General features: G+C 34.3%; 51 protein-coding genes and 5 tRNA genes (1 of these 56 cut by a window edge). 42 read left to right on the forward strand and 14 right to left on the reverse strand.

Features of this window, described 5'->3' with window-relative positions; genetic code table 11:
- Window positions 1–313 precede the first annotated feature (313 nt).
- The 13 genes from MKD52_RS00715 (at window position 314) to gltX (ending at window position 18,395) form a co-directional block, all read left to right on the forward strand.
- Window positions 314–703: an adenylyltransferase/cytidyltransferase family protein gene (locus MKD52_RS00715; RefSeq protein WP_242098912.1), complete on the forward strand. Its 390-nt coding sequence runs from the start codon at window positions 314–316 to the stop codon at window positions 701–703.
- 89 nt (window positions 704–792) lie between these two features.
- Window positions 793–1,935: a hypothetical protein gene (locus MKD52_RS00720; protein ID WP_242098913.1), complete on the forward strand. Its 1,143-nt coding sequence runs from the start codon at window positions 793–795 to the stop codon at window positions 1,933–1,935.
- A gap of 12 nt (window positions 1,936–1,947) precedes the next feature.
- The gene (locus tag MKD52_RS00725) at window positions 1,948–5,313 is read left to right on the forward strand and encodes a CDP-glycerol glycerophosphotransferase family protein (RefSeq protein WP_242098914.1); all 3,366 of its coding nucleotides are present in this window, start codon (window positions 1,948–1,950) and stop codon (window positions 5,311–5,313) included.
- A gap of 1 nt (window position 5,314) precedes the next feature.
- Window positions 5,315–7,744: a discoidin domain-containing protein gene (locus tag MKD52_RS00730; RefSeq protein WP_242098915.1), complete on the forward strand. Its 2,430-nt coding sequence runs from the start codon at window positions 5,315–5,317 to the stop codon at window positions 7,742–7,744.
- A gap of 10 nt (window positions 7,745–7,754) precedes the next feature.
- Window positions 7,755–9,128, forward strand: coding sequence for a mannose-1-phosphate guanylyltransferase/mannose-6-phosphate isomerase (locus MKD52_RS00735; protein ID WP_242098916.1), 1,374 nt, complete (start codon window positions 7,755–7,757; stop codon window positions 9,126–9,128).
- Window positions 9,129–10,268, forward strand: coding sequence for a GDP-mannose 4,6-dehydratase (gmd, locus tag MKD52_RS00740; protein ID WP_242098917.1), 1,140 nt, complete (start codon window positions 9,129–9,131; stop codon window positions 10,266–10,268).
- The gene (locus MKD52_RS00745) at window positions 10,261–11,199 is read left to right on the forward strand and encodes a GDP-L-fucose synthase (RefSeq protein WP_242098918.1); all 939 of its coding nucleotides are present in this window, start codon (window positions 10,261–10,263) and stop codon (window positions 11,197–11,199) included. The genes gmd and MKD52_RS00745 overlap by 8 nt, the downstream gene beginning before the upstream one ends.
- Window positions 11,192–12,358 (forward strand): DegT/DnrJ/EryC1/StrS family aminotransferase, encoded by a 1,167-nt coding sequence (locus MKD52_RS00750; protein ID WP_242098919.1) that lies wholly within the window; start codon window positions 11,192–11,194, stop codon window positions 12,356–12,358. Before MKD52_RS00745 ends, MKD52_RS00750 begins: the two co-directional genes overlap by 8 nt.
- Window positions 12,359–12,718: 360 nt before the next feature.
- Window positions 12,719–13,153, forward strand: coding sequence for a MerR family transcriptional regulator (locus MKD52_RS00755; RefSeq protein ID WP_115570701.1), 435 nt, complete (start codon window positions 12,719–12,721; stop codon window positions 13,151–13,153).
- The gene (locus MKD52_RS00760) at window positions 13,150–13,731 is read left to right on the forward strand and encodes an NAD(P)H-dependent oxidoreductase (protein ID WP_242098920.1); all 582 of its coding nucleotides are present in this window, start codon (window positions 13,150–13,152) and stop codon (window positions 13,729–13,731) included. The genes MKD52_RS00755 and MKD52_RS00760 overlap by 4 nt, the downstream gene beginning before the upstream one ends.
- 15 nt (window positions 13,732–13,746) lie before the next feature.
- Entirely contained in the window at window positions 13,747–14,319 is a 573-nt protein-coding gene (locus tag MKD52_RS00765; protein ID WP_112057001.1) for a sugar O-acetyltransferase, read from the forward strand.
- Between the two features lie 145 nt (window positions 14,320–14,464).
- The gene (gene metE / locus MKD52_RS00770; RefSeq protein WP_242098921.1) at window positions 14,465–16,735 is read left to right on the forward strand and encodes a 5-methyltetrahydropteroyltriglutamate--homocysteine S-methyltransferase; all 2,271 of its coding nucleotides are present in this window, start codon (window positions 14,465–14,467) and stop codon (window positions 16,733–16,735) included.
- 259 nt (window positions 16,736–16,994) lie between these two features.
- Window positions 16,995–18,395 carry a glutamate--tRNA ligase gene (gene gltX, locus MKD52_RS00775; RefSeq protein WP_242098922.1) on the forward strand — a complete coding sequence of 467 codons (1,401 nt, stop codon included), beginning with the start codon at window positions 16,995–16,997 and terminating at the stop codon, window positions 18,393–18,395.
- An 11-nt stretch (window positions 18,396–18,406) separates the two neighbouring features.
- Here the strand turns inward: gltX and MKD52_RS00780 are convergent, their stop codons facing one another.
- From MKD52_RS00780 to MKD52_RS00805, 6 genes are all read right to left on the reverse strand, one after another.
- Window positions 18,407–18,655 (reverse strand): hypothetical protein, encoded by a 249-nt coding sequence (locus MKD52_RS00780; protein ID WP_112057004.1) that lies wholly within the window; start codon window positions 18,653–18,655, stop codon window positions 18,407–18,409.
- Window positions 18,652–18,897, reverse strand: coding sequence for a hypothetical protein (locus MKD52_RS00785; protein WP_054195130.1), 246 nt, complete (start codon window positions 18,895–18,897; stop codon window positions 18,652–18,654). Before MKD52_RS00785 ends, MKD52_RS00780 begins: the two co-directional genes overlap by 4 nt.
- 78 nt (window positions 18,898–18,975) lie before the next feature.
- The gene (gene lpxD, locus MKD52_RS00790) at window positions 18,976–19,986 is read right to left on the reverse strand and encodes a UDP-3-O-(3-hydroxymyristoyl)glucosamine N-acyltransferase (protein WP_242098923.1); all 1,011 of its coding nucleotides are present in this window, start codon (window positions 19,984–19,986) and stop codon (window positions 18,976–18,978) included.
- 8 nt (window positions 19,987–19,994) lie between these two features.
- Window positions 19,995–20,465: an acetolactate synthase small subunit gene (gene ilvN / locus MKD52_RS00795; protein WP_112057006.1), complete on the reverse strand. Its 471-nt coding sequence runs from the start codon at window positions 20,463–20,465 to the stop codon at window positions 19,995–19,997.
- Between the two features lie 3 nt (window positions 20,466–20,468).
- The gene (locus MKD52_RS00800) at window positions 20,469–22,160 is read right to left on the reverse strand and encodes an acetolactate synthase large subunit (protein WP_242098924.1); all 1,692 of its coding nucleotides are present in this window, start codon (window positions 22,158–22,160) and stop codon (window positions 20,469–20,471) included.
- Between the two features lie 64 nt (window positions 22,161–22,224).
- On the reverse strand, window positions 22,225–23,523 hold the full coding sequence (locus MKD52_RS00805; RefSeq protein ID WP_242099885.1) for an aminotransferase class V-fold PLP-dependent enzyme: 1,299 nt from the start codon (window positions 23,521–23,523) through the stop codon (window positions 22,225–22,227).
- Between the two features lie 167 nt (window positions 23,524–23,690).
- Here MKD52_RS00805 and MKD52_RS00810 point away from each other — a divergent pair, with 167 nt between their 5' ends.
- Entirely contained in the window at window positions 23,691–24,863 is a 1,173-nt protein-coding gene (locus MKD52_RS00810) for a cation:proton antiporter (protein WP_242098925.1), read from the forward strand.
- A gap of 3 nt (window positions 24,864–24,866) precedes the next feature.
- Here the strand turns inward: MKD52_RS00810 and MKD52_RS00815 are convergent, their stop codons facing one another.
- Window positions 24,867–25,694 (reverse strand): prephenate dehydrogenase, encoded by an 828-nt coding sequence (locus MKD52_RS00815; protein WP_112057009.1) that lies wholly within the window; start codon window positions 25,692–25,694, stop codon window positions 24,867–24,869.
- A gap of 130 nt (window positions 25,695–25,824) precedes the next feature.
- Here MKD52_RS00815 and bamA point away from each other — a divergent pair, with 130 nt between their 5' ends.
- Genes bamA through recG form a run of 4 tightly spaced genes read left to right on the forward strand, consistent with a single transcriptional unit; the run spans window position 25,825 to window position 32,276 of the window.
- Window positions 25,825–28,065, forward strand: coding sequence for an outer membrane protein assembly factor BamA (gene bamA / locus MKD52_RS00820; RefSeq protein ID WP_242098926.1), 2,241 nt, complete (start codon window positions 25,825–25,827; stop codon window positions 28,063–28,065).
- Between the two features lie 7 nt (window positions 28,066–28,072).
- Window positions 28,073–29,158 (forward strand): dehypoxanthine futalosine cyclase, encoded by a 1,086-nt coding sequence (locus tag MKD52_RS00825; RefSeq protein ID WP_242098927.1) that lies wholly within the window; start codon window positions 28,073–28,075, stop codon window positions 29,156–29,158.
- 56 nt (window positions 29,159–29,214) lie between these two features.
- Window positions 29,215–30,456, forward strand: coding sequence for a pitrilysin family protein (locus tag MKD52_RS00830; RefSeq protein ID WP_242098928.1), 1,242 nt, complete (start codon window positions 29,215–29,217; stop codon window positions 30,454–30,456).
- Complete coding sequence (gene recG / locus MKD52_RS00835) at window positions 30,453–32,276, forward strand: ATP-dependent DNA helicase RecG (protein WP_242098929.1); 1,824 nt, start codon at window positions 30,453–30,455, stop codon at window positions 32,274–32,276. The genes MKD52_RS00830 and recG overlap by 4 nt, the downstream gene beginning before the upstream one ends.
- A gap of 16 nt (window positions 32,277–32,292) precedes the next feature.
- On the opposite strand, the gene rpsO is transcribed toward recG, so the two are convergent.
- The gene (gene rpsO / locus MKD52_RS00840) at window positions 32,293–32,568 is read right to left on the reverse strand and encodes a 30S ribosomal protein S15 (protein WP_006655977.1); all 276 of its coding nucleotides are present in this window, start codon (window positions 32,566–32,568) and stop codon (window positions 32,293–32,295) included.
- Window positions 32,569–32,717: 149 nt separating this feature from the next.
- Between rpsO and flhA the strand changes: the two genes are divergently transcribed.
- Genes flhA through MKD52_RS00880 form a run of 8 tightly spaced genes read left to right on the forward strand, consistent with a single transcriptional unit; the run spans window position 32,718 to window position 42,434 of the window.
- Window positions 32,718–34,976: a flagellar biosynthesis protein FlhA gene (gene flhA / locus MKD52_RS00845; RefSeq protein WP_242099886.1), complete on the forward strand. Its 2,259-nt coding sequence runs from the start codon at window positions 32,718–32,720 to the stop codon at window positions 34,974–34,976.
- A gap of 9 nt (window positions 34,977–34,985) precedes the next feature.
- Window positions 34,986–36,035 (forward strand): DHHA1 domain-containing protein, encoded by a 1,050-nt coding sequence (locus MKD52_RS00850; protein WP_242098930.1) that lies wholly within the window; start codon window positions 34,986–34,988, stop codon window positions 36,033–36,035.
- An 18-nt stretch (window positions 36,036–36,053) separates the two neighbouring features.
- Window positions 36,054–37,586, forward strand: a complete 1,533-nt coding sequence (locus MKD52_RS00855) for an MBOAT family O-acyltransferase (RefSeq protein WP_242098931.1) — start codon at window positions 36,054–36,056, stop codon at window positions 37,584–37,586.
- A 7-nt stretch (window positions 37,587–37,593) separates the two neighbouring features.
- Window positions 37,594–38,733, forward strand: a complete 1,140-nt coding sequence (locus MKD52_RS00860; RefSeq protein ID WP_242098932.1) for a hypothetical protein — start codon at window positions 37,594–37,596, stop codon at window positions 38,731–38,733.
- 46 nt (window positions 38,734–38,779) lie between these two features.
- Window positions 38,780–39,019: a hypothetical protein gene (locus MKD52_RS00865; RefSeq protein ID WP_112057016.1), complete on the forward strand. Its 240-nt coding sequence runs from the start codon at window positions 38,780–38,782 to the stop codon at window positions 39,017–39,019.
- On the forward strand, window positions 39,019–39,729 hold the full coding sequence (locus MKD52_RS00870; RefSeq protein ID WP_242098933.1) for a phosphoribosylglycinamide formyltransferase: 711 nt from the start codon (window positions 39,019–39,021) through the stop codon (window positions 39,727–39,729). Before MKD52_RS00865 ends, MKD52_RS00870 begins: the two co-directional genes overlap by 1 nt.
- Complete coding sequence (locus MKD52_RS00875; protein WP_242098934.1) at window positions 39,722–41,314, forward strand: glycosyltransferase; 1,593 nt, start codon at window positions 39,722–39,724, stop codon at window positions 41,312–41,314. Before MKD52_RS00870 ends, MKD52_RS00875 begins: the two co-directional genes overlap by 8 nt.
- A 34-nt stretch (window positions 41,315–41,348) precedes the next feature.
- Complete coding sequence (locus tag MKD52_RS00880; protein WP_242098935.1) at window positions 41,349–42,434, forward strand: glycosyltransferase family 4 protein; 1,086 nt, start codon at window positions 41,349–41,351, stop codon at window positions 42,432–42,434.
- Window positions 42,435–42,476: 42 nt separating this feature from the next.
- On the opposite strand, the gene MKD52_RS00885 is transcribed toward MKD52_RS00880, so the two are convergent.
- The gene (locus MKD52_RS00885; protein ID WP_242098936.1) at window positions 42,477–43,772 is read right to left on the reverse strand and encodes a glycosyltransferase family 8 protein; all 1,296 of its coding nucleotides are present in this window, start codon (window positions 43,770–43,772) and stop codon (window positions 42,477–42,479) included.
- 62 nt (window positions 43,773–43,834) lie between these two features.
- On the opposite strand from MKD52_RS00885, the gene MKD52_RS00890 reads away from it, so the two are divergent.
- Window positions 43,835–44,770 (forward strand): glycosyltransferase, encoded by a 936-nt coding sequence (locus MKD52_RS00890; RefSeq protein ID WP_242098937.1) that lies wholly within the window; start codon window positions 43,835–43,837, stop codon window positions 44,768–44,770.
- Between the two features lie 41 nt (window positions 44,771–44,811).
- Here MKD52_RS00890 and MKD52_RS00895 read toward each other — a convergent pair whose 3' ends face one another.
- Window positions 44,812–45,828 carry a glycosyltransferase gene (locus MKD52_RS00895; protein WP_242098938.1) on the reverse strand — a complete coding sequence of 339 codons (1,017 nt, stop codon included), beginning with the start codon at window positions 45,826–45,828 and terminating at the stop codon, window positions 44,812–44,814.
- 121 nt (window positions 45,829–45,949) lie between these two features.
- Between MKD52_RS00895 and MKD52_RS00900 the strand changes: the two genes are divergently transcribed.
- The 3 genes from MKD52_RS00900 to MKD52_RS00910 are packed head-to-tail and all read left to right on the forward strand — an operon-like array spanning window position 45,950 to window position 48,627.
- The gene (locus MKD52_RS00900; RefSeq protein WP_242098939.1) at window positions 45,950–47,500 is read left to right on the forward strand and encodes a glycosyltransferase; all 1,551 of its coding nucleotides are present in this window, start codon (window positions 45,950–45,952) and stop codon (window positions 47,498–47,500) included.
- Window positions 47,497–48,069, forward strand: coding sequence for a hypothetical protein (locus MKD52_RS00905; RefSeq protein ID WP_242098940.1), 573 nt, complete (start codon window positions 47,497–47,499; stop codon window positions 48,067–48,069). Before MKD52_RS00900 ends, MKD52_RS00905 begins: the two co-directional genes overlap by 4 nt.
- A gap of 24 nt (window positions 48,070–48,093) precedes the next feature.
- The gene (locus MKD52_RS00910) at window positions 48,094–48,627 is read left to right on the forward strand and encodes an FkbM family methyltransferase (protein WP_347340924.1); all 534 of its coding nucleotides are present in this window, start codon (window positions 48,094–48,096) and stop codon (window positions 48,625–48,627) included.
- A gap of 29 nt (window positions 48,628–48,656) precedes the next feature.
- Here MKD52_RS00910 and rny read toward each other — a convergent pair whose 3' ends face one another.
- The 4 genes from rny to MKD52_RS00930 all read right to left on the reverse strand — a co-directional run bounded on the left by rny (window position 48,657) and on the right by MKD52_RS00930 (window position 53,374).
- Window positions 48,657–50,228 (reverse strand): ribonuclease Y, encoded by a 1,572-nt coding sequence (rny, locus tag MKD52_RS00915; protein ID WP_242098942.1) that lies wholly within the window; start codon window positions 50,226–50,228, stop codon window positions 48,657–48,659.
- Window positions 50,143–50,823, reverse strand: coding sequence for a 5-formyltetrahydrofolate cyclo-ligase (locus tag MKD52_RS00920; protein WP_242098943.1), 681 nt, complete (start codon window positions 50,821–50,823; stop codon window positions 50,143–50,145). Before MKD52_RS00920 ends, rny begins: the two co-directional genes overlap by 86 nt.
- Entirely contained in the window at window positions 50,811–51,317 is a 507-nt protein-coding gene (locus MKD52_RS00925) for a hypothetical protein (protein ID WP_242098944.1), read from the reverse strand. Before MKD52_RS00925 ends, MKD52_RS00920 begins: the two co-directional genes overlap by 13 nt.
- Before the next feature lie 68 nt (window positions 51,318–51,385).
- Complete coding sequence (locus tag MKD52_RS00930) at window positions 51,386–53,374, reverse strand: TonB-dependent receptor (RefSeq protein WP_242098945.1); 1,989 nt, start codon at window positions 53,372–53,374, stop codon at window positions 51,386–51,388.
- A 200-nt stretch (window positions 53,375–53,574) separates the two neighbouring features.
- On the opposite strand from MKD52_RS00930, the gene MKD52_RS00935 reads away from it, so the two are divergent.
- The 12 genes from MKD52_RS00935 to rplJ form a co-directional block, all read left to right on the forward strand.
- Window positions 53,575–53,650: transfer RNA gene (locus tag MKD52_RS00935), tRNA-Thr, on the forward strand.
- A gap of 38 nt (window positions 53,651–53,688) precedes the next feature.
- Window positions 53,689–53,773, forward strand: a tRNA-Tyr gene (locus tag MKD52_RS00940).
- Between the two features lie 13 nt (window positions 53,774–53,786).
- Window positions 53,787–53,863: transfer RNA gene (locus MKD52_RS00945), tRNA-Gly, on the forward strand.
- A gap of 69 nt (window positions 53,864–53,932) precedes the next feature.
- Window positions 53,933–54,007: transfer RNA gene (locus MKD52_RS00950), tRNA-Thr, on the forward strand.
- A 114-nt stretch (window positions 54,008–54,121) separates the two neighbouring features.
- Window positions 54,122–55,321: an elongation factor Tu gene (tuf, locus tag MKD52_RS00955; protein WP_112057037.1), complete on the forward strand. Its 1,200-nt coding sequence runs from the start codon at window positions 54,122–54,124 to the stop codon at window positions 55,319–55,321.
- Between the two features lie 10 nt (window positions 55,322–55,331).
- Window positions 55,332–55,502, forward strand: a complete 171-nt coding sequence (gene rpmG / locus MKD52_RS00960; protein WP_005021381.1) for a 50S ribosomal protein L33 — start codon at window positions 55,332–55,334, stop codon at window positions 55,500–55,502.
- A 29-nt stretch (window positions 55,503–55,531) separates the two neighbouring features.
- Window positions 55,532–55,607, forward strand: a tRNA-Trp gene (locus MKD52_RS00965).
- Between the two features lie 29 nt (window positions 55,608–55,636).
- Complete coding sequence (gene secE, locus MKD52_RS00970; RefSeq protein ID WP_112057038.1) at window positions 55,637–55,816, forward strand: preprotein translocase subunit SecE; 180 nt, start codon at window positions 55,637–55,639, stop codon at window positions 55,814–55,816.
- Between the two features lie 22 nt (window positions 55,817–55,838).
- Complete coding sequence (nusG, locus tag MKD52_RS00975) at window positions 55,839–56,363, forward strand: transcription termination/antitermination protein NusG (protein WP_181566537.1); 525 nt, start codon at window positions 55,839–55,841, stop codon at window positions 56,361–56,363.
- 22 nt (window positions 56,364–56,385) lie between these two features.
- Entirely contained in the window at window positions 56,386–56,811 is a 426-nt protein-coding gene (rplK, locus tag MKD52_RS00980; protein WP_006655951.1) for a 50S ribosomal protein L11, read from the forward strand.
- Window positions 56,812–56,834: 23 nt separating this feature from the next.
- Window positions 56,835–57,539 (forward strand): 50S ribosomal protein L1, encoded by a 705-nt coding sequence (rplA, locus tag MKD52_RS00985; RefSeq protein ID WP_112057040.1) that lies wholly within the window; start codon window positions 56,835–56,837, stop codon window positions 57,537–57,539.
- 90 nt (window positions 57,540–57,629) lie between these two features.
- Window positions 57,630–57,671, forward strand: the 5' portion of a protein-coding gene (rplJ, locus tag MKD52_RS00990; RefSeq protein ID WP_112057041.1) for a 50S ribosomal protein L10. 441 nt of this gene lie beyond the right edge of the window; only the first 42 of its 483 coding nucleotides appear in the window; its start codon is at window positions 57,630–57,632; the stop codon falls past the right edge of the window.

Below are 57,671 nucleotides of genomic sequence, written 5' to 3' on the forward strand. Positions count from 1 at the left end.
GCCAAATTTTTTAGAAAGAAAAAGAGCATTTTTACCGGATTTTTTGCGCCCCCAGCCCAGAAAAGTTGTTTTTGGTTTATGTTTTTGAGCTAAATTGCAGTGCGATAAATTTGGGTAAAAGTTTTTGGCATTTTGAATGAGCTTTTTTGAGGTTGAAAATAGCAAGATTATCCCTAATATTTTTTTGTATTTTAGAATTGTATAATAAAATAGATAAATTTTTTTGGTTAATGTGGGAGTTATTTATTTATTTATTATTAATGTTTTACTGGTTACTATTATATTGTTAATATTGAAATTTAGGGCTTTTTAAATGAAGCGAGTAATAACTTTTGGGACTTTTGATTTATTCCATTATGGGCATTTGAAAATTTTGGAGAGAGCTATGGGGCTGGGAGATGAGCTTTATGTTGGAGTTTCATCAGATGCTTTGAATTTTTCTAAAAAAGGAAGGTATCCTCTTTATACAGAGTTTGAACGCAGGGCAATTGTGGATTCTATTAGATTTGTAACACAAACTTTTTTAGAGGAATCCTTAGAATTAAAAAGAGAGTATTTGCTTAAATATGAAGCTGATATACTGGTTATGGGAAATGATTGGGAAGGAAAATTTGATGAATTTAGCGATATTGTTGAAGTTGTATATTTGCCAAGAACCCCAAGTATTTCTACGACGGAAATTATTGAGAGGATACGGGTTTGAATATTACTAGAAGTCTTAGAAAGACTTATATTGAAAGCAAAGGGATATTTTCATGTATTAAGCCTATATACTATTGCATAGGATATTTTATGCAATTTAAAAAATATCATCAAGCAATAAATTTTTTCTTGAAGATATTTTTGCAAAGCAAGAGTTATCTAGCGGCTTTTTACATTGCTCAATTAGAGTTTTTTTATGCAAATTATGGTGTGGCAAATAAGTTTATTGATATTTTTTTGGCAAAATACCCAAGATGCCCAGATGCTACATATCTTAAAGTGCAAATACTTTTTTTGATGGGCAGTAGTAAGGAGGCTATTGCATTGTTGTTGGGGTTATTAAAATATTCTCCACGAGAAAAAACTTTGATAATACTTAGCAAAATGGTCGAAAACAAGCATGACTTTCAAAAGATATTGCAAATATATAGAGAGAAATATGATATATCAAGCATAACATTAAAAGCATGGGATTATATTATGGATATTGCCATTAAAGTGGAGGAATACGAAATAGCCAAAAACTATTATCAGAAAAAAATACTAGACAAGGAAGCGATGCCACAAAAATCAAATAAAAAAAAGAAGTTTTTTAGGGCTTATGAGGCACAAGTAGCTTTAGAGGATCTTAGCAGAATATTTGAAAGGCTTAATATTAAAATGTTCTTGGTCAGTGGAACATTTTTGGGTTGCATCAGAAATAAAAGCATATTGTCACATGATTATGATATTGATGTTGGAGTTTTTGAAGAAGATATGAATTGCAAAGTTTTAGAGAACATTTTAAAAGAAGGGGTTTTTTATCAGCATGAATTTAATAAAAAAGGGATTATAAAATTAAAACATATTAATGGCATCATGATTGATATTTTCATACATTATAGAGACGGTGATATAACTTATCATCTGGGTGCAAAAAATAGATGGAATAATACAGCTTTTAAATTACAAAAATATAAATTTCTAGATGGTGAATATTATGGAGCTTTAGATTATGAATTATATCTTAGTGAGAATTATGGCAACGATTGGAGAGTTCCCAAAAAGGATTTTAACTCTATTTTGGACACTCCAAACATTGAAATTATAGATAGGCAAGGTTATATAGTTTATCTTTGTAGGCTTTTGAATAATGGTGGCTATAGCAACAAAAGTAAAATTATTGCGGAATTAGAGAAGTATGGTGAGCAAGAGTTTGTGGAAAAATATCAAGAAATAAAATTAGAATGTTAAAAAGGAGTGTTTGTGTTAAATCCATTATTTTTTTATAGTTATTTAAAGGGTATGCTATATTATCATTACTATAAAGACTACAATAAAGCACTAAAATATTACCAAAAAGCCTTAAAGACAAAGGATAATCATGCCAAATGTCACTTTAAGGTTGGAATGTGTTATTTTAAACAACAAGATTGGAGTAACGCCAAAGATTTTATGGAGTCAGCTGTTTTGCTAAGATCAGACATGAGAAATTGGCAACGGCAATTGTCCCAAGTCGAGAATCACTTAGAACAAATTGGTAGCACAAATGCAAAAATTTGGTGGAAGGAAGTTGAAGATATTAAAGTAAAAATTGCAAAAAAAGGGGGTAGCTTTCGGCTTTATAAGGATTTGGCTGCTGCACTTGAAGTAATGCTTAGATTTCAAGAAGCAGCAAGATCGTATCAACAGGCATTAGATTTTGTAGAGCATAAAGATCATACTCATGCAGAGCTTTATTATAGAATGGGCTTTTGTTATGAAAGGGAGGAAGAAGGCATAAGTGATATTGCTTTAGCCAAGGAAGCTTATTTTAATGCAATGTTGCTAGATGACAAGTTAGATTCTAAACGATTTGGTGTGGGGGTTTTTCATCAGCAAAGAGGCTATTGGAAAGAGGCAAATAGTGCTTATTTAGAATGGTATGAGCAGAATGGTAAAGCTAGAGAAGATGAGGATTTTCTCTATAAAATAGCCATGAGTTATGATCGCCTATATGATTGGGATAATGCTGAGAAATATTACAATAAAGCGCTAGAAATAAATTATCATAGACCCTATACACATTATAGATTAGGGTTTATTTATGAGAGAAAAAAAGAATATAGCAAAGCAGCTCAAAGTTATCAGCAAGCGGTTAATCGCAGCAGTGAATACAAACAATTTTGGCATTATAGATTGGGATATTGTTTAAAAATGATGGAAAGATTTCAAGAAGCTTGTGAAGAATTCTTGGAACAACAAATAACTTATCAAAAGCCTTATGGAGTTGATGATAAAAAGTTAAAAAATAAATCTTTTAAGCAACAAGCAATATATACACATTATCTTGAAAACACCTCCATATTAACTAAAACAATTTTATATGAATCTTTTCATGGGAGATTGATGAGTTGTAATCCTTATGCAATTTTTTTATATTGTATCCATCAACCACAATTTAAAGATTTTACACACATTTGGGTTATTGATAGTGCACAAGATATTAAGCCTGAGTTTAGAAAGATGCGTAATTTAATTTGCATTAAAAAGAGTAGTGATGCTTATTTGAAATATCTTGCAAGAGCAGAGTTTTTGATTAATAATTCAACATTTCCATCTTATTTTATTAGAAGAGAGGAGCAAAAGTATCTTAATACTTGGCATGGAACTCCATGGAAAATGCTTGGCAAATATATTAAAACAAAGTTTATGGAGCACAATAATACTCAAAGAAACTTTTTACAAACAACGCATATTATTAACCCCAGCAACTTTGTGGAAAATGTAATCATAAAAGACTATGACATAGAGGGCATTTATGGTGGTAAGGCACTCATTACGGGGTATCCTAGGATAGATATTACGCTTCAAAAAAATCAAGAATTGAAAGCTCGTTTTGATATCAAGGAAGGGGAAAAAGTAGTGCTTTATGCTCCGACATTTAGAGGGATTTTTGGTAATGCAAAATTTGAAGCAGAAGCTATTGGGGAATATCTAAAAATGCTTTCTATGATGCCCTTTAAAGTTCTTTTTAGAGGGCATTATGAGATATTGAAATACATAGGGGGACAAAATTTAAATTTTTGTAGTGCAAATGATAGGGATATAGACACTAATGAACTTCTAAGCATAGTGGATATCTTAATTACAGATTATTCTAGCATCGCTTTTGATTTTATGGTGCTAGATAAACCTATTATCTATTTTGTCTATGATTATGAAGAATACAAGCAAGAGAGGGGGTTATACTTTGAAATTGAAGAATTGAGTGAAAATCGTTACAATAACATTAGTGAGGTGTTAGAGCTTTTGTCTAATGAAGAATTTTTAAGTAAAAAGAATCGTTATGAGCATTTAAAAGAGAAGTTTTTCCCTTATGAAGATGGAAATGCTACTAAGCGCGTTGTGGATTTCTTTTTCTTTGATGATTATGATGAGAAGTTTTTGTATAAACCCGATAAAAAGAAGAATTTATTGTTTTATGCAGGACCAATGATACCAAATGGTATTACAAGCTCCATTCAAAATTTGGTAAATAGTCTCAATCAGGAAGAATATCGTATTTGTTTAGCGATTGACCCTGGAACTATTGAGATGTTTCCTGAAAGAATGGAGCAGTTTGAAGTGATTAAGGATAAAGTTCAGGTTTTGCCTAGAGTAGGAGCTAAAAATGCTACTTTAGAAGAAGATTGGCTAGATAATCATCCTATTTATAAACTCAAAAGATCTAACAAGGAGCAAGAGGGGATTTATTGGCATCTTTATAAAAGGGATTTTCAAAGATTATATGGAGAGAGTCATTTTGATGTGGTGATTAATTTTGAAGGGTATAATGGATATTGGGCGAAACTATTTGCCTATGGAGCTCAATGTATGAAGCTAATCTTTTTACACAATGATATGTTTGGAGAATTCAAAAAAAGATTTCCGCAACTAAGGGAGATTTTTAATTGTTATCATTATTATGACAAGGTTATTTCTGTGTCTAAGCAAACTAGCGAAGAAAACAAAAAGAATCTGGCATTGCAGTATAATATAAGTGAAGAGAAATTTGATTTTCTAGAAAATACAATCGATTATAATGGGATTATAAGAAAATCAAATGAGCAATTAGATAGCGAAGTTGAAAATAAATACTTTAAAAAGGATTATAAAATCTTTATAAATATGGCAAGACTTTCTGTGGAAAAAGATCAGGCTAAACTGATAAGAGCCTTTAAGGTTATTAATGAAGAACATCCTAAAACATTATTGTTGATTCTAGGTGATGGTCCATTGAAGAATGAGTTACAATCCTTGATTAGAGAATTAAATCTACAAAAAAATGTTTTTTTACTTGGAAGAATGTTTAATCCTTTCCCTTATTTAAAAAGAGCCGATTGTTTTGTTATGAGCTCAAATCATGAGGGGCAACCTATGACTTTGTTAGAAGCCTTGGTTTTAGATAAGGCTATAGTTGCTACAGATATACCTGGTAATGTAAGTGTTTTAAAAGATAAAGGTGGGTTGATTGTGGAAAATAGTGAAGATGGATTGATTTATGGCATGAAGAAGTATTTAAACAATGAGATACAAGCACAATATTTTGATGCTGTAAAATATAACAAAAATATTATGCAAAAGTTTAATTGTTTGATTGAAGGAAAATAGAATGCTTTTTAATGAAAAAGAACCTAGTATGGTTTGGAAAGAAGAGGATTTAATAGAATTAGCCAAAGGCAAAAAGGCATTTCAAAGTTCAATTTCTAAATGGTCGAAATTCGATGATCCTCAAAGACCTATTGATGATAGTCTTAATATTGATGATTACGCTTTTCATACAGGGAAAGAAAAAGATCCTTGGTGGATGGTTGATTTAGAAGATGAATATCGCATTGAATGCATTAAAATAAAAAATCGTAAAAATTGTCAAGAAATATTAAAGCCAATTAAAATTTTTTATTCTTTGGATAAGATAGAATGGTGTTATATTGATCAAAATCTTTATGAATGGCATAACTTAGATGAAGTTTTGATACCTTTAAATAGTTTTATAAAGGCTAGATATATCAAGGTTGTTTTGGAAGGTATTGGGTATTTGCATTTTAAAAAAATTGAAATATTCAAGAGAAAATATCCTGGTTTGATTGTTGCAACAAGATATGATGGGTTTGGTGGAAGAATAAATGCCATGCTTAATGCCATGTATATTGCCCAAAAAACAGGAATGAAATTTGGATTTGTCTGGAATAAAAGAGAGCTTAGTCCAGTCAATGAAGTGTTTATAGATGCACAAGAAGAGATTTTTGGTCGGGAATTTTTAGTAAAACATTCCTATACAGATAGGGTAAAACATTCTTATTTGCCTTGTAATTATAAGGGAACATTAAGTGATTTTGCACAAGCAAAACATTATAATGCCAATTTTGGTTTTTATTGGGCTTATCATAGGCCGCATGAAATGTGTCGTATTTTTGAATTAGATATAGATGATTATAAGAAGCAATGTTTGCAAAATGCACATTTGATTGAATGGAATCCTAAAATTTGTGCTATAAAGGATTTGGTAAATCAAATCACAAAAGGAATTGGAAGTTTTGAAGTAATCCATTTGAGAAATGGTGATGCTGTTAGCACATTTAAAGAATCTATTTTTTGGGGAGTTGTAATGTCAAGAGTATTTCCTTTTGAAGTAGCGCTACATTATATAGATAATGCCAAAAATAATAATAAAAAAATTTTCTTACTCGGACCAGATGATCTGCCAAGGGAATTAAAATGTGCAAGGGAAGAAGTGTATTTAACGGATGAATTTACGGAAAAATTAAATACACAAGAGAAAACCATGTTTGATTTATTTTTGATGATGCAAGCTGATAGAGTTATTACTGCTGAAACTTCAACTTATGCAGAATGTGCAAATTTAATGAGCGGTGTTGAATTAGTTAGTTTTAAGAATGATCTCTTTAAAGAAGAGCGAATTAATTTGTTTTATAAATATCATCAGAGTGCAAGGGAGTTAATTTCTCCTTTGTTTTTAGCCTCATCATGTGCATTTTGGGCATTAGATATGGAAAATTCTGAAGAATTTGATAAAGAAGAGATGTTTTTGAGTATGGCATTTGACTATGATGCAAATTATGCTTATAAAATTCGACTCCTTTATATTTTAATTAAACAGAGAAAATATGAGCAATGCGAAATGGAATTGGAGAATTTTTCTGAGTGTGATTATCAAAACTTGTTAAAATCTTTACTGAGTCAACCAATATGGAGTAGAGATGTAAATAGAAATATTATTGCTTTGTTTTTATCTAGTGCTATTGAAAATTTTCCATACATATCATATTTAGCTGCGAAGATTTCATATTATCCTGCGACTACATCGCTTTTTCAAAAAAATCTTTCTAATGCCCTAAAATTTATTCAATATTCTTTGAAATCGCAACCAAACAATAAAGAGTTTTTATCTTGCAAAAAAGAAATAGAAGCTTTATTACCAAAACAAGAAGAAGGAATTGCCCAATCAAATAAACAGCAGCCAAACTTGCAACTGCCAGAAGCTAAAACTAATGCTCAAGAACCACAAGCTACTAAAATCTCTCTTGATTCTCTTAAACAAGAATTAACTTCTAAAACCAAAGAACTAGAATCTAAAAACAAGATTCTATCCTCTAATCCAAATACTTCTCATTTAATTCCAAATACTTCTCAATTTAAAGGCAAACTCGCTTATCTTAATACTCTTGCTACTGCTAAAGACAGAATCCACAATCATCTATCATACAAACTAGGACAAGCTATGATAGAGAATTCTAAATCTTTACTGGGATATATTAGAATGCCTTATGTTTTATCTTATATCAAAGATAAACACAAACAAGAACAACAACAATACCAAGAAGCTATTAAAAAGAATCCTAATCTTAAACTCCCTAATCTAGAATCTTATCCTGATTACAAAGAATCTTTAAAAGAAAAAGAATGTTTTACTTATAAACTAGGAGAAGCTTTTATGAAGGCTAATAAAACTTGGTATAAGGGTGGATATGTTAAGATGTGGTTTGAAATTAGGAAGTTGAAGAAAGAATTTGAAAAATAAAAGGGACTAAATGATTAATATCCTTCTTTGTGGTGGTAGTGGGACAAGGCTTTGGCCACTTAGTAGAACACTTATGCCAAAACAATTTTTAAGATTATTTGGTAATAAATCTTTGTTTGAGTTAGCGTTTCAAAGGAATTCTAAAATTTGTTCGGATACCTTGGTGGTGTGCAATGAAGAGCAATATTTTTTAGCGCTTGATCAAATTTCAGATAGTGGAGATTCTAGAGCTAAATTTATCCTAGAGCCCTTAGCGAGAAATACAGCGGCTGCTATTACTTTAGCATGTCTCTCGCTTCCTAAAGAAGAGATAGTTTTAATCACTCCAAGTGATCATTTAATCAAAAATGAAAAAGCTTATAGAGAAGCTATAGATAAAGCCCTAGAATTTGCAAGCAATGATTATTTGGTTACTTTTGGCATAAAGCCTGATAACCCGCATACTGGATATGGTTATATCAAAACTAAAAATCTCTATGATGTAGAGGAATTTGTAGAAAAACCAAATCTTGAGAAAGCTAGTGAATTTCTTAGGCAAGGGAATTATCTTTGGAACTCAGGAATGTTTATGTTTAAAGTAGAGTTTTTCTTGGAGCAAATGAAAATTCATGCAAAAGAAATTTATAATCTTTCCCTAAAGGCTTATGAAAATTCTCTAAAGCAGGATAACTTTATCAAAATCAAATCAGAAGATATGGAAAAAATTCCGGAATTAAGCATAGATTATGCTTTAATGGAAAAATCAAAAAGAGTAAAAGTGATACCCAGCGATATTGCTTGGAGCGATGTGGGCAGTTTTGAGAGTTTAGCAAAAGAGTTTAATGGTGGCAAAAATTATGCAAATGCAAATGCTAAATTTTTAGATTCTAATAATATTTTTTGCCATGTAAGTGATAAAAAGAAATTTGTGGCAACTATTGATCTTGATGATTTATTTATCATAGATACTCAAGATGCGCTTTTGGTGGGCAAAAAATCCTCTTCACAAAAGGTCAAGCAAATTTATGAAGCGATTAAGCAAAATGAGAGTTTGAGCAAAAATCACTTGAGCACTCATAGACCATGGGGGAGCTTTACTATCCTAGAAGATGAAAAAGGATATAAGATCAAGCGCATTGAAGTTAAACCTGGGAAAAGACTTTCTTTACAGAAGCATTTTCATAGAAATGAGCATTGGATTGTTTTAAGTGGCACTGCTAAGGTGGAAATTGAAGGGAAGGAGACTTTGGTGAGACCCAATGAATCAATTTACATAAAAATGGGACAAGCACATCGTTTAAGTAATGAGGGTAAAATCCCAATAGTCTTAATCGAAGCTCAAGTGGGTGAATATACAGGAGAAGATGATATAATTAGATTAGAAGATGATTTTAAAAGGATATAAATGAAAAAAGTTGCATTAATAACGGGAGTTACTGGGCAAGATGGGGCTTATTTGTCTGAATTTTTGCTCAATAAAGGCTATGAAGTCCATGGTATAAAAAGAAGAATTTCATTGTTTAATACCGATAGAATAGATCATTTGTTTGATGGGCACCATAATAAAAGCAATGATTTTTATCTGCATTATGGTGATATGACTGATTCGATGAATCTAACACGCCTTGTTGCAGAGATTCAGCCTGATGAGATTTATAATTTAGCAGCAATGAGTCATGTGCATGTGAGCTTTGAGACACCAGAATATACTGCAAATGCTGATGGAATTGGGACGCTTAGAATCTTGGATGCCGTGCGCTTTTTAAAACTTACTGAAAAGACTAGAATTTACCAAGCCTCTACTTCTGAGCTTTATGGTAAAGTTCAAGAAACTCCACAGAGCGAAAAAACTCCATTTTACCCAAGAAGTCCTTATGCGGTTGCAAAAATGTATGCGTATTGGATTACTGTTAATTATCGGGAAGCTTATAATCTGTTTGCTTGTAATGGAATCTTGTTTAACCACGAATCCCCAGTGAGAGGGGAGACTTTTGTAACGCGTAAAATCACGCGTGCAGCTTCAAAAATAGCGCTTAATTTGCAAGATATGCTGTATTTGGGAAATCTCGATGCTAAGCGAGATTGGGGGCATGCAAAGGATTATGTTAAGATGATGTGGATGATTTTGCAATACAAACAAGCAGAGGATTGGGTTATTGCAACAGGTCAAACAACTATGGTTAGGGATTTTGTAAGATTGGCTTTTGAGTATTGTGGAATCCATTTGCGCTTTAGCGGAGAGGGTGTTAATGAGAAAGGGATTGTTGAAAAGATTGATAAGCAAAGAGCGGAAGAGTTAGGCTTAGATCTCTCGCATTTGCAAATTGGTCAAATTGTTGTAAGTGTAGATCCTAGATATTTTCGCCCTACGGAGGTGGATTTGCTTCTTGGGGATCCTAGTAAGGCTGAAAGAGAGCTAGGCTGGAAAAGGGAATTTAATCTACAGAATCTAGTAGATGATATGATGGCTGCTGATTTAAAACTTATGACTAAAGATGTCTATCTTAAGCAAGGTGGATATAAAATAATGAGGTATTATGAATAAAAAAATCAAAATTTTGTTAACTGGTTCTACAGGGATGGTTGGTCGTAATATTTTAGAAAAAAGCCGTGATTTTCCTTGTGAGATATTATCGCCAGATAGCAAAACTTTAAACTTATTAGATAAAAATAATGTTAAAGACTTCTTGCATTTAAATGAGCCTGATGTAGTAGTGCATTGTGCTGGGCTTGTTGGTGGAATCCAAGCTAATATTCAAAATCCTATGGAATTTTTGCAGCAAAATGCATATATGGGGTTAAACTTAATTAGCGAATGTAAAGAAGCCAGGATTAAAACTTTTTTAAATCTAGCAAGTTCTTGTATGTATCCAAGGAATATTGAAAATCCTCTTAGGGAAGAATATTTGCTTAGGGGTGAGTTGGAGCCAACAAATGAAGGCTATGCATTAGCTAAAATTCTTTCAACAAAATTATGTGAATATATTGCAAAAAGCGACCCTAATCTTCATTATAAGACTATTATTCCTTGCAATTTATATGGGAAATACGATAAGTTTGATCCTATAAGGGCGCATTTAATACCAGCTGTTATTTCTAAGATACATCATGCAAAAGTTAATAATATTTCGCAAGTTGAAATTTGGGGGGATGGACAAGCAAGAAGAGAGTTTATGTATGCTGAAGATTTGGCAGAATTTATTTTTTATGCGATAAAAAATTTTGAAAGCATGCCACAAAATCTAAATGTAGGACTTGGTCATGATTATAGCATTATGGAATATTATACAATTATTGCAGACATAATTGGTTATCAGGGTTCTTTTTATTTTGATGCAAAGAAGCCGAGTGGCATGAAACAAAAAACTATAGACAATCAAAAGCTTAAAAAATTTGGATGGTCTCCAAAAACAAACATTAGCGAGGGAATTAAAAAAACATATACTTATTATTTAAAGGAAGTTGCAGATGTGTAATTATCAATTAGCTTCATCTACTTGGGATGAAAAAGAATTGCAAGCCATTCAAGATGTTATCAAAAGTGATATGTTTACTATGGGAAAAAAAGTAGCAGAATTTGAGAAAGATTTTGCTAAATTTGTTGGTTCTAAGTATGCTGTTATGACAAGCTCGGGTTCTACTGCTAATCTAATTGCAACCGCAGCTTTGTTTTATACTAAAAATCCAAAGCTAAAAAGAGGTGATGAGGTTATTGTTCCAGCAGTTTCTTGGAGCACAACTTATTATCCGCTTTATCAATACGGCTTAAAACTTAAATTTGTTGATATTGATTTGGAAACTTTAAACTATGATTTAGAAGCTTTGAGCAATGCCATTAGTGATAAAACAAAAATGATTATGGTGGTAAATCTTTTGGGGAATCCTAATGATTTTGGTGCCATCAATGAGCTCATAAAAAATAGGAATATTATTCTGCTTGAAGATAATTGCGAATCAATGGGTGCTGAATATAAAGGAAAGCAAGCGGGAACTTTTGGTGTTATGGGGACTTTTTCGACTTTCTTCTCTCACCATATGGCTACAATGGAAGGAGGATTTGTAGTTACAGACAATGAGGAGTTGTATCATATACTTCTTTGTTTGCGAGCCCATGGATGGACTAGAAATTTACCAAAAGAAAATAAAGTTGCAAATAAAAGTGATGATTGGTTTAGCGAATCATTTCGTTTTGTTTTGCCGGGATATAATGTACGCCCAGTTGAAATGAGTGGGGCTATTGGGATTGAGCAGCTTAAAAAACTGCCTACTTTTTTGAAGCATAGAAGAGAGAATGCAAAACTATTTTTCCAGTATTTTAACAATCATCCAGATTTTATTATGCAAAAAGAAATTGGATTTAGTTCGTGGTTTGGATTCTCGTTGATTATACGCCCAGAATCTAAACTCAAAAGAAGTGATATTATCAAGATTTTAGAAAAAAATAATATAGAATATCGTCCTATAGTTACTGGTGATTTTACACAAAATGAAGTGATGAAATATTTTGATTATGAGATTTTTAGAGATCTTAAAAATGCGAAAATTTTACACAAAAATGGTTTTTTTGTTGGGAATCATCAAGAGGATATTAGCGAACAAATTAATTTACTTAAAAAGGTATTGGATAATATGTAAGATACTTTCGCTGTTATGATGTGTTGGTCTAGAAAAGGGAAGCTTATTGGGAAAGGTTAATAGTGCTAAATTTTTTTATTGTTGAAGCATTGAGATATGTAGCAAAAATGACTTTATGCATTTGTCATTTTAATCATTGTCAGGTTTTTCTAGATAGATAATTGGTAAATTATTATTGTAAGGTAGGATTATGATAATGCCAATTTTTGCAATACTGCATCTCTTTTTATTTTAATCTTCAAATTGCTTCTTTAGGGCTAATTTTTGCCCACCCTTGACTTAGAGTAACTCTCATGTTTTATAATTTCATATATTTTGTGGATTTAGGTTTTATCAGCAGGTGATCCTAAGGAGGCATTTGTGGCTTATACAATTATTGAGGTAGAAAAAAAGACAGGAGTGTCTTCACATACCTTGCGTTTTTGGGCAAAGAAAGGCTTATTTCCCTTTGTGGAAAAAGATAACAATCAAGTTAAATATTTTAGTGAGCGTGATGTGGAATGGGTGCGTTGGATTAATTGGTTTCGTAAAGCCCAAATGGATATTCCGACGATTAAATATTACATAGAGCTTGCAAATAAGGGCGATTGCACAGCAAAAGAGCGACGAGAATTGATTGCTAGGCAAAAAGAGATTGTTACAGATACTATTGAGGAGCTACAATCTGTGCTTGAAACGCTAGAGTATAAGCTTGGTGTTTATGATGAAATGCTGCATAATAATATCGATGGATTTAATCCACAAAGCAAACAATACAAAGGTTGTAAAAAAGACTGCAAAAAGGAGAATGTATGAAAAATATATTACTGATTAATGGAAGCAAAAAGTTTGGTAGTAGTGAAGGTAGGCTTTCTGCGACTTTGCAAGAAGTGGCTAAAGAAACATTGCAATCTTTTGGGTGTAATATTGTAGAAACACATATAGATAAGGGCTATGATATAGAATCTGAAGTGCGAAAGTTATTAGATTCTGATGTATGGATTTATCAAATGCCTGGTTGGTGGATGGGTGAGCCTTGGATAGTAAAAGAATATATAGATAAAGTATTTATGGCAGGAGCTGGAAAATTTTGTGCTAGTGATGGGCGACATCGTGATAACCCAAGCAAAAATTATGGCAAAGGTGGCTTATTACACGATAAGAAATATATGTTTAGTCTTACTTGGAATGCACCCATTGAGGCATTTACAGACAAAGATGAGTTTTTTGGTGGTGTGGGTGTAGATGTCGTGTATTTGCATTTGCATAAGGCACACGAATTTTTAGGTATGCAGGCTTTGCCGACATTTATTTGTAATGATGTGGTCAAAAACCCACAAGTAGAACAATACATACAAGAGTATAAAGCACATTTGCAAAAAGTGTTTGGTTAAAGTCAGGATAGGATTATGAATGTTTTTGAGAAAGATTTGGCTGGTGTGCCACTAGATTCTAGAGATCCTGAAGTCGCACCTATCATCGAAGTGATTAAGCACACGCAAAAACTCATCGCCAAGCTTAATAATGGAGAAAAAAGCGAGGAGCAAGTGCGTGAGATTTTAAGTCAAATTATGGGAAGAGAGGTGGATTCTAGTTTGTGGCTTTTACCACCTTTTTATACGGATTTTGGGCGTAATATATATTTTGGCAAAAATGTTTTTGTTAATACCGCTTGCACATTTATGGATCGGGGCGGAATCTATATTGATGATGAGGTGTTTATCGGACCAAAAGTTAATCTCATCACCATTAACCACGACATTAATCCCTATAATCGCACCACTACCATTTGCAAGCCTATTTATATCCAAAAGCGCGTGTGGATAGGTGTAGCAGCAACTATTTGTCCGGGTGTTAGGATTGGTGAAAATTCTATCGTGGGTGCTAATGCAGTCGTTACCAAAGATGTCCCGCCAAATTCTATCGTGGGTGGAAATCCTGCAAGACTTATCAAAAAAATAGCGATAGAAAATTATAAATAGGATTTGTAGAAAAAAGACGATTGACGAGGAGATAAATAGAGATTTTTGAGAGGAAAGTTATCATAAATTTTTAAACACATATTGTGTTTTTAAAAAAACTATGCAATAATATCTGTCAAAATAAAATTTCATAAAAAGGATTATAATGAGTAGTATCGTTGGATTTCCTCGTATCGGACAAAATAGAGAGCTGAAAAAAGCTTTAGAGGCATTTTGGGCTGGAAAATGTAGCCAAAGTGATTTAGAAAATGTAGCCAAAGATTTGCGTAAAAAGCATTGGGAAGCACAAAAACATCTTGATTATGTATGTGTCAATGACTTTAGCTACTATGATAATATTTTGGATCTTGCCTATGCACTTGGTGCAAAGCCACAAAGATTTAAAGACTTAAGCGGTTTGGAGGGATATTTTGCTATGGCGCGCGGACATGCAAAAGGTGTAGCGTGTGAAATGACAAAATGGTTTAACACAAACTATCACTATGTCGTGCCAGAGCTTAGTCAAACAGATGTATATCAAGCACAGATTCAAACACTAAAGGATCAATACAATGAAGCTAAAGCGCTAGGATATACGCCAAAGATTTCACTTATAGGACTTTTTACATTTTTTGGATTAAGCAAAATTGCACAAGGTGATCCAAAAGCTATTTTTGCAAAGCTTAAGAGTGCGTATTTAGATTTGGTTGATGAGATTGCCAAACTAGATTCAGAAGTTGTGATTGAATTTAGTGAGCCTATTTTTGTGCGTGGATGGCACAATGATACGCCACAAGCACAATGTGTCTATGATAAACAAGCTATTAAAGAAGTGTATGAAAGCATTGCACAAAAAGGTATCAAAACTATCGTAACAACTTTTTTTGAGCATAGCAATGAGCTTACAGAAGTTTTATTACAAACAAGCATTCATGGTATAGGACTTGATTTTATCGCAGGGGCTAAAAATACACAATCTCTTGGTGCTATCGCAGCAAGCAACAAGGTGCTTTTTGCAGGGCTTATTGATGGGCGTAATATTTGGGTAGCAGATTTAGAATCTAAACTCAAAACATTAGAATCTATCACAGCACAAATTCCAAAAGAGCGCGTAGTAATCACTACTTCTTGCTCACTTTTGCATGTGCCTTTTGGGAAAGATGATGAAAGCAAAATGGATTCACAAATTCTAAGTTGGATTAGCTTTGCAAAAGAAAAACTTGAAGAATTAAGGGTGCTTGAAGATCTCTTTAAAAATGGCGTAAATGGAGGAAGCAAAGCATTTTTTGAAGCCAATAAGGCTATTAATAATGCGCGTAAAACTTCTGAAAAAACAAACAATAAAGCTGTGCGCGATCGCGTGAGCAAAAATACATTAAAAAGCCGCGATGTAGCTTTTAAAGATCGTATTAAGATTCAACGAGATGAGCTAGGTTATCCAGATCTTGCGACAACAACAATTGGTTCATTCCCTCAAACACCAGAACTTCGTGCATTGCGTTTGGGGTATAAAAAAGGTGAGATTAGCAAAGATGCGTATGAAGCAGGAATCAAAGAATACATACAAGATTGTGTGAAGTTTCAAGAAGAAATTGATTTAGATGTTTTGGTGCATGGAGAGCCAGAACGCAATGATATGGTGGAGTATTTTGGGGAGCAGCTTGAAGGGTTTGTGTTTAGTCAAAATGGTTGGGTGCAAAGCTATGGTAGCCGCTGTGTAAAGCCACCTATTATTTTTGGTGATGTAGCACGACCTAAGGCAATGACGCTTGATTGGATTTTGTATGCACAAAGTCTTACGAAAAAAATTATGAAAGGTATGCTAACAGGACCTGTAACGATTCTAAATTGGAGTTTTGTGCGCGATGATATGGTACGCTCACAAGTATGCGAACAAATTGCATTAGCCATTGCTGATGAGATTGATGATTTACAAAAAGGCGGAGTGAAAATCATTCAAGTCGATGAGGCAGCCTTTAAAGAAGGGTATCCTTTGCGCGCAGAAAATATCAAAGAATATGAGCGATGGGCGCTAGAGTGCTTTAAGGTTTCTACCGCAGTAGCAAAGGCAAATACACAGATTCACACACACATGTGTTATAGTGAGTTTAATGACATTATCAAAACTATCGAGGCAATGGATGCTGATGTGATTAGTATAGAAACTGCAAGAAGCGGAAATGAGTTGCTAAAAGTCTTTAAGGAAGTTGGCTATACACATGAAGTAGGACCGGGTGTGTATGATATTCATAGCCCTAGAATCCCAAGCACACAAGAAATCATCGATCAAATCAAAGCACTTTTGGAAGTATTGCCAAAAGAACAATTATGGATCAATCCAGATTGTGGGCTAAAAACTCGAAAATGGGAAGAAGTCAAGCCAAGCCTTAAAAATATGGTTGAGGCAGTTAAGGCTGTGCGAGGCACATTAAAATAATTTTTAAAAATCAAGTAAAAGACAATGGAGAGCTTGTAAGCTAATTTGGTGGTAATTAAAGGCATACAAGCATCCTAGTAAAGATTATAAAAAATACACAAATAAAAAGCATAAACAGAAGTTGCAGAAAAAAAGCAAATATATAGAGTAAGGCAAATTCCAGCAAGGAATTAAAAGAAGTTTTTAAAAACTTATAAATTTTACAAGTTAGAATTTGGTAATATTCCTAAAATTTTAAGTTTTTGGAGACTTTTAAAATATGGAAACAATAGTAACGCGATTTGCCCCATCCCCTACAGGTTACCTACATATCGGTGGTCTTAGAACCGCGCTTTTTAATTATCTTTATGCAAGAGCCAATAAAGGTAAATTTCTCTTAAGAATCGAAGACACAGATTTAGCAAGAAATTCTACCGATGCAAAAGAGGCTATTATTCAAGCCTTTGAGTGGGTTGGAATGGATTATGATGGTGAGGTCGTTTATCAAAGCCAAAGATTTCCGCTTTATCAGCAATACATTGATCAGCTTCTAAAAGAGGGCAAGGCGTATTATTGCTATATGAGTAAAGAAGAATTGGATTTATTGCGCGAGGAACAACGCAAAAGAGGGGAGACTCCGCGTTATGATAATCGTTATCGTGATTTTCAAGGGACACCCCCAAGCGGAATACAGCCAGTAGTGAGAATCAAAGCACCTTTAAGTGGTGAAATTTGCTTTAAGGATGGTGTGAAAGGTGAGATGAGAATTGCTGCAAAAGAGCTAGATGATTTTATTATTGCAAGAAGCGATGGGACGCCAACTTATAATTTTTGTGTAGCAATTGATGATGCGCTAATGGGCGTTACAGATGTCATTAGGGGGGATGATCATTTGAGCAATACGCCTAAGCAGATTATTATTTATGAGGCTTTAGGATTCAAGGTGCCACGATTTTTTCATGTGCCAATGATTCTTAATTCACAAGGGCATAAGCTTAGCAAACGCGATGGTGCAATGAGTGTTATGGAATATAAAGAAATGGGTTATTTGCCAGAAGCACTTTTGAATTTCCTTGTGCGACTTGGTTGGAGTCATGGAGATCAAGAGATTTTTAGCAAAAAAGAAATGTTAGAGTTTTTTAATCCCAATGATTTGAATTCAGCCCCTTCAGCTTATAATCAAGAGAAGCTTTTATGGCTTAATAGCCATTATATTAGAGAGCTAAGCAATGATTCTTTAAATATACTTTTGAGCAAAAATTTCAATGTGGAAACTCCACAAGAGAGAGTGCAAGAGATTTTGTATCCAGAAATCAAAGAGCGTTCTAAGACTTTAGTGGATTTTGTGGAGATTTTAAAAGATTGTTTGCAAACGCCAAAAAGCTATGATGAAAAGATGCAGCATAAGGTTTCTAGCGAGGAAAATATTAGGCTTTTAGGAGAGTTTTGTGCTTATATTAAAGCACTTAAAAAACCAATAGCAACTGCTCAAGAAGTTGAAAATGAGATGGCGACTTTTGCAGATTTTCACGGAATCAAAGCAAAAGTATTGTTTGTGCCTTTGCGTTATGCTTTGCTTGGTAAGAGTGGCGGCGTAGGAATTGCCCCTTTGCTTGCTAGCTTGGAGAAAGAAGAAATAATAAAGAGAATCCAAAATGCCCTAGAAAGCTTTAAGGGCTAATATCTGCAAAATCAATCTTTGCAGATTTTTTTGAGGGCTTTACGCAGTTTTTTGACTTTTCGTTTGGGAATGATGACTTTCCATTCGGGGTGAGTAATGTCTTTTGTATCATCATTGAGATTGAGTGAGATAGAAATTGCCGTTTGTTTTTTATCTTTTTTGCTTGGGACATTGATTTTGGCAACGACGATATTGGCATCGTGGATATAATCATTATCAAGAGGGATTGTATAAGCTAGTTTTTTGATTTTTTGTTTCATTGTTTGCCTTTTTTGCTTGGTTTATATTTTTTGTGAGCTTTTTTGAGAATCTTCCTTACTTCTTTGATTTGGGAGAAGGGTATATGGACTTTCCACTCTGGTTTTGTATCATCTATCATAATGCCGATACTGACAACAACATTGCCATCTTCCTCATAGGGATTTTTAATGATTGCAAAACTAATGGTTCCATTTTTTGTGTCATTTAGAGGGATAGTTTTAAAGATTCTTTCCTCTTTCATTGCTTTCTCCTTTTAAGGTTGCTGTTTTTAGCCTTGCTTAAAGGAGTATATTGAAGTAGAACTTAAATATAACTGAAATTACTTATTTTTGATCATTTTTTTAAAAAGAGCTTGCAGTTTTAGCCAATCTTGAATTGGCAAAAGTGGGTGTCCAGAGAATTTTCCAAAAGCAGGAACACTTTTTGTGATTGCTGCCCTTGCGCCAATTTGAGTGAATTCGCCAATATGTAAATGCCCAGCACTTCCACTTTGTCCCCCTAGCACTACATTGCGCCCTGTTGTGGTAGAGCCAGAGATTCCTGCTTGGGAAACAATAATAGAGTGTTCGCCAATATCACAATTATGTCCAATTTGAACAAGATTATCAATTTTTGTGCCTTTGCAGATGCGCGTTTGCCCAAAAACCGCTCTGTCTATAGAGGTATTAGAGCCTATTTCAACTTCATTCTCAAGCACAACCTTGCCATTGTGGTGGATTTTAATGTGTTGTCCATCTTTGGTGTGAGCATAGCCAAATCCATCACTCCCAATAACAGAATTAGCGTGAATAATGACATTATCTCCAATTTCGCAATCATTATAAATGCAAACATTAGGATAGAGAATGCAATTTTTCCCAATTTTGACATTTTCCCCAATCACAACACCCGCCATTAGCACGGAATTCTCATCAATCTCGCTACCATTTCCGATTGTAGCATTGTGAGCAATTGTAGTATTTTGGGCAATTTTTGGGGCAATTTTGGAGCTAAAGAGTGGTTTGGCAAAAAATTTCGTTAAGTATGCCATTGCTAGATAAGGATTCTCACTCACAAAAGCAAGAGAAGTTTTAGGGAGATTTTTGACATAGGCTTTGCGCGTGAGAATGACTTTGGCTTTAGTTTTTTCAATATCGGCTAGGTATTTTTCTTTTTCTAAAAATGTAAGGGAATCATAAGTAGCCTTTAGGGGCGATTCAATATGAGTAATCGCTTCAGAATCAAAAAAGCTAGAATGTTCTATCCAATCTTTATTCCCTTCATTCCATTGTAAAATCTCACCTAAAACCTCTTTTTCTTTTAAAAAGCTAACAATTTGATTGAGTAACATTATCTTCCTTAATTGACTTCAATGGCTGAAATACCGCTTCTTGTAATGTCTTTTGGTTTATAGGTTTGGATAGCTTGGAGTAAGCCATTGATTCGCATATGGCAATCACAAGCCATAAAAATTGCGTATTTTTCATTCACTTCTAGCAATTTTCCATTGTAACTTGTAAAAATAGCCGAGAGTTCGCTAAGGGATTCTTTATTGGAAAATTTTACAAGCACTGATTCTTGCTCAATAATTTGCTCATCTTCTAAAACTTTTAACACAGGGATAAGTTTGTGGAGTTGTTTTAAAATCTGTTCTAATACTTTTTTATCTCCCTGTGTTGTGATGGTTATCCTAGAAAGATTGGTATCAAAAATGGGTGCAACAGTGAGTGATTCGATATTATATCCGCGCCCTGCAAATAATCCACTAATTCTTGATAATACCCCATGTTCATTTAAAACCGTTACGGTAATAACGCGTTTAATCTCCATAGCTTACTCCTTATACTCTAACATCATATTAAACAATGCTCCACCAGTTGGCACCATGGGCAAGACATTTTCAAAGCGATCAATTCGCACATCAAGCAAAGCAGGTTTGTTGGAGTTAATAGCTTTATTAAGACATTGGATAAATTCTTCTTTGGTATGAATGATAAATCCGACTCCGCCAAAAGATTCGGCAAGTTTGACAAAATCTGGCTGGAGTTGCAAATCAGTTTCTGAATAGCGATTTTCATAAAAGAAAGTTTGCCACTGCCTTACCATGCCTAAATAATTATTGTTTAAAACAACATTAATTACAGGAATCTGACTTGCTAAACAGGTCATTAGCTCTTGAATATTCATCAAAATACTTCCATCTCCACTAATATTAATGGAAGTTTTGTCTGGAAATGCCTTTTTAGCTCCCATTGCAGCAGGCAGACCAAAGCCCATAGTCCCTAAACCGCCACTTGTGATAAATTGGCGAGGAAAGCTAAAGGGATAAAATTGCGCTGCCCACATTTGATGCTGCCCAACATCAGTAGAGATAAATGCTTCTTTGCCTAGAATTTCACCTATTTTTTTAATAACCCACTGGGGTTTTAAAATCTCTTCAGAATCTTCATAGCTCAAAGGATGAAGTTTGTCATAGCGCCCTAGTGTCTCTCTCCAAGCAAGAATATTTTTAACTTCATAATCTTCTTTGACTAATCCTAAAAGCTCTTCTAAAACACTGCTAATATCCCCAACAATAGGATAGGTAACATCAACGATTTTGCTAATGCTACTTGGATCAATATCGACATGCACGATTTGTGCATATTTGGCAAATTCGCTTAGCTTTCCTGTTACCCTATCATCAAACCTCGCTCCAAGCGCGATAATAAGATCAGTTTCGCTCATTGCCATATTAGCAACATAGCTTCCATGCATTCCCACCATTCCTAACAAATCAGGGTGATTATAGGGCATTATCCCTCTTGCCATAAGCGTTTCAACAACTGGAATATGAGTGATTTCACAGAATTCTTTGATGAGATTTGCACTTTTTGAAGCCACACAGCCTCCACCAAGGTATAAAAGTGGCTTTTTGGATTCTTTGATGGCTTGAGCTACTTTCTTGATTTGGCGTGGATTGCCCTTGTAGGTTGGTTTATAGGTTTGGAGTTTGATTTCACTTGGATAGTTGAATTCTCCAATTGTTGCACTAATGTCTTTGGGCAAGTCAATATGCACCGGACCAGGACGCCCACTTCTAGCGATATAAAAAGCTTCTTTTAGGATTCGCGGTAGCTCTTGAATGTCTTTAACAAGAAAATTGTGTTTGGTGCAGGGGCGAGAGATTCCCACAGCATCTATTTCTTGAAAAGCATCTGTCCCAATAAGGCTTGTTGGGACTTGACCGCTAATAATGACAAGAGGGATTGAATCCATATAAGCTGTTGCGATTCCTGTAACAGCGTTTGTAAAGCCAGGTCCGCTTGTTACGATAGCTACACCCACTTCTCCACTTGCCCTAGCATAACCATCAGCAGCATGAACTGCAGCTTGTTCGTGGCGTGTGAGAATATGTTCAAAGAAATTTTGCTTATAAATCTCATCATAAATATTTAAAGCCGCACCACCAGGATAACCAAAGACTACCTTTACGCCCTCATTTTTAAGGGCGTGGATAACCATTTCAGAGCCATTTAATTGCATAGCAAATCCTAAATCTTTTTGTTTTATTGTAATGAAAAAAGCTTGATTAAAGCTTACAAAAGACTTATTTGCACAATTTTTTTAGGCATTCACAAAGGTAATAGAGTTCTTTTTTGCGATGTGTGTAATGCAAACTTACGCGAATCCAACCAGGTTTTTGATTAAAAGTTGTATTGTCTTTTAAATTCAGTAAATCGTGTCCATAAGGTCCTGCACAAGAACAACCTGCGCGCACCAAGATTCCATAGTTATTTGAAAGTATAGTGGCAATTTCATAAGGAGATTTTTCTTGGAGATTAAATGCAAAAGTTCCAACAATGTTGTAGTTTGGATTGCCATAAAGAGTGATTTTAGGGTGGCTTTCTAAAAACTCTTTAAAGATTCGAATGAGCTTTTCTTTGGTTTGCATAATCCATTCTTGTCCAATTTCTTGGCGCAATTGATAAGCCAAACTCGCTCTAATAAATTCTAAAATCCCAGGCGTTCCTGATTCTTCACGAATCTCTTCATTAGCAAAATAAATTTGGCTTGTGCGCGAAACATAGCCCACCACTCCGCCACCACAAAAAGTAGGAGGCAGGGTTTTGTTGATTAAATTGCGCTTGATAATGAGGATTCCACTGCTTGAAATTCCTCCTAAGAGCTTGTGTGGAGAGAGAAATGCAACATCATAAAAAGACGCAGGAATGTCAAAATAAGCAGAGGAGCTTGCCATATCAAAGCAGACAATTCCGCCATATTCTCGGACTAGATTTGAGATTTGCATAAAAGGGCTTAAAATCCCACTAACATTTGAAGCAAGCGAAAAAGAAGCAATGATTTTGCGATGGACATTAGCAATCAAAATTTGCTCCAAAGCCTTTAAATCCACTAAGCCTTCAGTGTTAAGTGGGATTCGTATCACTTCGCATAAACCTTCTCTAAAGCTTAATTCATTGCTGTGGTGTTCATAGGGTCCAACGATTACAAGAGGTAATTTAGAGGAATCAATTTCGTGGAGTTTGAGAGTTTTTCTAGTTTGAGGTGGGAGATAGATTCCTAGGATTTCTTGAAACTTTTTGATAGCAGCGCTTGACCCAAAACCGCAAGAAATGAGTGCAAAGCTAGAATCAAGCCCAAAGATTTGCTTAAGATTCTTGCGTGCTTGTTCATAAGTTTTACCGATAATTTTAGAGTGAAGGGAGCTTTCAGAATGTGGGTTGGCATAAAAGGGAAGAATCTTTTTAATGCGTTTTTCTATGCATTTTGCAGCTAAACCACTTGCTGTCCAATCAAAATAATGTTTGTTTTTTGCAAGTAAAATTTCTTTTTTAAGCAAAGCCTTTTTTTCTTTGGTGCTTAGATTCTTAAAATTATAAGGCAATAAGGGGGCGAAAAAATCTTTTTCCACTTTTAAAGTCTCCCATTTTTAATTTGGCATATTAGCATAATTATAATAGTTTTTTGGGGAATTTTGTTTGTTAAATTTAGAGTCTGTTTTTAAGGAGCTTTTGTTATACTTTGTAAATTTTTTTGGAGCGATTGTATTTTATGGATAGTCTTATTACTTTTGGTGTGATTTCATTATTGATTGTTGTGGCGCCCTTTTTTAGCGCATTAACAAGGCTTCCTTTAGTGGTGGTAGAGATTTTGCTTGGAGCTTTGGCATTTTATTTTGGTTTTTTTAAACATTTTGATTCTTTGGAATTTGTAGCACATATTGGGTTTTTGTTCTTAATGTTTTTGTGTGGCTTGGAAGTGGATTTAAAAACCTTTAGTAGGCTTGGAGTGGAGTTTATAAAATCAGCCAGTGTGTATTTTTTTATGCTTTATGGTGTGGCGGTTTTATATGTGCTTTATAGTGGATTGTCTGTATTTTATATCGCGACTTTGCCGGTTATGAGTTTGGGAATGATTATGGCGCTTTTGAGAGAATATCCCAAAAACACACAATGGCTTCAAATGGCATTGAATGTTGGGATTTTGGGAGAGCTTATTAGTATTGTGGTTTTGGTGCTTTTAAATGGTGTGTATTCTTATGGAATTACTTGGAAGCTTTATGAAACACTTTTTGTGCTTTTTGCCTTTTTGAGCGTGATTGTTGGGATTTTTAAGGTGGCAAATATTTTATTTTGGTGGTTTCCAACATTAAAGTTTTATGTGATTCCACAACATTCAAGCAAGAATCAAGATATTCGCTTTGGCGTGATGTTGTTTTTAACTATGATTGGAATTGCGCAAATATTAGACTTAGAGCGTGTGCTTGGAGCATTTTTAGCAGGAATGATTCTAGCAACTTATTTCCATCATCAAAAGGGCTTAGCAGAAAAACTTAATGAAATTGGCTTTGGCTTTTTTGTTCCATTATTTTTTGTGTATGTGGGTTCAACTTTGGATTTGGATTTAATTTTTCAAAACCCCCATTTGTTTTCAGAAGTATTTGTGATTATTGTAGTAATGGTGCTTTTGCGAATCATTGGTGCTTTTGTAGCATATAGAAAATACTTTGAAAATCGTAAAGAAGTCTTGCTTTTTGCTTTTAGCCATTCGATGCCACTTACTTTTTTAGTGGCAACAGCACAGCTTGGGAAGCAATTTGGTGCCATTAGCGCAGAGGAATATTATGCGTTTATTATTGCAGCTCTTTTAGAGGGGATTTTATTGACCATTTGCATTAAACTAATTAGCAATTATAAAGCCAAGGATTCTACAAGCTTTGCTTGAAGCTTAAAAGATTTCATAGAGTGAATTGGCTTTTTCCATCCATTTGGCAAGTTCTTCCCATTTTTCTTCTTTGATAAGGGAGGTTGCAAAATCAAGTTCTTTTTGAAAAAAGTCAAGAGATTTGAGTAATTCGTTTTTATTTTGCTTAGCAATATCACTCCACATTATTGGGGAGCTTTTGGCGATTCTTACCATACTTTTAAAACCACCACCTGCAAGTGCTAAAATATCTTTTGGATTTTGTTGGGATAGCACAGTGTTAGCAATGGCATAGCTAATAATGTGGGGCAAATGGCTAATAAATGCAGCGTGATTGTCGTGAGATTTTGAATCCATTTTGATAATATTCATTTTAAGGGAGACAAAAATCTCCTTTGCCATAGCTGCTTGAAATTCTCCGCTTTGCTCTAAGTCGGTTAAAACGATAATGTGATGAGCTAACAATTCCTTAAAGGCTGCTTTGGGACCAAAGTTTTCTGTTCCACTCATGGGGTGTGCGCAAACAAAGTTTTTGCGAATCTCTTGGGGGATATTTTGGGAGATGAGGTGCTTGGTGCTACCTAGATCAATGATGGTTGTGTGTGGAGCGATTCCTGTTAGTTTGGGTAGAGTTTTTAAAATTGCCTCAACGGGAATGGCAAGAAAAATAACATCACAAAGCTTGATTTCATCAAGTTCCACCCCTTCATCGACTAGTCCCAAAGAAAGCGCTTGTTGTAAGTGAATCTCGTTATTATCTAATCCTAAAATTCTCTTAAACATTCCTGTTTCTCTTAAAGCTAACCCTAAAGAACCGCCAATTAATCCTAAACCAATGATTCCAGCTTGCATATTATTACCCACATATTTGAAATTTTATTTTTGTATGAAATTATATATTTATTTACTTTAGTTTTGTTAGCTTTAAACTCAAAAAAGATATAATCCAAAAAAATTCTAATTCTTTAAGGTGCAAAATAAGATGAGCTTTTTCCCAAAAACATTATCCTTTGTAGCGGTAGCTTTTGCTTTGTCAAGTGGCTTAAAAGCAGCAGAATTGCCTGTTATTAAAGAGATTCGCTATGAGGGGTTAAACTACATTTCCCCCTTGATTGCAAATGAGATTGCCAAGATTAAGATTAATGAAACAATGAATATTGAAAGTGTCAATAAAAGTATTATTAATTTTTATGAGCAAGGATATTTTAAAGATATTTGGATTACAGAAGAAAATGGAATTTTAACTTATCATTTTGTTGAAAAGCCCGTAATTGCAAGTTTGGTAGTGAGTGGATATGGCGCAGGAAAAGAGCAATCAGTCCTTGATAAAGAAATAGGGCTTAAAAAGGGCGATGTTTATGATGAACTAAAAATTGCTAATACGCGAAAAAAGATTATTGCACTTTTAGAATCTCAAGGGTTTTATAACACTGTTGTGGAAGTAAAAACAGAGGAAATTTCGCAAAATGCACTTAAAGTAACGCTAGAGATTAATAAGGGTGAAGAAATTATTATTAGAAAAGCAAATTATTATGGTAGAGATGAATTAAAAGTTTCACGTATTGAAGCATCTACGGCTAATAAAGAGCGGGATTTTCTTGGCTGGATGTGGGGGTTTAATAGCGGTAAATTGCAAATTAATGAAATTGAAAATGATGCGCTTAGAATCCGCGATCTCTATATGCAAAAAGGGTTTTTGGATGCAGAAGTAGATACGCCTTTTTTAAGGACAGATTTTACCACTTATAATGCTGAATTAGATTTTTATATCAAAGAAGGGCAACTTTATAAGGTTTCTGGAATTGATATTGTTTTAGAAGAGGATGTGATTCCGCTAGAAGATCTTTATGATATTGTGAGTTTAAAAAAGGGTAAGAAATTTAATATTAGCACAATGCGTAAGGACACAGAAGCAATTAAACATAAAATCGGTGATTTGGGTTATGCCTTCACGCGAGTAACTCCGGATTTGGATAAGAATCAAGAGAATGCGGAAGTGCGGGTAATTTATTATGTTCAACCTGGCAAAAAAGTAAAGGTGCGCGATGTTTTGATTTCGGGTAACTCTAAGACGCTTGATAGGGTGGTTCGTAGAAATGTGTTGTTAGCTCCAGGTGATCAATATCAAATGAGTAAGATTGAGCGCTCTAAAAATGCGATTATGAGAACAGGTGGTTTTGATAGCGTGGATATTGAAGAAAAGCGCGTTGATGAAGAAAATATTGATTTGATTGTGAATGTCAAGGAGGGTAAGACAGGAGAATTTACCTTTGGTGTAGGGTATGGAAGTTATGATGGAATAATGGGGAGTGCATCTATTAAAGATAGAAATATCTTTGGGACAGGGCTAACAGCTGGACTTTACTTTGATAAGAGTGAGGTTTCTACTTCTTATCGCTTAAATCTCTATAATCCTGCAGTTTTGGATAGCAATTATAGTCTTTCTACAGATATTTATCAAACAGATTATACAGATTATGATTATCGTGAGATTACACAAGGGGCTAGTCTTGTTGGTGGGCGAAGAATCACAGATACCCTAGAAGCAAGTGTGGGTTACACTTATCAAAAATCTAAACTTTCTGATTTTAATAACCCTTTTTATAGTCGCTACTATAAGGGAGAATATATTAAATCTTCCGTGATTCCTGGGGTGTATTTTGATAATACCGATTCTTATTTCTTTCCAAAAAATGGTTGGAAAGCAGGTGGTTCTTTGGAATATGCAGGAGTTGGGGGAGATGCTAAGTTTTGGAAATATTTTGGGAATTTATATTATTTTAAATCCTTAGAAGATTGGACTGATTTGGATTTGATATTTAGATTCCGCACGAAGTTTGGGTATATTGATGATAATGGTTATGTCCCTATTAATGAGAGATTTTATTTAGGGGGTGTTAGCTCACTTAGAGGTTTCCAAAGTAACTCTATCACGCCACGCGATAAATATGGAGTGAGGATTGGTGGAAATCAAACGCTTTATGGTTCAGTGGAGTTAAGCTATGGATTGTTTGAAACGGTGCAAATGCGATTGAGTGCCTTTTATGATTATGGTATGTTAGGGGAGGATAAATTAACGCAGATTCAGCGCGATTCTGTGGGAGTAGCTTTGGAATGGATTTCACCTATTGGAGCTATTACTTTTATTGTTCCTAAAGCACTTAATCCCAAAAAGGGTGATGATACCTCTTCTTTTGAATTTACAATGGGACAGAGATTTTAAGATGACAATGCAAGAAAAAATAGATAGAGCAATCGTTAGGACTAAGATTCCGCGTGTGAGTAGGGAAGAAATTTTGGATTTAATGCAAAACGCCTCTTTGAAAGAATTGGGCGAAAGAGCTTTTGGGATTAAGCAGGTTTTGCATCCAGATAATATTACAACTTTTGTGGTTGATAGGAATATTAATTACACTAATATTTGTTGGGTGGATTGTAAATTTTGTGCCTTTAAGCGCAGAATTAATGAAAGTGAGACTTATATTCTTAGTTTTGAAGAAATTGATCAAAAGATTGAAGAGTTACTTGCTATTGGTGGGACACAAATACTTTTTCAAGGTGGGGTGCATCCAAGTCTTAAGATAGAATGGTATGAAGAGTTAGTTTCACATATTTCACAAAAATATCCTCAAATTACGGTGCATGGCTTTTCTGCTATTGAGATTAATTACATTGCAAAAATCTCTAAAATTTCTATTGCTGAAGTATTAAAAAGACTTCAAAAATGCGGATTAGCTTCAATTCCTGGCGCAGGAGCGGAGATTTTAAGCGATAGGGTGCGTGATGTCATAGCGCCAAAAAAGCTAGATAGCGATGAATGGATAGAAGTGCATAGAGAAGCCCACAAAATTGGTATGAGAAGCACCGCTACAATGATGTTTGGAAGTGTGGAGAATGATGCAGATATTATTGAGCATTGGGAGAGAATCCGCAATCTTCAAGATGAAACCAATGGCTTTAGAGCATTTATTTTATGGAGTTTTCAACCTGCTTTTACACCTTTACAAAAGGAATTTCCAACACTTCATAAAGCTTCATCTAATCGCTATTTGAGACTTTTGGCTTGCAGTCGAATCTTTTTGGACAATTTTCAAAATATTCAAAGTAGCTGGGTAACACAAGGTTCTTATATTGGGCAACTTGCATTGCTTTTTGGAGCTAATGATTTGGGTAGCACGATGATGGAAGAAAATGTTGTTGCTGCAGCAGGTGCTAGAAACTCAATGAATCAAGCAGAGATGATTTCTTTAATTAAAGATGTGGGCGAGATTCCAGCTAAGCGCAATACAGCTTATGATATTTTGGAGATTTTTTAGTAATGAAAAAAGTTTTAGTAATTTTTTTAAATTTATTATTTCTCAAAGGATTTTTAATGGCAGTGGAATTAAAAAAAGTGGAAGTTAAAGGGGTGGAGATTCCTGTTTTGTATGAGAAAAATTCGCAACTTCCTTTGTTTTTTGTCCAAATTGTTTTTAAGGGTGCAGGTGGAGTGAGTAATCAAAAAAATTATGGGCTATCTGATGTTGTAAGCTCACTTTTAAATGAAGGGACACAAAAGCTTGGTGTAACTAAGTTTGCACAAAAGCTAGAGGAGAAGGCATTAAGTTTAAGTGTGGGAAGTGGGCTAGAGACGATGAATTTCACATTAAGTGGAATGAGCAAAGAGCAAGAGAGTGGATTAAAATATTTAAAAGATTTAATGCAAGATCCAAATTTCACTCCTAAGGCTTTGCAAAAAGTAAAAGAAAATTCACTCATTGGAATCTTAGAAAGAGAAAATGACTTTGATTATCAGGCTAATCGCGCTTTGAGTGCTATGTTATTTAAAGGTAGTGTGCTAGAAAATCCATTAAGTGGGACTAAAGAGACTTTAGCGCAAATGTCTTTAGAAGAAATAGAGCAGTTTTATCATAAATATGTAAATTTGAAATCTGCTATTGTGATTGTGGGCGGTGATGTGGATTATGCCAAAATAACTCGAAGTTTAGGAGATCTTTTAGCGGTTTTACCGGTGGGGGATTCTGTAGAGATTAAACCATTTAGTGCTAATGATAAGCCTCAAACAAAGCGTCAGATTAAGGAAACCAAGCAAGCATATATTTATTTTGGATCACCGCTTAATGTGGAGAATCTCCAAAAAGAAAGTGCGTTAATTAAGGTGGCTTCTTTTGTGCTTGGAGGGAGTGGCTTTGGAAGTCGTATGATGGAAGAGGTGCGCGTAAAAAGAGGTCTGGCTTATTCTGCGGTAATGCGACTAGAAGCAGGAAAAACATTTTCTTATGCAAGGGGATATTTGCAAACGAGCTTAAAAAATGAAAAAGAAGCCCAAAAACTTGTGCAAGAAGTGGTTGATGAGTTTGTGGCAAAGGGTATTAGTGAGCAAGAATTGCAAGAAGCAAAGCAGTATTTGCTAGGTAGTGAGCCTTTGCACAATGAAACGCTTTCCCAGAGATTAGGAAGTGCGTTTAATAATTACTACAAGGGTTTGCCTTTGGACTTTAATGCACAAGTCTTGCAAGAAATTCAGAATCTTGCTTTAAAAGAAGTGAATGATTATATTAAATCTCATAAAGAAATTACAAAACTTACTTTTAGTGTGGTGAGTGCAGATTGAATCTGCCAACCCTGCTTCCGCTAAATATTCAAAAACTAGGCATAAAAAGCTTTTTTGATTTTTGTTTGAAATTTACTCCCAAAGATTATTCTAATACAATTTTATCGTCTCAATTAATCGCCAATACTCAAGCGGTTTTGGAAGTTGAAGTTTTAAGATATTCTAACTTTAAAAATGCAAGAGTGCTGTGCTATGCACCACTATTAGATAGAGAAATTGATCTAATGATTTTTAATGCCAAAACTTATCATAAGTCTATTTTTAAGGTTGGTGAGAGACTTGTTGTGAGTGGAAAGGTGCAAATTCAAGGTGGCTTTATTAGTGTGATTCAGCCAAAAGTGCTTAAGCAAACAGGAAAGATTTTGCCAAATTTTCAGGCTAAGGGTGCTAGAGTTTTGGTGTTGCAAGAATTTGTGGAGAGTTTGGATTTAGATTTGCTTTATCAAACTTATCCTAGTGTCCCCTTAGAGATTTTAGAAGCATTGTTATTGATTTTTCAGCCTAGCTTAGAATTTTTTGTAGAATATAATAAGAATCATGGATTTTTTGGAAAAAATTTAGAAGCATTGAAGTTTGTAGAAATTTATGAGTATATGCGCCAATTAAAGACCAAAAAAGTTGAATTTCCAAGTGTTTGTGCTTTAAGGGGTGATTTTAGGCAATGGCAAGAGTATTTGCCTTTTAAGCTAACTAAAGGACAGGAAAAGGCGATTTTAGAGATTGCTCATTCATTGGATTCTGCAAAATCTACAAGGCGCGTTATTGTGGGTGATGTGGGTTGTGGCAAAACAATGGTGATTTTTGCTGGTGTGCTTATAGCTTACCCTAAAAGAAGTGTGTTGATGGTCCCAACTTCGATTTTGGCCAAACAAATCTACGATGAAAGCCAAAAATATCTGCCTAAAAATCTTAGGGTAGCATTATGGACACAAGGAAGTAAAAAGGGTGATTTAGAGCAAAGTGATTTTGTAATAGGCACACACGCGTTGCTTTATCAAAAGATGCAAAATTTTGCTTTAGTGATGATTGATGAGCAGCATCGATTTGGGACAGCACAGCGAAATACTTTAGAGAGAATGTTTGAAGAAAATCAAAAAAGACCTCATATTTTACAATTTTCTGCAACTCCAATTCCTAGAACTTTAGCAATGATTGAATCAGAATTTTTGGATTTTAGTTTTATTTTGGATTTACCTTTTAAAAAAGACATTACTTCAAGAGTGATAGCTAAAGCGGATTTTAAAGAACTTATAGTGCATATTCAAAGAGAAATTTCCCTTCAACGCCAAGTTTTGATTATTTATCCTTTGGTAGAAGAAAGCAAAGCAATGGATTATGTTTCACTAAAAGAAGGCGAAGAATTTTGGAAGCGTCATTTTGGTGGAGTTTATATCACTCATGGCAAGGATAAGTTTAAAGAAGAAGTATTAGAGGAATTTAGAGATAAGGGAAGTATTTTATTGGCAACCACGGTGGTAGAAGTTGGAATCTCTTTGCCAAAACTCTCTACAATTGTGATTGTTGGAGCAGAGCGCTTGGGATTGGCAACACTGCATCAATTGCGTGGAAGGGTTAGTAGGAATGGATTAAAGGGGTATTGTTTTTTGTATTCTAACCAGGCTAATAATGAGCGCTTAAGGCGATTTTGTCAGATACAAAGTGGATTTGAAGTGGCGCAAATGGATTTAGAGTATCGTAATAGTGGCGATTTGCTAAGCGGAGAGCAACAAAGTGGAAAACAATTTGAATGGATTAATTTGGGAAGTGATGAAAAAGTGATTAAACTTGCTAAAGTAGCGTTAAAAGAGCTAGATAAATGAGAATAAAAGAGAGGAATTAACCTCTGTCTTTTAATCCTAGCTTTTCAATAAGAGTCGCATAGCGCTTGAAATCTTTTCCTTTAAGGTAGCTAAGCAATCTTTTTCTGTGAGAAACAATTTTTCTTAAGCCTAAACGACTAGAGTGATCTTTTTTATTCACTTTTAAATGTTCTGTTAGGGTTTTAATTCTATCGCTTAAAAGTGCCACTTGCACTTCAACTGAGCCTGTGTCTTTAGGATTTCTAGCAAAAGCAGAAGTAATTTCTCTTTTTTTCGCCGAATCTTGAGCCATAATAAGACCTCCTGATTGGTAATTTTAAAAGCTGTGATTGTAGCATAATTTTTTTGAAAAAAGATAAAAAATTTTAAATTTATATTGATTTTAATGGGCAAAAACGATTAAAATTACAGACTTATTATTTTTATAGGTTTGGAGTGGGTTTGGCACAAACAGGACAAAAAGCATCTTTTTTTAGCAGAATCTCGCCTTTTTTATCGCAATTAACGGGTTCTAAAGACTTAACGGTTGTTTTCTTTATTGTAGCGATTTTGGCGATTATCATCGTGCCACTCCCTGGTGCATTGCTTGACCTTTTCTTGGTAATCTCCATTGCACTTTCAGTCTTGATTATTCTTATAGCCCTTTATGTTAAAAAACCAACGGATTTTTCGGCTTTTCCCACTTTGCTTTTGATTGTTACGCTTTTTAGACTTTCGCTAAATATTGCTACTACAAGAATGATTTTGAGTAATGGACATTTAGGACCAGAGGCAGTGAGCGATATTATCACGGCTTTTGGGCAGTTTGTTGTGGGCGGAAATTATGTTATTGGAATTATCTTGTTTATCATTTTGATAATTATTAACTTTATGGTTGTTACCAATGGTTCTACAAGAGTTTCAGAAGTGAAGGCTCGTTTTACGCTTGATGCAATGCCCGGGAAGCAAATGGCAATTGATGCAGACTTAAATACAGGATTAATTGGACAAGAGGAAGCTAAAGCAAGGCGTGATGAATTAGCAGCAGAAGCGGATTTTTATGGTTCTATGGATGGTGCTAATAAATTTGTAAAGGGTGATGCTATTGCAGGAATCATCATCACGCTTATTAATATTATTGGCGGTTTTTTAATTGGAGTATTTCAACGCGATATGGGTGTGGCAGATGCGGCTTCTACTTTTACTATTTTAACGATTGGAGATGGATTAGTTTCTCAACTTCCTGCTTTAATTGTCTCTACAGCAACAGGTATTATCGTAACGCGTTTTAGTAAAGAGGGAGAAAATTTTGCTTCTGGTATCATTGATCAGCTCATTAATGAATCAAAAACTCTAATGATTGTGGGTTGTATTTTACTAATGTTTGCCCTTGTCCCTGGATTGCCTACGCTTTCTTTGGGGTTTGTTGGATTGATATTTTTGTCTTTAGCACTACTTTTAAATAAACAAAAAGATGGAGAAGTATGGAAATATGTTGAATCGCTTTTCCAAAAAGTGCGCAAAAAAGATAGTCCAAATGAGCAAACTACACTTCCGCAAAGACAAGCAAAAAAAGGAGGGCAAACTCCTCAAAATGCACAGCAAACAGCACCAAAACCACAACCTCAAGAAAGTGAAGAAGAACGTAAAAAAAGAGAAGAAGCTGAAATTGACAAGGCATTAAAGGTAAAAATCTTGCGTGTAGGGCTTGGTTATCAACTTATTAAATTTGCCGATCCTGCACAAGGTGGAGAATTAGTTAATAAGATTCGGGCGATTCGTAAGACTATGGCAACAGACTATGGAATCTTAGTGCCTATGGTTCATTTAAGAGATGATTTGAATCTTGCTCCTGATGAATATCAAATTTTACTCAAAGAGATTGAAATTGGTAGGGGCAAGATTATGGTTGATAAATATTTGGCAATTGCTTCAAGCGGATTTGTGGGGGAATTGCCTGATGGTATTCCCACCAAAGAGCCAGTTTTTGGATTAGATGCTTATTGGATTAATGAAGACAAAAAAGAAGATGCAATTATTGAAGGATATACAATCATTGATGGTGCTACGGTGATTTCAACACATATTCAAGAGTTAATCAAGCAATACGCCGAAGAATTGCTCACGCGTCAAGAAGTTGCTAACCTTATTGGCAAACTTGGGCAAGATTATCCAATTTTGGCAGAAGAGATTAAAGGCGTGGGCATTGGAAGTATCCAGCATATTTTAAAAGAATTATTACACGAGCAAATTCCTATTAAAGATATGCTAAGTATTGCTGAAGCCATTGCTGATGGTTATCCAGCATACAAGTCGGATTTGCCGACTTTGAGTGAATATGTAAGGGCGTGTCTAAAACGCTTAATTACACATAATTTTCAAAGTGATGACGGAATCTTACGCTATTTTGTGCTTTCACCTACTATGGAGCAGTTTTTGTTGGAAAAATTGCCCGATCAACAAAAAATCGGTCAAAGATTGCGCTTAAGTCCTACTGAATCGCAAAGCCTTTTAGATGCTATTAATGTGACTTATCAAAAAGGTGTTTCTATGGGGGCGGTGCCAACTATCATTGGTGGTGTGCCTATGGTGCTTAGAAAGCCTTTGGCAATCTTTTTGGAGCAATATGGTTTTGGGCGTAATATCGTGGTTTTAAGCACGGCAGAGATTGATTATCAAAGTAAATTTGAAATTTTGGGAAGTATTGATTTCTCAGTTTAAAGGAAAAAAATGCACTTTTTTCACCTCTCACACATTGATTTAGATGGCTATGGTTGCCAGCTTGTGAGCAATGAATTTTATAAAAGCAAGGCTAGTCAAATCTTTTTTTATAATGCTAATTATGGTAAGGAAGTTTTGGCTAGATTGGAGCAGATTTTTAGGGATATTAGAAAAAATAAAGTCGAATCACATATTTTAATTAGCGATTTAAATTTGACTTTAAAAGAATGCGAAGAACTAAAAAAAGAAATCTTGGAGCTTAATTTAAATGGTTATCAAGTGAGTTATGAATTGCTCGATCATCACAAAAGCGGACAAGAATGTGCAAATAAATTTGAGTGGTATGTGCTAGATACGAAGCGATGTGCCACAAAGATAGTCTATGACACGCTGTTAGAGAGATTTGGGCTTGATGAGAGTGTGAGGGTATGGCTAGAACCTATGGTGGAGATGATTAATAGCATTGATTTGTGGAATGAAGAGGGTTTTGCCTTTGAGTTTGGCAAGGTTGCGATGCGATTAATCGTAGAATGCAAGGAAGTTAATCGCTTTATGTTTGATGATGAGGATAGGGCATATAAACTTGCTCTTTTGCGAGAATCAAGTTGCTTTTTGGGAGATGAGAAGGGACATATTTTGCTTGATAATGCAATTTTGGAAATGAAAAAACGCTACTTAAAGGGGAGTTTGCTTGGTGATACGCTAGATAATCTTGTCTCGCGTTTTCAAAATGAGCTTTTAGGGCAAAAGTCAGATAGATGTAGTTTGTATTGTGAAAAATACCGAGGTTTTTTGAGCTATGGGATTGGCAATATTTCAGTTTTGGCAAATTTATTTTTAAAAACACACGCAGATTTTGATTTTTTTCTTGATGTGAGTGCAAGAGGAAATGTGAGTTTGAGAGCAAATGGTAATTGCGATGTGAGTGCAATAGCGAAGAAATATTTCAATGGAGGCGGACACCCCAATGCAAGTGGTGGGAAAATTGAGGATTTTAAAGAGAGCTTTATTTATGAGGATATTAAAGATTTTGTTGAACAAATCTTTAAAGATTGTTAAAAATGCTAGGAATATTTGATGGTATTTAGTTCTTATATCTTTATTTTTGCTTTTTTACCTGTAATGTTTGTAGGATTTTATGGTTTAAAATATTTTAAACAGAATTTTTTGGCAAAACTTTTTTTGGTGCTTGGCAGCTTGTTTTTTTATGCTTTTTGGGAGATAAAATATCTTGGAATCCTTTTGTTTTCGATTTTTACAAACTATGGAATTGCTTTATTAATCCTAAAGAGCCTCTCTAAAAAGAATAATCAAGCTAAATTTTATCTTTATCTTGGAATTTTTTTCAATCTTGTATTGCTCGGATTTTTTAAATACACAGACTTTTTCTTAGAAAACTTTAATTTATTCTCTAAATTTTTTCAATTGGATTTTAGCATTCCTTTGCCTCATATTCTTTTGCCACTCGCCATTTCATTTTTCACTTTTCAACAGATTGCTTTTTTGGTGGATTGTTACAAAAAAATTGATGTTAAAGATTTAGAAGAAAATACTTTTTTGGGTGATTCTAAGATTGATTTTTTAGATTATTGTTTATTTGTTAGTTTTTTTCCGCAGCTTATAGCAGGTCCTATCGTGCATCACAAAGAAATGATGCCACAATTCCAAACGCTTTTTTACAACACTTGGATACAATGGGATAAGATTGCAAAAGGTGTATTTATCTTTTCTATAGGTTTGTTTAAAAAAGTTTTTATTGCAGATAGCTTTGCAAAATGGGCGAATAATGGATTTAGCATAGTGGAAAATGGCGGATTTTTAAATATAGCAGAATCTTGGGTAACTTCACTTGCTTATACCTTTCAGCTTTATTTTGACTTTAGCGGTTATTGCGATATGGCGATAGGTTTAGGATTGTTCTTTGGAATTCTTTTGCCAATCAATTTTAATTCCCCTTATAAGGCACTCAATATTACGGAGTTTTGGAGAAAATGGCATATTACTTTAGGTAAATTTTTAAAGGATTATCTTTATATTCCGCTAGGAGGGAATAAGGGTTCAAAGATTCTTACACTTAGAAATCTTTTTATTGTTGCTTTTTTGAGTGGAATTTGGCATGGGGCTGGTTTTGGGTTTGTGATTTGGGGTGCATTGCATGGGATTGCAATGTGTTTGCATAGAACTTATGGGTATTTGCTGGAGTCTTTTAATTGGCAAAAAAGTGCATTTTTACAAAGTCGTTTTTATAAGATGCTCTGTTGGTTTCTTACTTTTAATTTTCTTAATCTCACTTGGATATTCTTTAGGGCTGAGAATTTACAAGGTGCTTTGAATTTATTGCAAGGAATGTTTGGAATTGTGTGGGTAGAATTACCAGAAAAAGCAAGACATATCCCCAAACTTCTAGCACAGATTGAGGGAAGAAATGAAACATTATTTTATTTAATCATTGGGTTTATTGTGATTTTATGTGCAAAAAATAGCATTGAGCTTTTAGAGGATTTTAAGCCCTCATGGAAGAATGTTCTTTTTGCGGGAATTTTATTTTATATTTCTATTGTTACGCTTAGTATAACTCCTTATGTAGAGTTTATCTATTTTAATTTTTAGGGATTTTATGAGTTATTTTAGATTTGTTGTTTATTGGTTTGGGTGTTTTATTTTGTTGTCTGTTTTGTCTTTGGGCTTGATTTATATGTATGATCCTATGCAAATTTTTCATAAGCCATATTTTAGAGAGACAACTTTTCTAATGGATATGAGAAGACAGGCATTGGGAATTATTAAGCATTATGATTTTGATTCTTATATTCTAGGTACCTCGATGCTAGAAAACACTTCCGCAAAAGAAGCCAATGAAAAATTAGGAGGTAATTGGGTTAATATTTCGTTGAGTGGGAGTGTATTTAACGAAAGAGCTGTTATTTTAAACTATTTATTTGCACATAAACAGCCCCAAAGTATTTTATATTCATTAGATGGGAGTGCAGTTGTAAATGCTAGATTGAAAAATGTAGATTCGTTTGGCTATCTTTATGATGATGATACGTTTAATGATATTAAAGTATATTTAAATAAAAAAACTATAATTTGTGCTCTCACTTTTTCTGAAAAAGAGGAATGCATAGGGAAAACATTTGATGGTGATAGCATAGTTTCATGGATAATCTATGAAAAAATTCGAAAAGGGTTTGGAGGTATTGAAAATTTAATAAAGTATGATAAGCATTCACAAGATCAATATACAATAGATAGACTTAAATATTATCAAAGCAATGTCTTAAATTCTCAAAATATCGTAGATATATCTAAGCAAAAGGAATATATCCAAAAGTATTTACTCTCATTTATGGAAAAATACCCTCAAACTCATTTTTATATAATCATCCCAGCTTACTCAAGATTATTTTATCGCAAGGAGATGGAGAAGGGTTATTTTAAGAACAATTCTATCTACTTTTATACTTGGAAAGAAATCTTAACTTGGCTTATCAAAGAAACCTCTCATTATAGCAATGTAACTTTTTATGGATTTGATACTTTGGATTATGCAGATAACATAGCTAACTACAAAGATTCTACTCATTACAATATTGATATGAATTCTTTGCAACTTGATTCGATACAAAACAAAAAGCATATTTTAACGCCTGATAATATAGAATCTTATTTTGATATTTTTGAACAAAAAATCCAAGATTATGATTTAACGCCACTAATTAATATCATAAAAGATTCAAAAATATTAGAGAAATAAAAGCACTAAAAGCTATCAAAAATAGCCAAGTTAAAGGGAGAAGATAATGAGTAAAGAGAGAATTAAAGAATTAGAAGAAGAGATTGAGGAGCTTTCTATTCAGCTTAGCGATATGCTTTGTGTGGCACTTAAGCTTTCAGGTGTGGTTGAAGCCAAAATGCAAGAAGCACTAGATGCTTATATTGATGGGCTTGATGAGGAGAGCTTGGAATATGGAGTGAAGGAAATTTTAGAAAACATTGAAAAGCTTAAAAAAAATAACCCAGAATTTTTTGGAAAAAAGTAATGCTAGATTCAAAAGTTACAAAAAATGGTGCGGTCTTAGAATCAAGAATCAAAAGAATTGCGATTCTCTTTAGTGGAAATGGAAGCAATTTGGAGGCTTTAATCCGTAATTTACATGGAAAATATTTCAAAAAGCAAGGAAAATTTATCCCCAAAGATTCGCAAGGATTTTTGATTGGGGGATTAGAGTATGAGTTTATAGAAGCAACAAAAGAAGATCAAGATGCATTTAGGGTTGAAATTGTATTAGCTCTAAGCAATAAGGCAGAGGCTTATGGGCTAGAGCGTGCCAAGAGATTGGGCGTCAAAACACAAGTGCTAGAGAGCAAGAATTTTGCCAAGCGTGAAGATTTTGATAAAGAGCTTGTTGGAATTTTAAGAGAATATGAGTTGGATTTGTGTGTTTTAGCGGGATTTATGCGCATTTTAACTCCAGTTTTTACTTCTGCTATAAGGGCGATTAATATTCATCCATCGCTTTTGCCACTTTTTAAAGGGGCTAATGGAATCAAAGAAAGTTTTGATTCAGAGATGAAGTTAGGTGGGGTTAGTGTGCATTGGGTGAGTGAAGAGCTAGATAGCGGAGAGATAATCGCACAAGGGGTGATAGCTAAGCTTGAGAGCTTAGAAGCGTATGAAGCGGCGATTCATCAATTGGAGCATTGTCTATATCCTTTAGCAGTGTTAGAGGCAATAAGCAGAGATGATTAAAAGAGATGAAAAAATAAAAATTAGTGCGGTTTTGATTGCCAAAAATGCAGAAGCGACACTGCAAGAATGCCTAGATTCTTTGCAAAACTTTGATGAAATTATTTTGCTTGATAATGGTAGTAGCGATAATACACAAAAAATCGCACAAGATTTTAATACATTGCATAAGAATCTTAAGATTTATACAAGTGAATTTATTGGGTTTGGTGCGTTGAAAAATCTTGCTGTGAGCTATGCGAGTAATGATTGGATTTTTAGCATTGATTCAGATGAGGTTTTAGAATCTGACACCTTTGAGCTACTTGCAAAACTTTTTGGCACTTCAGAGGATTTTCCGCTTTCTTGCACTCTTATTGCAATGCCACGCAAAAATCTCTATAATGGTGAGTGGATTAAGGCTTGTGGGTGGTATCCTGATTTTGTAACGCGTGTATTTTGCAAGAATTACACGCGTTTTAATGATAATATTGTGCATGAGAGTATTATTGTGCCAAAAGACGCGCGACTTATCAAGCTAGATTCTGGGCTTAAGCATTATGCTTTTAATGGTATTTCTCATTTGCTTGAGAAAATGCAGCGTTATTCGACTCTCTGGGCACAGCAAAATGCCAACAAAGCTTCAAGCCCATTAAAAGCAATCATTCATGGAAGTTGGACATTCTTTAGGAATTATGTTTTAAAAAAAGGCTTTTTGTATGGTTATAAAGGCTTTGTGATTTCGGTGTGTAATGGACTTGGTGCTTTTTTTAAATATATGAAACTTTATGAAAATACTATTCAAAAACCCAAAAGCGTTTCACTTATTATCACAACTTATAATCAAAAAGAAAGGTTAGCATTAGTTTTAGATTCTGTAAGGGATTTGGCTGTGTTGCCCACAGAAGTGCTGATTGCCGATGATGGAAGCAAAGAGGATACAAGAGAGCTGATACATTCTTATGCGCGCACCTTTCCTTGTCCGCTTAGACATATTTGGCAAGAAGATAGGGGCTTTAGGGCTAGTGCAATTCGTAATCAAGCCATAAAGGCAGCAAAAGGGGAATATCTTATTATTATTGATGGTGATATGATTCTTCATCCATTATTTATTGTGGATCATTTGGCTTTTGCTACACCAAAAATGATTTTACAAGGATCGCGCGTGATTTTGGATTCTCCTGCTTCTCAAGCAATGTTAGAAGCAAAACAAAATAATCAGATAAAGGCTTATAAAAACACTTTTAATCTAGGGGGATTCAAGGCAAAGCGATGTAGGATTCTAGCGCGAATTATTTTTAGATTTTCGCATTTAGATTCGAAGTTTTTTGATAAAAAAGATTTTATCAAAGGTGTTCGTTCTTGTAATATGAGCTTTTATAAATCCGATTGTGAAGCCATTAAGGGCTTTAATGAAAATTTTGTGGGTTGGGGGCGTGAGGATAGTGAGTTTGTTGCCCGATTTTTATTTAATGGTGGAGTGTTTGGGCGATTAAAGTTTGTTGCAGTGGCTTATCATATTTATCACCCAGAAAATACGCGTGATATGCTAGAATCTAACCATAAAATTTATTTGCAAACTATCAAAGAAAAAAAGATTCTATGGTAATGGGTTGGGATAAATTGAAAGTGAGATAGCAAAAATGAAGATTGTTTTGACAATTGGGGATCTTAGTATTCGAGGTGGTGCAGAACGCGTGGTGGTGAATTTCGCTGAGGCGCTTTGTGAAAATGGACATAGGGTTGAAATTTTGAGTTTTTATCGTTCTAATGAAGTATTGCCCTATGCGATTTCACCGCAGATTAAAGTTAGCTTTATGCATGAAAAATCACAAGATTCTATGCGGAAAAAGCCATTATATAAGCTTTATTATAAGATTTATGAAAGCTATCTTTTAAACAAAATGTATCCTGATGCTGATGTGATTATTTTTAATAATTCTCCCCATTTTCCTTTTTTTAAAAATCCTAAAACTTGCTATATTAAATTTGTGCATTCTGCATTTAAGCGTTTTTTAAAGCGATTTAATTCTTTTGATTCTTTGGTGGTTTTGAGTGGCAGACAAATTGAGATTTGGAAAAAATACCACCAAAATGTCGTGGTGATTCCAAATTTTATTAAAGCCTTTTTAAATCAAACTTCGCACTTAAATCAAAAAAGAGTGTTGTGTGTTGGTAGGATTACCCCAAATGATGAAAAAGGATTTTTGCGACTTATAGATATTTGGGAGATTGTGCAACAAAACTCTAAAAACAAAGAATGGGAGTTGTGTATCATAGCAGGAGTTGAATCTCCCAAAGAAGAGCCTTTTAAAGAAAAGCTAGAGCGTAAAATTATCCAAAAAAACTTGCAAAATTCTGTGATTCTTAAGCCCTTTAGCAATGAGATTTTACAAGAATATTTACAAGCAAGTTTTTATGCTATGACAAGCTATGCAGAAGGTCTCCCTATGGTGCTTGTGGAGGCAAGTAGTTGTGGGCTGCCTTGCATTGCTTTTGATATTAATACAGGACCAAGTGATATTATTGAAAATGGGGTGAGTGGATTTTTGGTGCAAGATGGAGATTTACAAGGCTATGCAGGGGCTATGCAGAAGCTTATGGAGAATGAAGAGCTAAGGCGTAAAATGGGAGCTAAGGCTAAAGAAATCGTGGAGGAAAAATTCTCTAAACGCAAAGTTTTAGAGCAATGGGAAGAATTATTTCAAGCTTTAAAAAATAAAAAATAGAATCGCTTAAAAAATAAAAGCCAAAAAACAAAAATCCTTAAGTTAGGATTTTATTGATTGTTTGTGGGTGGCGTATTTTTTGTAGTGTTTTTTGATTTTGTAGATTTTTGGGATAATGTTTAGGAGATTTTTATCGTGTTTTCTAGCATATAAAATCACTTCCCCAAGCACACAACAAAGCCCAAATTGCGAATGAGGTATCTTGGAGACTTCTTGTAAAAGCTTAGAATCATTATCGCTTTTTAGGAGTTTGGAGAGATTAAAGTAGCCTAAAAAGTTGGTGGTGTATAGTAGCGCATAATAGCCTAAAATAGCAAAGAGTTTATAATCATTTATTTGTGATTTTTGTTTGAGCAGATTTTCTCCAAAAATGGGAGATTGTTTAGCATATTTCCACCAAATATCATTAATATTGTTTCCTTTGTAATCTTGATAGCTTTGGAGGTATCGCCAAGGCTTCTCGCCATAATGCAATATTTTTGGGTTTTTAAAACTTTCATTAAAGGCTTCTCTTGTGTAGTTTAGGCGATTCTTGCATTCATCTTTGCAAAGGACATAAAGCAAGGTAATGCATTGAAAATTATAGGCAAAAGGGAGTTGTAGGCGTTTGTTTATAGGGATTGTGAAGTTAAGTAAATCTTGATCGGCGGCTTTAATATAGGTGCATTTTGGGGCTAGATTCTCACATTTCTCCCAAATTTGTTCTTTAATATATTGCTTGGAGTTTATCAGTAAAAATCCAGAATTAAAGTAATTTTCATCAAAATAAAAAGTTTTTTTATGGTTATTTTCTTGGTATTTGATTTTTCGATTCTTAGAGCCACAATCGCCGATGATTCCAGCGATATTATCTTTCAAATCTAGGGCAAATAATTCCCTTAAATCGCACAAAACAAGCATATCTGAATCTAAATAAAGGCATTTTTGCGGAGCGGGTTTGATATAATCTTGCCATTTTAGGCGGTAATAGGGTAGGTGGCTACTATGGGCAGCACCTGAAATAGGGAAATGGGCAAAATCTGCGTCATTAATAGTGTGAATTTGAAGAGTGCAGGGGTAAAAGGTGCTAAGCTCTTGAATGAAACTTTGAAGTTTAATTTGCAAATCTTTGGGGATTGAATCGCTTAAAATATGAAAGACATAACCTTCGCTTTTGTCTAGTTCATCTAAGTTGTCGTATTGTAATCTTGGATAATCTAAGCTTGGTAAAGAATCGCTTAGGGTGGTGCAAAAATCTTTGAAGCTTTTTTGTGGATTGGTGTTTTTAATAATGCTTGTAATTAAAACAGCAGTGTAGGGAATGTAGTTTTTATCAGCACTAAAGAAAATATGAAACATATTCAACCTTTAAATAAGGAATTATAGCGTATAATTATGACTAAGTGAATGAAAGGTAAAAGATGCAAAAGCCCAAAATTTCAATCGTGATTCCTGTTTATAATGTAGAAAAATATATTGCAGAATGCTTAGAATCTTGTATTAATCAAACTTTTAAGGAAATTGAGATTATCGTGGTGGATGATTGTGGGAGTGATAGGAGTATCAAGATAGCAGAGGAGTTTGCTAAAAGGGATTCTAGAATCAAGATAGTTTATAATAAAGAGAATATGAAATTAATGTTAGCTAGATTTGAGGGATCAAAGATTGCTACAGCGGATTATATTATGTTTTTGGATTCTGATGATTTTTTAAGCTTAGATGCGTGTGAAATTGCCTATAAAGCTTCTAAGGAGGGATATTATGATTTAGTAAGTTTTGGGAGCTATTCATGGAAGCAGGATAAAGCAGAGGTGTTTAGTGCCTATGAATCTCAAAGTTTTCAGAATTTGAATGATTTTTCAAAATGGTATTATGGGCTTAAATACCCTATTTGGAATCTTTGTGGCAGAATGCTCAAAAAAGATATTTATCATTTAAGCTTAAAGCAACTTGGGGTAACGCAAATAAAAGATAAAATTAGTCATGCAGAGGATGTATTGGCGATGTTTGCAGTTTTTAATCATTGCAATACTTTTATTTTTTTGCCTGAGATTTTATATTATTATCGTTGCAACACAGAATCAATAACACAAAATCAATCTTTGCAGAATCTTGAAAATAAGGCTAATGATTTGTTTAGAGTGATTAAAACTATGGAAAATTTTACTATGCATAATGCTTATAATAAAAAGCTAGCCAAGTATTTTTTATCACAAGCAAAGCATGAATGGAATATCATTAGTTATTCCATGAAAAATAGAAATCAATCTTTGGGATTTTTAGACAAATTGTTGCATAAAATATATGGTAGGTTTTATGTGATTAAACGAAAAATCAGAACAGGGTTTGGAAAGTGATGAGAAACGCCATGAGACCCAAAATTTCAATCATGATTTGATTAAGATTTTAGAATATTTTTAATTCTTTGTGGAATATTATAAGCTCTTGGGAAGTAAATGCATAATTTTCGCCTAGAATTTTTTGCATAATGGGAAAACTCCAAAAGATCATTCTTGCTAAAGCCTATATCTTTGTAACCCACTATTCTTAGATGTTGTAAGGTATGGTTAAAAAGCCAAAAACAAGAATTATCTAGGTGATTAATTATATCTTTATCATCAAAGTTTATTTTTAGGGATTGTAGATATTTAAAAAGCGTAAAATATGCAAATGCTCTTTTGCGATGTTTTGTTGTATCCATTTGGGTTCTCATGGTTGAGTTGTCTGATTGAACATAGTGGTAAAGGGGAGTATTATCCACATAAATTTGATTTGCGCTAAGCACAGAATGGGTGCAAAATGCTACATCTTGGTGCAGGATATGTGGAGTAATAAATTTAATATCTTTACCAAATAAATGCGAAGCTTTATGAATATAGCCAACAGTGGTTGTTATGAGATTATTTGGGGCTAATTTTGCCAATTCATGCGGAGTTAGTAATTTGTTATCGCATTCTTTGGGGACAAGTGGTTGAGGGGTGATAAAATCTTGATTGGCTTGTGGATAATTGATAAAAAAATGATTTGTAATTAAAATATCTGTTTGCAGATTTTGAATAAGAAGTCTTGTGAGATGTTCTAATGCAAACTCTTCTACAAAATCATCCGAATCAACAAACCATACATAAGAATTATTTTGCTGTTCTTTGGGGAAGTTTAGCCATTTTTGTTTGATAAAGTCTAATGCGGTATTTCTAGCTACAGATTGTCCTTGATTCTTTTGCGTGATAAGAGTGAATCGACCGTCTTTATTGGCATAATCTTGTGCTATTTTTAAACTTCCATCGGTGCTTCCATCATCTACCAGAATAGCTTCAAAATGACCATAAGTTTGATTAATGATTGAAGTGAGACATTTGCTAAGATGGGATTCTACATTGTAAATTGGTATGATAATGTAAAAAGAAATAGGCATTGTTTGTGTCTCCAAGGGTTTTTGGTTAATTTTATCATAATAAAATTAAAGTATAATACGAGTATATAAGTTTATGGTTAATTTATGTGGTTTAATTTAGTTTGCAGATTTAAGGATATCCATGAAAGGTTATTTAAAATTTTTACCTAGATTTGTTTCAAAAAGAATTGCTAAAAAACTAGAACAAGCAGAAAGACAAAGAGAAAAAGAAAGGTTGGATAGCAGTATAGAAGAATTTTTATCTAAAAAAATCCAAGATGAAGAAAAAGTGCCTATGGATGACATGGTTATAGTTAGTTTAACTTCTTATCCCAAAAGGATACCTTATATTAAGTATGCCATCTATACATTGCTAAATCAAAATGTAAAACCTTATCGAGTAGTTTTATGGCTAAGTAAAGAAGAATTTCCTAATAAAGAAAAAGATTTGCCGCAAGAATTATTGGAATTTGTAAAAAAAGGATTGGAGATTAAATGGTGTGATCAAAATCTTTATTCTTATAAGAAATTAATTCCTAGTTTAAAAGAATTTTCCAATAGTATCATTGTTACTGCTGATGATGATATATTGTATCCAAAAGATTGGCTAGAGAAGTTATATAGGGCATATAAAAAAGATCCTAATTTTATTCACTGTCATAGGGCACATAGAATAACTTTCGATAAACAAAATCATGTGAAGCCTTACATGGAGTGGGAACATTTAATAGAAAATAAAAGCACTGTGCCTTCTTTTTTAAATTTCCAAACAGGAGGAGGAGGGGTTCTTTACCCTAAGAATTGTTTTTTTGAAGATATTTTAAGAGAGGATAAATTTATGCAATTATCGCCCAGGGCAGATGATATTTGGTTTTGGGCCATGGCTCTTTTAAAAGGAACAAAAATAAATGTAGTAGAAAATAATGTCAATAAAATACAATCAAGCTTTATGGACTTTGATGAGGTGGGGCATTTATTCTCTAAAAATGAAAAGAATAATGATTTGCAACTGAATGCAGTTTTTGAAAGCTATCCGGAATTAAAAGAAAGAGCTGTATTTAATCCTAGTGAATATTGGGAGATTCGCTATAAAAAATCAGAAGTCACAAAAAATCAGAGAAGGGGCAAAATTGGTCCTTCAGGAGCGGGAAGCTATAATAATCTAGCAGAATTCAAAGCAGAAATACTTAATAAATTTGTAAGTGAAAATAACATTATAGATGTTATAGAATGGGGTAGTGGCGATGGGAATCAATTGTCGTTGGCTCAATATCCGCATTATATTGGAATTGATGTTTCTCAAACTGCTATTGATGGACTTAAGATAAAATTTGCAGATGATAAAACAAAAGAATTTTATGAAATCAATGAATATTTTAAGCAAGAGAGAAAGAAAGCAGATCTGAGTATTTCTTTAGATGTAATTTACCATTTAATTGATGATGGTATCTTTGATCAATATATGCAAAATCTTTTTGAAAGTGCTAGTAAATTTGTAGTTATCTATTCTTCTAATAAGGAAGAATTTTTGGCGCAACATGTCAAACATCGAAAATTCAGTGATTGGGTTTTGAAGAATGTAAAGGGATGGAGATTGATGCAAGTCATCCCTAATCGCTATCCTTATGATGAAAATAATCCAGATTTTACATCTTTTGCTGATTTTTATATTTACACAAAGGAAGATAAATGACGCTAAAGCAAAAGAATATACGCTATAGAAATGAATTATTGGTTAAAGATAAATATTATTTAGGTGGTTTGTTGGTTGTAAAAAAGACATTCAAATATGTAAAAGATAACTTGAAATTTAAATTGTATGTCTTTGGGATTCCATTGTGGAGTAGTTATGTAAAACCACAAAATTTTTTTAGACTTTCAAAGGCATATAATATGAAGGGGGGAGGTAGATATTTAGACTGTTCTCATTATATGACACAAGATATTGCTAGAGCGTTAAATGAAGATAGAGAAGTGGTCAATAAGATTAAAATGTTGTGTGAAGATTTAGATTGTGAAAGTATTGAACAAGTAAATCAAATTATTGCAAGACTTAAGCTGTCATATTATTTGAAAGATAAAAAATGGTTTAATTTGATAAATAGAGAAAGAGAAGAGTTGGAAAAAATTAAACAAGAGTTTTATCCCAATATCATTCAATTTGGTTCTATTTGGTTCTATAATGGTTGGTTTTTGCCTATTAATGCTTTTGAGGTGAGTGTATTTTGGCACAAGCACGGCTTACATAAGATAGAAAATTGAGGTAAGATAAGAGAAAAAAATATTATTGATGTAGGTGGTTTTGTGGGAGATAGTGCGATTTTGCTACAAGAATATACTGATAAGAAAGTCTATTCTTTTGAAGCAGTTAAGAATAATTATGAATTAATGCTAAAGACTATAGAATTAAATAGTGCTTCTAAAGTTGTTCCAGTCAAAAAAGCATTAGGCTCCAAAAAAGAAAAATTAAAAATCTCCATTAATGATAGCGGTTCAAGTATTCAATTTAATATGGGTACCGGTGATATAGAAGAGGTGGAAGTTATAACCTTGGATGAGTTTGTTCGAGAAAATGATATAGAAGTTGGTTTTATTAAAGTTGATATTGAAGGCTTTGAGATGGAATTTTTAAGAGGTGCTTTGCAGGTGATAAAAGAACAAAAACCAGCAATGCTTATTAGTATTTATCATCAAGCTGGTGATTTTTTTGGAATCAAGCCTTTTATTGAGCATTTAAACTTAGGTTATAAATTTAAAATTTACAAACCAATTGATCATAGTGTTGCAGGAGAAATCGCGCTTTTTTGTGAAGTAAGATAGCAAGGGGCTATTTAAGCTTTGATTTCTCTTCATTCCGCTATTGCACAGGCTCTTGTTTCGCGTATTACACTTACTTTGATTTCACCGGGGTATTGGACATTAGATTGTATTTCTTGAGCAATTTCTTTAGCAAGTAAATAGGATTCATCATCATCAATTTCTTCTGCTTTGACAATCACTCGCACTTCCCGTCCTGCATTAATAGCATAGGCGTGTAAAACGCCCATTTTTGAGAGTGCAATTTTCTCTATTTCACTCACGCGCCTTAGGTAGTTTTCTAGCACTTCTCGTCTTGCCCCAGGGCGTGCAGCAGAGAGTGCATCAGCTGCACACACAGCTGCTGCTTCTATGCTTTTAACTTCTTCATCGCCATGATGAGAGAGAATCGCATTTAAAACTACAGGGTGCTCATTATACCGCCGTATGATTTCTGCTCCAAGCTCTACATGAGTGCCTTTGAACTCGTGTGTCCTTGCCTTTCCTATATCATGCAAGAGTCCGGCTTTTGTTGCTAGCAGGCAATCTCCGCCTAATTCTGCGGCGATGATTCCAGCAAGATTGGCTACTTCTAGGCTATGTGCTAGTGCATTTTGCCCATAGCTTGCGCGGTAGCGTAATTTTCCGATGAGTTTTTTGATTTCAGGGTGGATGTTTCCAAGTCCCAAATCAAGAGTAACTTTATCTCCCTCATCAAAAATATTTTGTTCAAACTCTTCAGCGCATTTTTGATAAATCTCTTCGATTCTAGCAGGTTGGATTCTGCCATCTTCGATTAATCTTTGGATAGTCTGCACAGCAATAGATCGGCGGTAGAGATTGTGTGAGCTAACGACAATCACACCAGGTGTGTCATCAATAATAATATCTACTCCACAAATCATTTCAAGTGTTTTAATATTGCGCCCATCTTTTCCGATGATTCGAGCTTTCATCTCATCATTAGGGAGAATGATTGTGTGGATAAGTCTCTCAGCGGCAAATTCCCCTGCAAAGCGTGAAGTGGCTTGAGCTAGAATATAAGCTGCTTTGGCTTTGGCTTCTTCTCTAAGCTCTTTTTCTTGTTTTCTTAGAATCTGTGCGATTTCTTGACGCGATTCTTCTTGTATCTTTTTAAAAAGGATTTTTTTGGCTTCGCTCTTTGTGATAGTGCTAATAGTGGCTAGTTTGTTAGTTAGATCTTCAAGCTTTTCTTGATAGTTTGTTTTGAGTTTTTTAAGTGATTCTTGCTCTTGGAGTAAAACATTTTTATCACGATTGATGAGTTGTCTTTCGCGATCAAGTGAGCATTGTTTGTGTTCTAGCTTTTGATTCTCTCTTAGCTTTTCTTTTTCAAATTCTAAGCGATTATTTTCATATTCTTTCACAATTTTGGCTGTTTCTCTTTCGTATTTTTGCTTTGATTCTAGCTCTATTTCTTTGGCTTTGATTTTTGATTCTTGAAGTGTTTTTTCTGCTTCGTATTCAATAGCCTTTGCCTTAGCCTTTGATTGTTCAAGCAGAATCTCTACATTGGCACTAGAAAGTCTGCGTGAAATAAGGTAGCTTCCTCCGCCGGCGACTAAGGCTGATAAAGCGGAGCTGACAATAATCCAAGTTATCATATTTTTGATCCTCTAGTTTGAGACTAGCAAAGGGCGTGATGAAGAAATTTGACTGCACATCGTGTTTTTCTGTGATAGTTTGATGAGTATAATGAATGCCACGACAAATAAAAATATTGGTAGGTTTGTGTTTTAAAGTATCAAAAAATCTATCATACATACCCTTGCCAAATCCTATGCGTTTGAAATTTTTATCCATTCCAAGTGTGGGAATGATTGCAATATTAATTTTTTTAAAATAAAATGCTGAATTTTTGGCTTCATAAATACCAAATGCCTTTTTTTGCAATGGTAAGCGGTATTTTACAATTTTAAAGCTGATACCACACATAAAAGGGATAAAAATTTGTATATTTCTTGATTTGCGGTAAGAATTAAGTAGCTTTCTGCAATCAAATTCGCTTTTTAAAGGATAATAAAATAAAATAGAAATAGGTGCCTTAGAAGTTTTTTTGTGAGCATAAATTAGGCTCTTTAGGAGTTTATTAAGTTGTTTTTCTAAGCGATAATCCAAGTATCTAAGCTGCTTAGAATCTTGAATTTTTTTGAGATTAGCTTTGTAGTGTTGGCGATAGGATTCTTTTAGATTTTGCAAGGGTTTCCTTTGAATGAAAAGATAAGAGTAATAAACACTAAGCATTGCAATAAAAGCAAAAGAAAATGAATGTAATAGACTTGCGATTCTTTAAGCAAGATTCCAAACTGCTCTAATCCAAAATAAAAAACAAAACTCAATACTAAACCACCTAAATACCCAATTTGTCTTGTTTTATCAATCTTAGAAAGAAAACTTTTGGAATGAAAGATTAGGGTTTCATTGCGCACAAGATAATCCCCAAAAATAAAGCCTATCTGATAAAGCCCATAGACTAAAAGTGCTCCATAGAAAGTCTGCGGAAAAAGCAAATAAGAAAGCAAATAAGCAAAGGGCAGAATCTCCATAAAGGTAAGAATGATCTTATAGGGTTTGGTTTGGAGTAGCTGTGTGTAAAAAAAGCTTAGAATCCACGCTCCAAGGGCAAGAATGATTCCGCCAATGGAGAAAGTTTTGGGGGGTAAAAGTGCATAAATGGTAAAGATTGTCCCCAAAGCAACTCCCCCAAAAAGGGAGTTTAAAAATTTGTAAATAAGATAATTGTGAAGCGAAAAATTTTGCATTAGAATTTGTATTTCACTCCTCCACCAAAGGTTGTTTCAAACTCATAAGGATAATAAGCTCCATCAACAACTAGAGCATTTTTGTGGTCGGTGAGATTGTTTGCAAAAGCGTAAATTTCAAAATCTTTGAGAGTGTAGCTAAGGGTTACATTGAGGCTTTGATAGTTTGGCATTTTTGTAAGCACATTATCATAATCATTATAATCATAAGCCCTAGAGCCATATTTATAAGAGATTCCAAGATTAAGATTAGGAATAGGGAGATAATTAAGGCTTGTTACAAAAGTGTGCTTAGAGACACCGGGAATTGTATTGCCTTTATATCCTTCATTACCTTGCATGGTAGCATCAACATAAGCATAACTCAAGGTTGAATAAAGGTTTTGCGAGAAATAAGTGATAAATTTAACTTCACCACCGATTCTTCTTGTTTTTCCTAGAGTTTGGTTAGTATTAGAAATGCCTGTGATTTTGTTTAGTCCAAAATAGTTTTCATCGTGCCCTTGGATATAAAACACACTTCCGCTAAGCTTGTGAATCCCCACAATCATATCTGTTCCAATTTGAAAAGTATCAAAAGTGGCTGGTTCAATGAGTGTGTTAGGCAAAGGGGCAAATGTGATAGGATCATAGCGGAGTAGCCAATCAACATTTGGAGTAACAAAGGTGCGAGAATAGGAAGTAAAAACGCTAATTTGCGGGTGGATTTGGTAATGATAGCCAAGTTCTCCACCAATAAGATTTTCATCCCTGCTATAAGAATTAGTTTGTTTGTTGATGACTCTTTGTGTGTTGATTCCAAGATTGAGCGTGGAGTTCCCTAGATATTTTTCTCCGCTAAGATAAAGCAACATTTCACTCACTTCAGCTTTGACATTGTTATTTGTGCGTTGGCTTTGTTTGATCTCTCCCCCTATTTCTGCAAGATAGGAATCATTTTTGTAAGCGCTGTTAAAGTTTCCATACAAGCCTTTTCCAGTATAGAGTGCATTAGGAGAATTGACATAATCGCTTTCATTGCGATTCCCACCAAAGTTAATATCGGTAGTAACGCCATTTTGCGCATAATAGGTTAAGCCAAAATTATGATGCAAATCCCATCGCTTTTGATGACTAAAGGAATCTCCCCAAAGTGATGGCGCAGGAGCTTGGCTTGGATCTTTGTCAAACTGCTCTTTGGTAAGTGGATCAGCGTATTTGATTCCATATTTGGAATAATTAGCACTAGCTTTTAAGATTAAAGAATCATTGGGGTAATAAAAAAGTGAGATTCCACCATTTTTGTTGTAATTTCCATCTTTTTCATCAGATCCTTGTGTGATTTTTCTAGCACCTTGAGAATGTTGATATTGACCATAAAATCCAATATTCAAAGTGTCTCCCACATAACGCGCAGTCATTTGTGAATTGAGCGTGTCATAGCTTGAATAGCCTAGATTAATAGTTCCACCTTCTTTGCGTGTGGTGGTGATTTTCAAGATTCCACTCACTGCACCATTACCATATTTTGTCATACCTTTGCCGCGGATAATTTCAATTTTTTGAATTGAATCAAGTGGAATAGAGCTTAGTGAAACAGGCGCTGAATCAATATTATTTATTCTAATTCCATCAACAATGATTGCAAGATTCTTGTGTGCGTTTTGCCCAAAGCCACGCAAATCAATGTTTTGAGTGTAAGGATTGCCATAACTGGAAGTGGTTTTAAGCAGAGAATGAAGATTTAAGAATTCATAGACATTTTGAGCATTGGATTGTTTAATTTCCTCTGCACTAAATTCTTCTTTGAAGTCTGCATTCTCTACAAATTCATCTGCATGGATAATAGAAAGCTTTAAAGATTGAGAATCTTGAGATTGTGAAGATTTTTCATTTAAAGCGATATTTTGACTTTGTGCAAGAAGGGTGCTGTTTAAAGCTAAAATTGCAGCCAAAGAAAAATATTTTTTTCTAAATCCCCTAGGTTGTAAATGTTTGTGTTTTCGCATTTAAATTTCCTAAATTAATGAAATTTTGGCGATTTAAAAATTAGCAATCATTGCCTAAACATTCTTATTGTATATTTAAGGATATAAAGAAGTGATTGCTAGAATATTTAAAAAGCCAAAAAGAATTCTACAATAAATTTTTATAAAGTATTGACATTTTTAAAAAAAGAGGATACAATTCCACTTCATTTTTAAATTTTGCTGGTGTAGCTCAGTTGGTAGAGCAGCTGCCTTGTAAGCAGCAGGCCGGGGGTTCGAGTCCCTTTACCAGCTCCATTTATTTTTATTTCAGTGTTTGACCAGTTTATAATTGGGGTGAGATACTCAAGTGGCCAACGAGGGCAGACTGTAAATCTGCTGGTTCTACCTTCCGTGGTTCGAATCCACGTCTCACCACCATTAATAGCTATTTGCGGGAGTAGCTCAGTTGGCTAGAGCATCAGCCTTCCAAGCTGAGGGTCGCGGGTTCGAGCCCCGTTTCCCGCTCCATATACTGGGAGCTGATTCTACTTGTAGTTTTTTTAAATCAGCCCAACACTTATGTATTGTTATTTTTTTGCCCATATAGCTCAGTGGCAGAGCACTTCCTTGGTAAGGAAGAGGTCGGCGGTTCAATCCCGCTTATGGGCTCCAGTTTTTCAGAGTTTATGATGGAATTGTAGAAAATGTTACGATTCTTAATTTTAAAATTGGTAAAAATAGTGTAGAATAACGGCTATTTTAAACTTTAAATTTTAGGAGAAGCTTATGGCTAAGGAAAAATATGTCAAATCAAAACCACATGTAAATATTGGAACTATCGGGCATGTTGACCATGGTAAGACAACTTTAAGTGCTGCGATTTCTGCTGTTCTATCTACTAAAGGTCTAGCAGAGATGAAGGACTATGATAATATCGATAATGCTCCAGAAGAAAAAGAGCGTGGTATTACTATTGCGACTTCACACATTGAATATGAAACAGAAAAAAGACACTACGCACACGTAGATTGTCCTGGACACGCTGACTATGTTAAAAACATGATCACAGGTGCTGCGCAAATGGATGGAGCGATTTTGGTTGTTTCTGCTGCAGATGGTCCTATGCCACAAACAAGAGAGCACATTTTGCTATCTCGCCAAGTAGGTGTTCCTTACATTGTGGTATTTATGAATAAACAAGATATGGTTGATGATCCAGAATTATTAGAATTAGTTGAAATGGAAATTAGAGAGCTTTTATCAAGCTATGAATTCCCAGGAGATGATACTCCAATTATCGCTGGTTCTGCATTAAAAGCACTTGATGAAGCAAAATCTGGAACTTTAGGTGAGTGGAGTGAGAAAATCATGAAGCTTATGGATGCAGTAGATGAATACATTCCAACTCCTGTTCGTGAAACTGATAAAACTTTCCTTATGCCAATTGAAGATGTTTTCTCAATTGCTGGTCGTGGAACAGTTGTAACAGGAAGAATTGAAAGAGGTATTGTAAAAGTTGGTGATGAGATTGAAATCGTAGGTATTAGACCAACTCAAAAAACAACTGTTACTGGCGTTGAAATGTTTAGAAAAGAGCTAGATCAAGGTGAGGCTGGTGATAATGTTGGGGTTCTTTTAAGAGGAACCAAAAAAGAAGAAGTAGAAAGAGGTATGGTTCTCTGTAAGCCAGGCTCAATCACTCCTCACAAAAAATTTGAAGGTGAAATTTATGTTCTTTCAAAAGAGGAAGGCGGAAGACATACTCCATTCTTTAATGGATATAGACCACAATTCTATGTAAGAACAACAGATATCACAGGTTCTATTACGTTACCAGAAGGTGTAGAAATGGTAATGCCAGGTGATAACATTAAAATCACTGTTGAATTAATCAACCCTATCGCACTTGAAGAGGGAACAAGATTTGCTATCCGTGAAGGTGGTAGAACTGTAGGTGCGGGTGTTGTTACAAAGATTATCGAATAGGCTTTAAAAAATGGCTAAAGGTAATCGCGTAAAAATTGGACTCAAATGTTCTGAATGTGGTGACATTAATTACAGCACTGTAAAAAATGCAAAAACCCAAACAGAAAAACTGGAGCTAAAAAAGTTCTGCCCAAGATTAAATAAACACACAATTCATAAAGAAGTAAAACTAAAAAGCTAAGATTCCTCCTCTTAGCTTTTAGCTTTTGTAGGTCAGTAGCTCCAATGGTAGAGCGTCGGTCTCCAAAACCGAGTGTTGGGGGTTCGAGTCCCTCCTGGCCTGCCATTTTGTAATAAAGAGAGACAATCAAAGAAATGAAAAAACTAATTAGTTATTATAAATTATCAAGAGAAGAGTTATCAAAAGTTATTTTCCCCACAAAAGAACAAGTGAGAAATGCATTTATTTCTGTGGTCATCGTTGTAACAATAGTTGCTTTATTCTTGGCATTAGTTGATTTCATTCTTGGTAGTTTTGTTTCAAGTATTTTATAATTTTTAGGATTTGTCTATGGCGTTGTATTGGTATGCGATTCAAACATATTTTGGTAGTGAGCAAGCAGTAAAGCGTGGGATTGAAAATCTTGTAAGAGAACATCACTTAGAAGAGAGAATCACTGATATTGTTGTTCCAACTGAAGATATTATTGAAGTAAAAAATAACAAAAAAAAGATAAGCGAAAGAAGTCTTTACCCCGGATATGTTTTTGTAAAAGTTGATCTTGATACAGCATTATGGCATAAAATTCAATCTTTACCGAAAGTTAGTCGTTTTATTGGTGAGGCTAAAAAGCCAACTCCATTGAGTGAAGCAGATATTAATCATATTATTGAAAAAGTTCAAAATCGTGCTGCTCCTAAACCAAAAGTTATTTTTGAAGCGGGAGAAGTTGTTAGAATCATTGAAGGTCCTTTTGCAAACTTCACTGGAACAGTTGAAGAATATGATATGGAGCATAGAAAACTCAAATTAAATGTTTCTATTTTTGGTAGAAGCACCCCTATTGAAATACTTTATTCACAAGTGGAAAAAATAGTTTAATTACTAAAAACAAGGATAAGTTATGGCAAAGAAAATCATTGGCGAACTTAAGCTTCAAATCCCTGCGGGCAAAGCAAATCCATCTCCTCCTGTTGGTCCAGCTCTAGGACAGCGTGGTGTTAATATTATGGAATTTTGTAAAGCATTCAATGAAAAAACGAAAGATATGGGAGATTTTAATATTCCTGTGTTAATCACTGTTTATCAAGATAAAAGCTTTACATTTGTAACCAAAAAACCACCTGTTACAGATTTAATTAAAAAAGCAGCAGGAATCCAGAAAGGTTCTGATAATCCTTTAAAAAATAAAGTTGGAAAATTAACTAAAGCACAAGTTTTAGAGATTGTTAAAACAAAGATGGATGATTTGAATGCAAATTCAGAAGAAGCAGCAATTAAAATTGTTGAAGGAAGTGCTCGAAGTATGGGCATTGAAGTTGTAGATTAATAAGACGCGTTGGAGTATAAAATATGGCAAAAAAAATTACTAAAAGAATGCAAAAACTACTAGAAAAGGTAGATTGTAAAAAGATATACGATATTACAACCGCTTCTGCAACAGTGAAGTCTTTAGCATCTGCTAAATTTGATGAAACCGTTGAGATTGCGTTGAGTTTGGGAGTTGATCCTAGACATGCCGATCAAATGATTCGTGGTGCTGTTGTATTGCCTAATGGAACAGGAAAAAATGTTCGAGTAGCAGTTTTTGCAAAAGGCGTAAAAGCTGATGAAGCAAAAGCAGCAGGAGCTGATGTTGTAGGTGATGAGGATTTAGCAGAGCAAATCAAAGGTGGTGAAATCAATTTTGATATGGTGATTGCTACTCCAGATATGATGGCTTTAGTAGGAAAAGTTGGTCGAATTTTAGGTCCAAAGGGATTAATGCCAAACCCCAAAACTGGAACAGTAACTATGGAAGTTTCAAAAGCAGTGAGCAATGCTAAGAGCGGTCAAGTTAATTATCGTGTAGATAAAAAAGGTATTATCCACGCACCTGTTGGAAAGGTTAGCTTTGATGCAAAAAAACTAGAAGAGAATATCATTGCGCTTGTTAGAAATATCAATAAGCAAAAACCAGCAACAGCTAAGGGTAAATATATTAAAAATGCAACTTTATCGCTAACAATGAGTCCATCACTTAAACTTGATGTGCAAGAACTCATTGATATGAAATAATTTATTCTTGTTTTTATCTTAGACTAATGACTATAGGGGCTTTGCTTAAAAATTACCCTATATAAGTCTTTCGTCGGAAAGGAGGTTAAAATGACAAAAGTAGAAAAAAACGCTTTAATTGAAAGTTTAAGT

The sequence above is a fragment of the Helicobacter sp. CaF467b genome (assembly GCF_022664765.1).
Classification (GTDB): Bacteria; Campylobacterota; Campylobacteria; order Campylobacterales; family Helicobacteraceae; genus Helicobacter_D; species Helicobacter_D colisuis.

Coding starts and splice junctions, on each gene's coding strand:
- rplK (WP_006655951.1), top strand. CDS start 56,386: ATGGCAAAGAAAATCATTGGCGAACTTAAGCTTCAAATCCCTGCGGGC.
- MKD52_RS00900 (WP_242098939.1), top strand. CDS start 45,950: ATGAAAGGTTATTTAAAATTTTTACCTAGATTTGTTTCAAAAAGAATT.
- metE (WP_242098921.1), top strand. CDS start 14,465: ATGAGTAGTATCGTTGGATTTCCTCGTATCGGACAAAATAGAGAGCTG.
- MKD52_RS00850 (WP_242098930.1), top strand. CDS start 34,986: ATGCACTTTTTTCACCTCTCACACATTGATTTAGATGGCTATGGTTGC.
- MKD52_RS00825 (WP_242098927.1), top strand. CDS start 28,073: ATGCAAGAAAAAATAGATAGAGCAATCGTTAGGACTAAGATTCCGCGT.
- MKD52_RS00810 (WP_242098925.1), top strand. CDS start 23,691: ATGGATAGTCTTATTACTTTTGGTGTGATTTCATTATTGATTGTTGTG.
- MKD52_RS00870 (WP_242098933.1), top strand. CDS start 39,019: ATGCTAGATTCAAAAGTTACAAAAAATGGTGCGGTCTTAGAATCAAGA.
- MKD52_RS00860 (WP_242098932.1), top strand. CDS start 37,594: ATGAGTTATTTTAGATTTGTTGTTTATTGGTTTGGGTGTTTTATTTTG.
- MKD52_RS00855 (WP_242098931.1), top strand. CDS start 36,054: ATGGTATTTAGTTCTTATATCTTTATTTTTGCTTTTTTACCTGTAATG.
- MKD52_RS00875 (WP_242098934.1), top strand. CDS start 39,722: ATGATTAAAAGAGATGAAAAAATAAAAATTAGTGCGGTTTTGATTGCC.
- bamA (WP_242098926.1), top strand. CDS start 25,825: ATGAGCTTTTTCCCAAAAACATTATCCTTTGTAGCGGTAGCTTTTGCT.
- MKD52_RS00760 (WP_242098920.1), top strand. CDS start 13,150: ATGAAAAATATATTACTGATTAATGGAAGCAAAAAGTTTGGTAGTAGT.
- rplA (WP_112057040.1), top strand. CDS start 56,835: ATGGCAAAAAAAATTACTAAAAGAATGCAAAAACTACTAGAAAAGGTA.
- gmd (WP_242098917.1), top strand. CDS start 9,129: ATGAAAAAAGTTGCATTAATAACGGGAGTTACTGGGCAAGATGGGGCT.
- MKD52_RS00745 (WP_242098918.1), top strand. CDS start 10,261: ATGAATAAAAAAATCAAAATTTTGTTAACTGGTTCTACAGGGATGGTT.
- rpsO (WP_006655977.1), bottom strand. CDS start 32,568: ATGGCTCAAGATTCGGCGAAAAAAAGAGAAATTACTTCTGCTTTTGCT.
- MKD52_RS00735 (WP_242098916.1), top strand. CDS start 7,755: ATGATTAATATCCTTCTTTGTGGTGGTAGTGGGACAAGGCTTTGGCCA.
- MKD52_RS00720 (WP_242098913.1), top strand. CDS start 793: ATGCAATTTAAAAAATATCATCAAGCAATAAATTTTTTCTTGAAGATA.
- rny (WP_242098942.1), bottom strand. CDS start 50,228: ATGATAACTTGGATTATTGTCAGCTCCGCTTTATCAGCCTTAGTCGCC.
- MKD52_RS00885 (WP_242098936.1), bottom strand. CDS start 43,772: ATGTTTCATATTTTCTTTAGTGCTGATAAAAACTACATTCCCTACACT.
- MKD52_RS00865 (WP_112057016.1), top strand. CDS start 38,780: ATGAGTAAAGAGAGAATTAAAGAATTAGAAGAAGAGATTGAGGAGCTT.
- MKD52_RS00765 (WP_112057001.1), top strand. CDS start 13,747: ATGAATGTTTTTGAGAAAGATTTGGCTGGTGTGCCACTAGATTCTAGA.
- MKD52_RS00785 (WP_054195130.1), bottom strand. CDS start 18,897: ATGAAAGAGGAAAGAATCTTTAAAACTATCCCTCTAAATGACACAAAA.
- MKD52_RS00730 (WP_242098915.1), top strand. CDS start 5,315: ATGCTTTTTAATGAAAAAGAACCTAGTATGGTTTGGAAAGAAGAGGAT.
- MKD52_RS00890 (WP_242098937.1), top strand. CDS start 43,835: ATGCAAAAGCCCAAAATTTCAATCGTGATTCCTGTTTATAATGTAGAA.
- MKD52_RS00815 (WP_112057009.1), bottom strand. CDS start 25,694: ATGCAAGCTGGAATCATTGGTTTAGGATTAATTGGCGGTTCTTTAGGG.
- MKD52_RS00780 (WP_112057004.1), bottom strand. CDS start 18,655: ATGAAACAAAAAATCAAAAAACTAGCTTATACAATCCCTCTTGATAAT.
- tuf (WP_112057037.1), top strand. CDS start 54,122: ATGGCTAAGGAAAAATATGTCAAATCAAAACCACATGTAAATATTGGA.
- MKD52_RS00750 (WP_242098919.1), top strand. CDS start 11,192: ATGTGTAATTATCAATTAGCTTCATCTACTTGGGATGAAAAAGAATTG.
- MKD52_RS00930 (WP_242098945.1), bottom strand. CDS start 53,374: ATGCGAAAACACAAACATTTACAACCTAGGGGATTTAGAAAAAAATAT.
- MKD52_RS00830 (WP_242098928.1), top strand. CDS start 29,215: ATGGCAGTGGAATTAAAAAAAGTGGAAGTTAAAGGGGTGGAGATTCCT.
- MKD52_RS00880 (WP_242098935.1), top strand. CDS start 41,349: ATGAAGATTGTTTTGACAATTGGGGATCTTAGTATTCGAGGTGGTGCA.
- secE (WP_112057038.1), top strand. CDS start 55,637: ATGAAAAAACTAATTAGTTATTATAAATTATCAAGAGAAGAGTTATCA.
- rpmG (WP_005021381.1), top strand. CDS start 55,332: ATGGCTAAAGGTAATCGCGTAAAAATTGGACTCAAATGTTCTGAATGT.
- lpxD (WP_242098923.1), bottom strand. CDS start 19,986: ATGTTACTCAATCAAATTGTTAGCTTTTTAAAAGAAAAAGAGGTTTTA.
- MKD52_RS00895 (WP_242098938.1), bottom strand. CDS start 45,828: ATGCCTATTTCTTTTTACATTATCATACCAATTTACAATGTAGAATCC.
- gltX (WP_242098922.1), top strand. CDS start 16,995: ATGGAAACAATAGTAACGCGATTTGCCCCATCCCCTACAGGTTACCTA.
- MKD52_RS00800 (WP_242098924.1), bottom strand. CDS start 22,160: ATGCAATTAAATGGCTCTGAAATGGTTATCCACGCCCTTAAAAATGAG.
- MKD52_RS00715 (WP_242098912.1), top strand. CDS start 314: ATGAAGCGAGTAATAACTTTTGGGACTTTTGATTTATTCCATTATGGG.
- ilvN (WP_112057006.1), bottom strand. CDS start 20,465: ATGGAGATTAAACGCGTTATTACCGTAACGGTTTTAAATGAACATGGG.
- MKD52_RS00905 (WP_242098940.1), top strand. CDS start 47,497: ATGACGCTAAAGCAAAAGAATATACGCTATAGAAATGAATTATTGGTT.